Here is a 57,671-nt window from a genome sequence, read left to right on the forward strand (position 1 = left end):
AAAATACAAAACCTTTTCGTGAGCTTGGAGCTCAGGAAGCACTCTCTGTAGAGTTGACTGAAAAGTCAAATGGCGCAGTTCAACTAGCAGTCTTCTTCAGGGTATGTAATTCTCTCGGTATCGAAGAATTACTAAAGGGAATGGAATACCTCCATAACCTGCACCCAATGCTCCGCTCTCGTATAGAAAAAAATGTTCATGCCTATTGGTTCTGTGATGTGGGGTTTGAAACTATTCCTTTTGAAATAAAGCATGATGCAATGCCTTTAAATTATCAGGAAGAGTTCAGGCGCTTAGGAAGTAAAGTTCTTGAGCTGGATAAATATGTGTATCGTTTCACGGTTTATATGAATGAGCAGGAAGAAGTAAAGTGGATTGCTTTTATGGTAAGCCATGCTGCCATGGATGGACGCTCCTTATTAATCTTGGTTAGAGATTTGGATCGGTTCTTGAGAGGGGGTTCAGGAAGTAAACCCTCTGCTTCGATCATGCAAAAATCGGTGGTGGAGTATGTTAGTTCCATAAAACACCTTAAAAAAAGACAATCGGCAGTTGGTGGCGGAAATGACGTTTCTCCAAAGTGGCCAGTAGAGCAGGCAGCAAACGCCTCCCTTAGAATGGGATGTTCTATGTACCGTGTCCTCCCTAAAAAATTATGTTCCTATTTACATTTAATTTCAAAGCGTGAGAATGTTCAGGTTACCTCTATTTATAATGCCATTGCTGTTATTGCTGCCCAGTCATTACCAAGTTTTCGCTCAACAACAGAGTTAACGTTACCTATAAATGCACAATATTTGTGTAAACGCCAGATAGATCGAGATGTTATAGGGGAATGTACAGCTGTATTAACCATATCCTTATCATCAGATGAAAATAGTCTCGACTTATTAAACCTCGCACGTTTAATTCAAAGAAAAGTTTATTTGCAATTGCGAAATGGGCATTTTTTTAAACCTCCACTTGTGCCTGATTACAGCCTTGATGAGATCAAACATTTGGCTAAAAATTCTAGTGCTGAGAAAGACTATTTCCCCTCTGGGATTTGTGTATCCAATGTAGGGGATATCAGTGAGTATACAGGCTCCTTAATGTTCTTTGACTTTGGTGTGGCTATGACTGTTCAAACACATGGAGAACACCCAATAATGCTAGTGACTTGTACAATAGATGGAGAAGGGGTGTTTGTTTTCGGGCATTGTGAACCGCTAGTTAGCAAAGAAAGTGCTTTAAAGTATGTAGAAAAATATATGAAGACACTAAGAGAGTTTTCCGAGAGCAGTGATCTTTATGCAAGTTAGCGATCGTAGGGCATAACTCGATTTTAGTAAACAGGGTGTGGGTACAATCGTCATATTCAAGCGAGCGCCTATAGATTCTTACGCTCCACCACCAATTTGAAGTAATTTAGGGCTGCCAACTACCCTTGTGCGATGACGCCCAAAGGGTTTGATATAAACCGCAAGGAGAAGTAACTAGATATTATGTGGGGTTACGTCTGGCAGAAAGGTAGTGCCGACAATCGCTTATGCTGTATATCTGTTGAGGCAGAACTGGGGACAGGATTAATACTCTTGATCTTAAAGTGGTCAAAGCTCAGATTTCATATTATGAAGTTCATATTTTTTGTTACAGGGAAACTGACGCCGGCAGGCAAGTAATTACTGCGCCAAACTCTTTGGCTTGCCCAATAGGAAATGAATCAATCGGGGGGCTAATGTTACATAGAGTCCTGCTCTGTAATGACCCGCCCGATACATAAATGAAGGCATCATTATTACCTCTCAGGCAGGTTTGACCTCTAATTGCCAAAGGTAGTGACAGTTTGCCATCTACTTATCAAAATCATTCCCTGGGTGTTGGGTTAGCTCTTCTCGGCGGAGTGCTGATGGGGTGTCTTGGTATTGCCGGAAAGCTGGGTTCTGGTGCAGGCCTTAGCCCATTTCTGCTATTGGCTGCACAGGTCATATTACTTGCTCCATTGTCGGGTATGTTTCTTCTGATGCGACAAGGGGTGGCGGGGATAAGGCCGGTGAATCCTCAGATCCTTGTCCTTCGCTCCATATCAGGTTTTGTCTATTTTGCTGCCTTTTACTGGGCGGTCAAGGGAATACCCATCGCAGATGCGCTGGTGCTGGAAAGCACGAATCCATTCTTTGCCATGTTGATGGCCCGAGTATTCCTCGGTCACCGGGTTAGTATCGCCACTATCTTTCTTGCGATACTGGCATTCTTGGGAGTATGCCTCATTTTGATCCAGCACAGTGTTCAGGGCATTTTCAATCCCTATTCACTCCTTGCGTTGCTGGCGGGAGTAGCGCGTGCAGCGGGTAGTATCACAACCGGTGTCGCAGGCCGGACGGAACCACCTGAGCGCATCATGTTCTATTTCGCTGTTGGGATGTTGGTCTTTAGCTTATCTATTGTATTCTGGGAGGGGGCGAAGGTAGAGACATCGTCGCTATGGATTCTCGCGATTCCAGCGCTGCTGTTTGTTCCACAGAATCTTGCTTACACGATCGCTAATCGTGTTGCACCTGCTTACCTCGTTGGGGCACTGTTTTACAGTGCGATCCTCGTCGGTGTGTTAGCTGATCGTTTTATGTTTGACACAGAATTCGGTATCCGTGGTGTGATAGGCATGGGTATTACGGTTGCCGCTGGTCTTGGGTTGGCTTGGTTGCGGGCGAAAGAGCTCAAAGAGTAACTTGGTGCTCAATACTCCAGCGTCAATCAAGTGCCTAAATACTCAAAAATCTATGGAAAAATTTGGTGGGTTAGGGAGCGGTTGTTTACTGGGCCACTTTTCTCAATGACAGAGGCCTCTCCAGAGCTTCAATTTGTTACCTTTTTTGCCTGGTAAATCGCTAAGTCAGCTATTAGACGATAGGAGTTTTCGGAGTAGCCGCCACTGGTTACGGTGACCATAGGCACATCCAGCGATTGAATCTGGTCAACCAGCCATTGGTCCCTTTTTCTGGCCCCATCGATACTGACCTGGAGCCCCCCCAGCTTGTCCTGGGCAATAATATCTGTGCCTGCATTGTAGATAACCAATTTAGGCAGCGGACTCTGCTTAATGAAGTCCGAAAATTCCGACTCCAACCGACTGAGGTAACCTTCAGTATCTGTTCCTTGCTTTAGGGGGACTAAAAATGGCCAGCGAGATTCCTGCTCATCGGGGTGCAAGCCGGGGTAGGCTTGCATATTGTACATATCAAAGATATGTATATTGGGGTCCTCCATGGCCCAGTCAGCAAACCCATTCCCTCTATGGGCATCAAGGTCAATTACCCAGATATTGTCATCTGGTGAGAGCAGGTGCTGTTTGCGGGCACGATTAATAGCAATGGCTACATCGGCGAAAGCACAGAACCCCTCACCGTGACCAGCAAATGCGTGGTGATAGCCTCCACCGAGATTTAAGGTAGAGGCTTTCTTACTCAAGGCTTCCTGTACCGCCAAGCAAGTGCCTTCAGCTGCAAAGCGCATTGGTTTCATGAAATATTTATTTAATACGCCTGCGGGCAGCAAGCGCAGTAGCGGCATCTCTATAACGCGAGCCAGTGTTTTCGATTGATGCAAGCTATCTAAATAGGGCTGCGTATGTACAGATAATAGCCAGTCTTGACTAAGAGGCTCTGAAACAACTTTTAACTCAATTTTCGCTTCTGACTCGGCATTAATCAGTGCCAATGCTTTCTCATATTTACAGCCATCAAAAGGGTGCAAGCTGGAAAGCAGCGGCAAGCTGATGTTGTAATTTGGCGAGTAGAATAGCGGTAGGCTCATGAGGTTATTTGGCTTCGAATTTGTAGCGCATAAGCTAACCCATCATTGGGCGTCCACATATCAATATGATTACCAAAAAAGCGTAACTGGAAGAGAATACGGTAAATAGGGCTCGCTGCCCAGTCACTGATCTTGATTCCACCTTTTCAGGGTGATGTGAATCCTGAGCCAGTCTCAAGTAGCCAGGCAACGACCGTCGAGCAATTCTGATCCTTCATATTGTAATGCTTCTGCTCGACCTTGAAGTTTTCCCAGGCTTCAATCATTTTTGTTTCATTCAGCTCATCGATAAGAATATTCTGATCCGCATCACCGCCCTCGAGGCGTCTATCAACTCGATAACCACTTGGAAAGGAGGGCTGTGCGATCGCGCGATTTTAAAGTCCTTTTTCCTTGATACTGAAGAGGGCCAGTAGCTGATATAGGTGTTATCAATAGTGATGGAAGCATGTCCGACATCCCCGGTCTTTTGCTTCCAGACATGAACAGTAATAGCCATTTCCTTATTGCTTAGCGACTTCTAAATTCAATACTCAATGAAGAAAGAGCGGTTCAGTTTTTGTAGTTCAGTGACTTATTTTATTTAGGTGGGAGGTTAGCATACTTGCATCTGGGTACGTAGTTTCAGGCAATTACACTGATCTGGTGCCGTATTATTCTGCCGATCCAGTAGTCATTGTGTGAAGGAACAATAGTTTTGAGTTTATATTCGACAAGGATTTGCCATCGATCGATAAATGGATGAATAGCACTTCTTTATCTTTGTAGCTTCTGGAGGTCTAACAGTTGTGTGATAAAAATAGAAAGCAAAAGCCTCTATTTTTATCACAGCTAGTTTTACTTTTTATGAATGAATCAATTGGCGCTATTTGAGTGGTAAATCATCGCTTGCCAAACGTTCTGCTTGCCGCCGCCGTAACTATCAATTGTAGGGTTCTTGATATATGACCAAGCGACTTTACCGTTGCCCATGAAGACAGGTTCGTCAAGTCCGCCCCAACCAAAATTCGTCAGCTTTACAGGGCCTTCCAATACATTTAGGTCTGCATCAATTTCCATAACATAGTAGGCTTTCGGAACAAGCATCCGCATTGCCCCATTTTTAGCGGAACTCCGGTTATAAGAAAGGTTGTCGGAAATACACTGAAATTGCGCATAGCCAAACAGGTAACGCCCATTTTTCAAGTCGATAAGTTGTGGATCACTGATTTGACAGTCGGGCTCTTCTACAAGCCATTTAAAGCCTTCCCCCTCGATACTTCCTTCACCATCCACTTTAGCAATACCAATGCGAGTCAGGGATGAGGATTCCAGAGCATCCCCACTGCGTAGCCCCTGTCTTGAAATGGTTGGATTATCGCTGTTTGACATGTAGGAAAAGAAGCAGTTCGTATCATCGGATGAGCATTGCTGGTCAAAAGGCCCTTCAGTGCTGGTATCAATGCCGTATTCGCTTTGCAGGAAGCGATTCATTTCCTCATCATCAATGTACTTGGGGGAGACGATGAGAGATAAGTTAGTATCTTCATCCACAGGGACTACAGTATGTCCACCTCCGTTAGAGAAAAATGCATTGTCGGAGGGGATCAGGTAATTGTAGTAACCTTCAAATCTACTGGTAGAAGAAATATCCTCCATTTTGATGGCAATAGTATTTAATCCGCGCGATTGATTATATTGACCACCATCGCTAGTGCAAATCGCTCCATATTTTTCGGTACCAGGATTATAAAATGCCCGGATATTCAAGACATGACCGTAGCCGCAAAGCCAATACCAGCCTCTGTTATTACTGCCACTCATATTTAAGGACCAGTTATCGCGATCAATAACAGTCATTCCAGCAGAATAGTGGGAGCCACCATAGCTGCTATCAAAAACCCGAGCAGTTACTGAGAAGGCGTAGCTGGTGCGGCCTTGGCTATCATTCTCGACATAGATAAGCTCTTGGGCTCCGGCGTGGCCACCACCGTGCATCTTGTTTACAACGTAGGCCGCAGGCTTCTCGCTAAGCGCTAAGTTATCCCACTCCATTAGCCAGATCTGATCATTATATTTATAGCCATTCTCGCGAATATACTCGACCATAGCGTTATAGTCGGCATCAGAGAGTTGATCGACAATGTAAGCCATCTCCTCTTGCATTTCGTTACCTTTAATTGTCTTAAAGGTTGGGGAATCGCCAAAATCGGTCTCGGGGAAATTTTCTTTTAGTCCAGGTAGGAAGTCCTCGAACTTCAGTGTGGGGTGGTCCGTAAAATAGCCAATGTATTGACTGTGATTGGTAGATATCATCAGGCCGATATCCCTTTCAATACGTCCGTCAATAGCACTGATATTATTTTCCATCTTCATCCAGTCGCTACCGTATTGCTCAACCAGATCTCCTTGTACGTCATAGCGCTCGTTTGCCTGGTATTCGGTGTTGCACAAGACGGCAACCCGTGAGCAATCAGCGCTAGCTGCGATACCATGGGCTTCGTAGCATTGTTTTAGAATTGTGGTATTGCCGGTTTGGTCGAAGCTTAGAGTTTCAGGATTATATTGCAGCTCATAAACAGTGCCATAAGTGGTTTCATCTTCTCCACTACCTTCGCTAAGGGTTTTGGAAACAAACATCCTGGGTCTATCAGTGTCGGTTGCGCAAGCTGTGGTGTAACTTCGCATGGGCACGGACTGTAGATTGTCATCCTGATTACTATCTGTTCTAGCTATATAGTGTGGGAGTCCATGGACTTCTTCGGCATTGGTTTGGCCATTCGGCAATGTGATATCCCGGGAAGTAATCTGGGCAAACCCCAGATCTGCTGTTTCTATATCGCCAACAGTCACGGTCCCAGGTTCGTTGTCTGGAAGGGTCCCCGATCCGCTATCCCCAGAGCCGCTACCACTACCTGAACCGCCACCATCTCCAGAGCCTTGGCCCCCGCCATTGTCGCCAGATGATTGGGCTGGGTCCGAATCTGAAGAAGAGCCTCCACCTCCTCCACATGAAGCCAGTATGACTGTAAATGCCAGTGCCAAAGTTTTCTTGCTGAATAGCTTGCTCATAAGTTTGCCCGTAAATGTGCGATTGGAATCGATTGTTATCTGTGAAATTGTCGACAAAATCTCATTTTTGAGTTATTAGAATTGGGAGCGCCATTCTAGTTCTCTGGATCTACCTTTCTGTGGATCACTTAATAATTTCTCTAAAGGGGCATTATTTTGATAGGAAATCTGGTGAAGCCTCTCTGTTTGAGTATTTGAAGAAGCTTTACATGGGATCACTAGAATTTTTGTCGAAGGCCAAGTGGGCCGTCCGCTATCTTAATTGGTATTGTTGATCCTATAGTTTTTACCAATGATTCTGGCTAGCGCTTTGATAAGGGTTTCAAGAGTGAAAGGGTAGGGGGTTAATCTATTATCGGAATAAATTCCATTAAAGCTAATGCGGCTGGAGGTAAATGTATTAAACGGTTTGAACTAAGTTACAGCGTGCGCAGGGGAGGAAGCATCGGCAATAGCCCGCGCTAAGATATCAGTATTTATTGAGGCAAATATAAGTTTTCTGTACTGCTCCCACTATCTCACAAAGTCTGCGCAAACCCTCAAAAAATTCCGGTTCAGAAATGGTTGGTGCCTGGTTGATATAGTGGGCTGTGCCGAGATAGGCGCTGTGCTCTCGGCAACACGGTATTCTTGTCTGAGGCCTACATGCCCTCTACCTTGAGTGTAAAATTCAATATGACTTTTTCGTGCCTATATTTTAATGGAGTTCCATCTTTAAAATTTCAATTACCTGCTGGCAAGTTTAACGCGGAACGAAGCCTTTCCTAATTTGAAGGTAGAGATTGTCAATGGCTAAAAATAATCTTTGCTACTTTGAGTACATAATGTTTGGTAGGCATGCATTAGGAGTAAATATCAATCATTGTGTTACTAATTCCCTATAAGTATGGTTCAGTCGCGTAATCCGAAGGGCTGGCAAGAGTAATTCGACCGGGAGTTTTTAAGACCACGATGGCTATTGCGAGCATCTGAAAATAGATGTTTGGAGGGGATAGACTATTTACTTCCGATCCGTTAAAAGCAACCCAGAGAGTAGGTCTAGCCTAGCCGAGATAGTAGATTGAAGTTTTGCCAGATAAAGCGAACCCCGATAATACAAAGCAATAAGGCAAAACACAGCTTTAAGCGCTTAGCAGATATCCTGTGAGCAACACTGGCACCAAGCCTGGCAAAGAGCACGCTGGTAAGTACAATTCCCAGAAAAGCCGGCCAGTAAATATAACCACTGCTCCACTTCGGTAGTAACTGATTGTCCCACCCTTGCACGGCAAAGCTGACTGAACCAGAAATCGCGATTGGCAGACCAAAGGCAGCAGAGGTTCCGACAGCGCGCTGCATTTTTGTACCGAAGTGCGATAAGTAGGGTACCACCAAGGCCCCTCCACCAATACCAAAGATCGCTGCGAGCCAGCCGATTACTCCTCCGGAACATATCAAAGGTGCTGCCCCGGGTAAGTGATCGCCATTTTCTTGTGAGGTTGCTGAGGCCAACCCACCTAAGCCCATACGCACAGACATAAATATGGCAAACACGCCAATCAATAGCTGCAACCAAGCACCAGGTAACAAGTCTGCTGTCACGCCGCCCAGCCAAGACCCCACAAGTATCCCTGGAGTCATAATCCAAAATAGGTGCCAGTCAACGGCACCTTTTGCGTTATGTGCCCAGACCGAACTGATTGAAGTCACGATAATGGTTGCCAACGAAGTCCCCACCGCCATATGGGTCAGCACCTGGGGGGAGATGCCCGTGGCAGAAAAAATCAACACCAAAGCAGGCACGATGATCAAGCCTCCACCAATCCCCAAGAGGCCTGCCGCTGTACCCGCGATGGCGCCGAGTAACAAGTAAACAAATAGCATTTCCATAGTCTAATAGTTTAGTCACTCTTAAAGGCAACCAAATACACTGAGTCGCGCTGTTTGATACATTAAATTGCTTCATAGGCTTTTTGCGTCCCAGCTAATTGACTTTTAAAAAATCTATTCGATCCCCCATTTAAAAATAGATGAGGGTGCCTCTGTAGGATTTGTACCTTTCAAGTTTGAGCTCTAGACGGGGTTTATATTGGACTGTAAAGGTGTGGTGTTTGGTTGGCACTTGAACTAGATCAGAAAGCTATTTACTCATTTCCTGGCTCCTAACTACTAACCCGGTGTGTTAGCCTCTATAAGTATTGAAACTATTGGCTATTTTTTGCATTTAATGAAGTTTGCTTTGATTATGTCTTTGTGTGGTTAGGTCTGAGCAAGGATGGGAATCATAGGCATAAGTATTTTGCCAGGATCAAAAAATATACTTACCTTTCCAGGCTTAAAGAAATTTGAAGCTTCCCTATCTGTATAATTCAAGATGCATTTCAGGTTAGAGTGAAGGTGATTTATTGAGTTTAATAAAGGTTGCTTTGAGTATTGAAATATTTACTTCTCATATAAAAGAACAATTTTCCATTGTGTTTAACGGTATTGGAACAGGGCAATGCTTTACTCAACAGGCTCAAACGATTTATAGCATGTTAAGGTTCTATGGGGCTACGTGGGCACATGCAACAGTATTCAGGATTGATCCAGGTGCAGTTGTTGAGTCACTTTAGAAGCTTGGTCTGCCAATTATTTAGATGGTGAAGCTTATCATCAGATAAGGCTTCGTTAGCTTTAAATTTAAGAAAATAATTTGATTAAACATGCGTCTTGCGACAACCCTGTCAGGTATCTATGGGCGTGTAGTTTTTCTTTAGTTATTATTTAGATATGGACCCCGGCGCATACATAGTTGTGTTAATGGTTGTTAGCTGATAATAACTACTTGTCTTATTTTATTCTACGTCCTCTTTATGCTAAGTTGCTCAAAGGAAAACCTTGAAGTAATTGTGGCCATAAGGGTAGTTGACTAAATTTAGATGGTATGTGATCGACTGAAGTGACAATCCCTTCCTTGTAAGGTGGTATCGTGGCCGATAAATCCAACTTTCTGTCCAGACTATTCACGCCGATAGAAGCGCCAGAGAGCTTTGTCCAGCAGCACTTAAAAGGTTATGGCAGTGTATCTACTCTGCTTATAAATGTTGTCACTAGAAGTGACCAGCGCGAAATTACTGATTGTCTAGACAAACTCTATGACTTAGTTGCATTGACTACCGCGCCTCACCCGAAACGCTTTTACTTAGAAAAGATAGAGGCGCTGAAGGAAGAGCTGACAGGTGTCGTTGGAAGGAAGGCCCTGTATAAGAGGTTGGAGGTTGAAAAGATCCCCTTCTACATACACTTTGATAGCACATCTGTATGCTTTATAGCAAATCATGACTTTTTTTCCGGTTACACTGGCCTGCTCTTTTCTAAATATGCCAATTGCTTGTTGAAGAAAGATCAGGAAAGGTCAGATGCATATTGCTCTTCAATAGTGCATATATATAAGGGTAATGGGCAATACTCAAATTTTCACCGAGTTATAGGGCTGGCTCAAGCTATATTTATAGGTTTAAGTCTGAGAATGTTTAATAGGAAGGAGAGCAAGCCAAATCCATTTCTCTTGGAGGAAAAGGGTTGTATAAAAGGAGATCTCGATGACATCGTATTGGTGTCAGCTAAAGTTGAATCTAGCGAGATATCTTTCGAAAATGTTTTGAAATCTTTTATAGATAATTTTGTCAGTACTTTCGAAAGACAGCGAGCAAATATATTGATTACCCAAGAGTTCATTCACAATATTCCGGATCAGGGTGAAAGACTGGCTGGGGTAGGAAATACGGCGTCTGGTTTCTATTTTTCTCTAAATAAACTCTCTAGGTATCAAATATACCTATTAAAAAGGTACCATATTGCATATTATGCAATGGTGCTCCTCAACCTGTTAAAAGTTGAGAAGCAAGTTACATCAAGTATTAACGAAGACTTTACATTTAGTTATTTGCCTGCTCGAGAGGTCGACTGTATTGCGACCTATTCAATCACAAGAGATGCACTGGTTTTTGTTATTAGTAAAGCTTCTGATGGTTATCATATTGAGGTTGCTGTTAATGAGGCTATTTTCTCTCTTGATAAGGTTGTTCTGTTTCTGAAATCTTTCTCTAGTGAGATTGAACTATCAGATATCTGATAGACGCTTGAAAAATGTATACTAATATTTAGGTGCGTTTAAGTTGGTCACTCATGTCAATTGCTAGCTTGCAGTAGTTGTTAGCCCAAATCGTTTGAATTCGCGATTACTAAACTCATAATAACCGGAAATCCTCTTGCAGATATATTGATAGTTTGGGTTGCTCAAATCTTTAATTTTGTTCTTCTTGCCATTGATTGTCTCTGTTAACTTTATGTTGTCCTGGTGGTAGACAATGGCTTCTTCCATAAAAATTGGCTGTACTTTGAGCTCATTGATAACTCGATAAGCCAGGTCTATGTCATCGTAACCCCAGGTTCCATCGTATTTTTCATCGAAAAAACCAACCTTGATGACATCCTGCCTTTTAAACACCATATTACAGCCATAAAAGTGCCCCCAGGGGTGTTCTGTATTGGGTAATTGCTCTATTTTCCCTAGGCGCCTATCTTTACTGAGTCCATAATTTGATGGGCTATTAAATCTAGGGCATGCGTCAAGGTACTTGCCGTCGCCGTCCATTTCTGCTGGGACAATATCTTTAGAGTGAATAAACTCCCTTATCCCGGTCATGCAGATACTAGGCCCATAATCATTGATTATTTTTTGAATCTCTGCCAGATAGTTCGGGGCGGGGATACAGTCACTATCTGTAAATATACACCACCCGTGTCTAGCAATTTTTACACCTAAGTTTCGCGCCGAGTTTAGTGCGAATGGGTCTGGTAATTGAGGTCTGAATAGTAAAGTTAAAGTAAGGTGGTTCTTAAACTGGTTGTAACATGACAGGATGTTGGGATCTTTTGAGTTGTTATCGACAATAATGATTTCAAAATTTTCCTTTGGATAGGTTTGTAAAGTGTAGCCTTGTAATAGGTTATACAGAAGGTCAGAATCATTGTAGCATGGCATAATAATACTGAATCGATCGGACATGCACCTAAACTTCCTGTTGTCTATAGCTCAAAATCATTTTAAGTGAATCAGGTGGAATATAAGGTAAGCGATAAATCGAATCCCCTTAACTTGGCGACTGGATTGATCGGCTATCAAACCTGATCCTTGCATTTTAGAGTACTTAGAGGTTTTAGCACTTTTGATAGTGAATATGAGGGTTATTGGCAGGATATATCTTTGTGCAGCTCACTTGGACATTTGCAGGTGAGGTAGTGGAAAGCTAGAGAAATAGTCTGCCATGTTATTTGACTTCTTGGTAAAGCTACCTCCTTTCAATTCATAAACTGGAACATCGAATCTCATTATATAGGGCGATATAATTAAGGCTTTTAACTTGCTCTAGTCTTTAGGGGGTGGTAAATGTCGAGAAGTGAATATTCAGGTCAATTTATTGCTCTTGGAAGGAGGAAATACCTGTTAGGGATCAGCTTGTTAATTACATCTCATGCGATAGACCGGAAGTATTGGGTGGAATTTTAACTTACCCAATAGTTTGTGTTGAATTACACGGGGGAACCTTTGAGTAAATGATTGAGGCTCAGCAAATCCCCACTAACGATGGGATAGTGCTTGGTGGAAGGCTATTCTCGCCGAGTGAGGTGCCCAAAGCCGGCATCATTATTAATTCTGCTATGGCGGTTAAGCAGAGCTACTATCGGGATTTTGCTTGTTTCTTAGCCCGGAATGGCTATTTGGTTCTTACTTATGATTACCGAGGTATCGGAAAGTCCGCTATCGAGAGTCAAAGGGACAAACGGCTGACCTTAAGAGCCTGGGGGGAGAGAGATTTGGCGGCAGTGATTGACTGGTGTAGCAAACGAGCTAAAAGCTTGGAGTGGCACTGCATTTGCCATAGTGTCGGTGGTCAAATTGTAGGTCTTGCATCAAATAACACCCGATTTGCGAGTGTGTATTGTGTTTCTTCTCAGAGCGGTTATTGGGGGCACTGGGATGCAAGGTATCAGCCAAAGCTGTTGTTTGGATGGTACTGCGCATTTCCTTTGCTATCGAATGTTTTGGGGTGGGTGCCTGGAGTACTTTGGGGGGGAGAGAACCTACCTGCAGGAATAGCTCGTGAATGGGCTTACTGGGCTCGACATAAGGATTACGTTGTCGATCAGCATGGTCGGCCGATTCGTGAGGGATTCGAGCGCTTGCAGTGTGATATGAAGTTCCTGCTAATAGATGACGATAAGGACTTTGCACCAGAGAAGGCTGTCTACGCATTGCGAGATTTTTACTGTAATGCGAATACAGATATTGAGGTGATTCAAACCAGCTCTATTGGAAATACATCAATAGGCCACTTTGGGTTTTTCCGAAAGGAGTTCAAGGAGAGTCTTTGGCGGAACGTATTAGGTTGGCTGGACTAGTCCCTCCTGGCGTTGATACGCCCTCGTATCAGAAATGATGCCTTTTTAAGCAACTCGAGTCTGTGGTCGTTAGCATGGAAAGACAAGTACTGTGTAGAGGCTTACAAGAACCAGAAGGGCCCATCTGTCTGCCTGATGGCCGCATTTATGTCACTGAAATGGCATCTGGACGGCACTGTATAAGCCGTATTGACTTGCAGGGTCAATATCAACAAATAGGCTATCCTGCTCGGCGACCTAATGGCATGGCAATCGATGGGTATGACAATTTATGGATTGCAGATGGAGGGGGTAAGCAGCTTGTTCGCATGGGGCTAAATGGGGATCTTATTGAATCTTATGACGGACCAGAAGATCAGCCCTACTTATGGCCCAATGATCTGGTTTTTGGTGAAAATGGCTTACTTTACATAACCGACTCCGGGATTGACCCGGATATTTTTGTTCAGGGGCAGGTGATTCGAGCTGATTGCCGATCTTGTCGCTACGATGGACAGGTATTAGAGATAGATCCTCGCAATGGAGATGTGTTGCGACAGCTTGATTCCGGATTACGTTTTCCCAACGGTATTGCCATTGATGATCGGGGCCAGCTGTATGTAGGGGAGACTATTAGCGGCAATATCTACCGCTACGATCTCGCTTCGTTAACGCACCCCAAGCGGGAGCTTTTCGGCAATGTGGTTGTTGGGGCGCCAGAGGGATTTGTAGGGCCAGATGGGATGGCTTTCGGTAGTGACGGGCGATTGTATTGTGCAGTGTTTGGTCAAGGTGACGTGACCGTTCTTGATGGTGAGGGAAGTGTGGCCGAACGTATATCCACCTGTGGTAAGCGTCCCACGAATATAGCCTTTTGCGAAGACTCGAGAGGTGGGGCGGTAGTAACGATTCTGGATGCAGGGTGCTTAGAGTGGGTAGGAATACCGTGCCGTGGTAGGCAGCTATATCGCCCAAAGATATAGACTGAGTGGATTGTCTACCTAATGATATTGTTTAGGGCCAAATAAAAGCAGCTTCAACGTCAGTTTTTAGATTTCTGTTGTATATAGTTGCGCCATCCATGAAATTGGGAAATGTCTTCTTGTTGCTGAGTCAAATAGTTTTCTCCTAATATCCCTAAAACTTGCCCGCCATTTTCTAAGACTACTTTACCCAAAGTTAGTCCCGTTGCCTCTAAATTAAGCACTTCAATTAAACTAGCCTTGGGTAAGGACCAAATTTCAATGTTGAACCATGTTCCACCAGTACGCACTCTCTGCATCGAAGGATATTCGCCTTTGATTGCCCACATCCGGTAAATGGCTTCTGTTTTAGCCTCCCTGACAAATGTTGCATTGTTTTGTATTAAGTTTTTATCTAACGCCAGGCCACGCATCAATGGTCCATTTACTGCGACTTCTGTATGTGTACTCATTTCGATTGTCTAAATCAAATATTTGATATTAGTGCTACTGACCGGTTTTATTACTACTCATACTCTCCGCATAAGCTCGCCAGCCATGCCACTTGGATATATCTTTCTGGTTTTGGACAATATAGTTTTCACCCAGTATGCCTAATACTTGTGTTCCATCCGCTAAAGCAACTTTACCTAAAACTAACCCTTTGGCCTCCTCCTCTAATAGATTGACCAAGTTGGCTTGCGGAATCGACCAGATCTCCAGTGTAATCCATGTGCCGCCGTTGAGAACTCTTTCCATTGCGGGGTATTTGTCTCCAATTGACCACATGCGATAGATCGACGCCGTTTTAGCCTCTCGTACAAAAGTGGCATGGTTTTTAAGCATATGTTTTTCGAGGGCGAATCCACGCATTAGCGTGCCATTAACTGCGACGTCAATAGATTCAGCATTCGCTAGTGACACCAATACCATTAAACTAGCAGCAATATATCTGAGTATCCTGAGCATTTATTTATCTCGAGTTGGCGCCTTATGAATTTAGCTTAGATATGGAGGCAAGAAGACACTAAATTATGCTTGTGCCTCCCTTATTATTTTAGAATGCTACCAGAGATATATTTTGTCGTTTATCAATAAAAACCAGTGGAAACACATTATGAACCTGACAGATTTGTTGTTACCTACGTATATACAACTATTGGAAGCACTTTCTAGTTGGTTGGATAAGGCAAAAAAAGAATTTCCAGAAGATGAGTCTGAAGCCCTCCTTAAAGCGAGGCTTGCCCCAGATATGTTTCCCTTATCATCCCAAATTCGGTTTAGTTGCTTTCAGGCGCAAGAGGCAATATTTCGATTGGGGCGGCGTGCGCTTCCAGATTTTCTGGAGCAGTTGGCACGTGAAGGGCAGGGAGCTGGTGAAAACCCCGGATCTATTTCCGAAGCTCAAGAGCGAATTCGAGAGGCACTGGTATTTTTAAGAAGCGTTACGCCAGAGACAGTGATGGTAGCAGTGGATGAGCCTGTGACGATTAAGCTCCCGAATGAGATGACTTTCGATATGACTAATGAGCAATATGCCAGGGACTGGGCGCTACCTCAATTTTATTTCCATATCAACACGGCCTATGCAATCTTGAGAGCCCAAGATGTTTCCTTAGGAAAAGCCGACTATGTACAGCACGCTTTTGCTTATCTCAGACCGGAGATGATTTCAGATTGCTAATGGTTAACAAGACTAAGTTTTTCAAGTTTATAGCTGATGGAGAGGGGGACTTTGCTTTTCTCCATCTGACTTTTGTGTATTAACTCCATAAGTGTTAATTTCGAGAGAAAAAGAGATTACTAGATAAAAAGTCAAACTTCTTTGTTGGTACGTTCTTCTATAGAATCCGCTCCCTTTCCGATTCTTCATGCGTACGATAACAGGAAGTTTATATATGACCATCTCCCGCCGAACCTTTGTCCAGGCTATGGGTGTTGCACTTTTGACCCCCTTTACGGTCCGTTCTCTCGCGGACACTGATAGTGAAACCTATGCACGTTTTGTACTGGGCGGCACCACATTTGCTGATCAAATTGACAACGACGGAATTGTTTTTGATTTATCAGTAGCCTCGGGAGATCCCAGTCAAACTGGAGTGGTCCTTTGGACGCACATTAACCCTGACTCCTATATCGCGGGTCAGTCTCTGTATGTAGATGTCGCGCTGGATGAGGAGTTTACCCAGCCAATTCTAAGTGCTGAGATTAATGCTAGCGATATCACGGCAGACCGTGATTACACCGTTAACATTGACCTGGAAGGCTACTTATCTTCTGACCAACGTTACTATTATCGCTTCAAATACGGGACTATCAGTAGCCGTGTTGGGCGTTGTCACACACTGCCTACCGGTAGCCTAGAGAATCTAAAGATGGCTGTGGTTACCTGTCAGGATTACACCACCGGTTATTACAACGCCTACAACCATATCGCGGACGAAGATGTACATTGCGTACTGCATTTGGGTGACTTTATCTATGAATATGCCCAATACGAAGGCTTTGAAAGCTCGATAGTGAATTCACTCTCCCTGCCTTCTGGCGGCTCTGTTGCGATGGATCTTGAGGACTATCGTCATATTTACAGAGAGTATCGCAAGGACAAGAACCTGCAGCGAGCGATGGAAATGCACTCATTTATCATCACCTGGGATGATCATGAAACTGCAGACAATGCTTACTGGGATTACGAGCGGGATACTCTGGGTGTGCCATCTCATCCCTACCAGACCGGCGATAATAACCCTGACCAGCTGCGCCAGTTGCGTCGCGATGCTCAGCAGGCCTGGATCGAATATGTCCCTGCACGGGTAAAAGTCGATGAATCCGCAAGCCACGCTTTTGACTACTTACAGATTTATCGTTCTTTCCAGTTCGGTGACTTGGTTGAGCTGTATATGACAGATAGCCGCACCTATAGAACCAAGGAGCCGTGCAAGGATGGTACAGCTTGGGAAAACTACTGGTGCACAGATTATGAAGAAGATACCCAAACCATGCTGGGTAAGACTCAGCGGGATTGGCTGATTGATGGAGTTGTTAACTCCAATGCCCGCTGGAAAGTGTGGGGCAACCAGACTTTGCTGGCACAATTGGCTGGTACTATTTTGGGGCGCTCGCTGGTGTACGCCAATTATGATGCCTGGGATGGTTACCAGTGGGAGCGGGAAAAGATCCTGTCATCTGTTAAGGACAGCAATGTCGATAACTTTGTAGTGCTGACAGGGGATCTCCACTCCAGTATCGCTTCATACCTGAAAGTTGATTTCAGCAAAATTAGCAACTGGGACTACGACAACCTGGTTGGCGTTGAGCTGATGACCCCTTCCATATCTTCTCCCAATATGAACGATACGATTGAGAAAGGTATTGATGTTGGCAGTGTGTTTACATCATTGCTAAATGGCGGGGTTCAGGTCAATAACCCACATATCAAAGATTTTGTTAGTAATATCTATGGATATGCAGTGATCGAATTCAATGTCAACGAATTAAACTGGACCGTATACAACATCGATAAGAAGAGTGATAACCCGGATACCGAAAAGGCGGTATATAAGAAGTTTAATTATGAGCCTGTTGGCATGTGGTTAACCGAAAAGTAGCTGGTTCCCAGTCAATATGAAGTTGTGGGGCGCTTGCCCCCAACTTCACAAGATTCCACTGTTTCGATTCCTTCTTCATCATATCTAGCTTGTACGAGTAAGAAAGCCCTTCCCCGATAACAAAACTAATAAGCCAATGAACACGCATTTGATATATACCTGCGGGTCATCTATACCCGACGATGGGCACAATGCTGTATCTGGCGTTGGGGCACTCTAGATAGATCAGACATCAAGTAAAAGGATATTACTTTGCTGCAAGAATCTTACCCTTACTACCTGGCCAATGAAGCAGTGCATGCCAACACCGATCTGGAAGTTACTGACAAGTATTCAGGGAGAGTAGCTACCCGGGTTGCAATGGCTGATGCCAAGGTTATTGACAGTGCCATCGACTGGGCGCTTTTGGCAGAAAAACCGATGGCTAATTTGCCGTCTTACACCCGCCAGGAAGTTTTACAGCATTGTGTTGTACGTTTTCGTGAAAGGTTTGAAGAGCTGGCCGAAGCGCTGTGTATTGAAGCTGGTAAGCCAATTCATGATTCGCGGGGCGAGGTGCTGCGTTTAATCGATACATTTCATGTGGCCGCTGAAGAGGCAGTGCGTATCAATGGTGAGATTATCAATCTTGAGATATCCAAACGCTCACGGGGCTATCGCGGATATATCAGGCGAGTACCGGTAGGCGCATGTTCATTTATATCGCCGTTCAATTTCCCTTTGAATCTTGCTGCTCATAAGGTGGCACCTGCCATCGCTGCTGGATGCCCCTTTGTACTAAAACCCGCTAGCCGCACGCCCATAGGGGCATTGATCATCGCTGAAGTTCTGGCCGAAACACAGCTGCCGAAAGGTGCTTTTTCTGTATTACCCTGCCATAGAGAGGGAGCAGAGCTGTTTACAGTGGATGATCGATTTAAGCTGCTGAGCTTTACCGGCTCACCGGCGGTCGGCTGGGACCTAAAGGCCAGGGCGGGACGAAAGAAAGTGGTTTTGGAGTTGGGGGGTAATGCAGCCTGCGTTATCGATCGGGATACAGATCTTGATGATGCTGTAGAGAGGCTGATTTTCGGTGCTTTCTATCAGTCGGGTCAAAGCTGTATCGGCGTCCAGAGGATCTATGGACATTGCAGTCTATATGAAGACCTGAAGCGACGTCTGGTTGAGCGTACCAAAAAGCTTAAGAAAGGCGATCCTCGATCAGAAGATACATTTATTGGCCCAATGATTTCTGAGGGAGAGGCTACCCGCTTGCATACCTGGGTGGAAGAGGGGGTTCAAGCCGGGGGAACCCTGCTTTGTGGAGGTACACGAGATGGCGCCATGCTTGATCCAACGCTATTGGAAAACGTGCCCCATGACTGCTCCATTGTGCAGCAGGAGGCATTTGGTCCAGTTGCAATTCTGGAGCCTTTCGATAGCTTTGATGATGTTTTAGACAAGGTGAATGACAGTGCCTTTGGTCTGCAGGCTGGCATATTCACTCGTGACCTTTACAAATCCCAGCAAGCCTGGGATACCTTGGAGGTGGGTGGTGTGGTTATTGGTGATGTACCCAGCTGGCGGGTAGATAATATGCCCTATGGTGGTGTTAAGGATTCGGGTCTTGGTCGGGAGGGGGTACGTTGGGCTATTGCGGATATGACCGAGGAGAGGCTGATGGTGGTGCGAACTCCAGGGTAGGGATTTAGAGCTTTCCTTTTTAATCGAGTCATTTAATTGCAGAGTGGAATGAAAAACTAAATCTTATTTCTGGTATATACCGATTGTGATATTGTAGATCTATCAATTTAATTTAACGCAGTAATTGGTACGCTATATATGTTTTCTCTCCTCTTTTGCCCCCCTGTTTATTATTTCTCAATTTGCTAAGTTTCTTAGAAGTCTTCATGGTGATGGAGTCTACTGGTTCTGATAATAATTAAAGTTGTACAAGGTTTTTATTCATGGAAGATCAGCTTAAGAAGAAAGCTAAGATAACACCAAGATCCCTACTGTTTTTCACTTTTTATCAAGTTATATTTATCAGTTTTCTATATCCTTGGGTGCTTTCGCCAATATTTGATAATGTCAGAATGTTAAATTGGTATCCAATGGATGCTCAACTGCTTGACGTTGGTATGGAAATTTACGAGAGTGAAGATGGTACACAAAAACAGGTTGTAGCTAGCTATGAGTACTCTATAAATGGAAAGACCTATTGGAATAATCGGGTCGATATACACTCAAAGCCAAACGATACCGAGCTTGCTAGCTATCATAATACTATGTATAGATTGCTCCAGAAACATATAAAGCAGGGGAGCATATTTAGCGGCTGGTATAACCCAAGAGATCCATATGATTCAGTGCTAGACAAAAACATACGGTGGTCGGAGATAATTATTCCTGGATTGGTATGTTTTGTGTTTATTTTTATAGGGTTTGTCGTTTATCTGGCCTATATTTTTCGAGAGCAGGAAAAGAGCCCCGATGTGGTCAGAAGAACACCATGGTTAGCAAAAAGTAAGTGGAAACCTGAAGGGATACAGTCAGAAACCAAAAAAGATATAAGAGGGCAGCTTTTGGGAGGCACGCTAGCAGCTTTATTGGGTGTGATTTTTGGCTATGTGGGGATGATGCTTATACTAAATAGAGCTTATAGTGGCCTGTTCTTTACAGTAATTGGAATGATTGGTTTCTTTGTGATGTTCAAGTCAGTTAGTAGTTGGCTTAGATTCAAGTCGATTGGAGATGTCTTCGTTACTATTACACCTTTCCCTGGTCAGATAGGTGGAAAAGTATCTGGATATATTCAATTTCCTCCACTGCTAGCAATAAGAGATAAATCTATACGTATATTGCTAAAGCAATCCAGAATTGTTACAAAGCGTACGGCTAATAGCAATAATAAAAGGGAGTTTGTAAACTGGGAAGCAGTTACTTTCGGCAAGCTGAAGGTTACTAAATTAGGAGCTCGCATATATTTTAGTTTCAATGCTCCTGATGACTTGCCTGAATCCAATACAGATGTCTACTGTGGAGATGGGGAATATTGGTTCTTAAATGTTAGTGGAGAGATACCTGGGGATCACTTTGAAAGACGGTATGAGCTCCCAGTGTTTAAAGGAAGCCTTTCAAAGAAAGCTAAAACTACCGAAAAAGAGAAAGACAGAAATTTCGGAAGTGATAGAGTTAATCGCCTGCTAAGTCCGCCTCCTAAGAAAGGTTATGCAAGTAATGCTGGCAAAACGCTAATTACCGTGCCTGTGGGTGAGCCAGTTAAGGATTTTTCTGGAGAACTGTCAAGGAGAGTTGAAATGGAAATGTGTGGAGCTACAACAATAATAAGGCAAAGGCCAGTTCTTTATGATTTTTGTTTATGGATGATGGGGGCGTCTCTCCTTGTTGTCTTCATTGCCAGTGTGATTTCCATTATAAAAGCTGAGTTTTATCTTTTTGCATTTGGGGTTGCATTCTTGATCTTTGCTTTGGCGATTCCGACAATATTTTCGATGAGGGAGGTACACATCACGCGAGACTATTTGATTCGAAAAAATATTCGCTTTGGCATTCTCCGAGATGTTGAGCAGGTACGGCGTGACTCAGTTAATGAGTTAGTGACTAAAAGTACTGGATACACAATTTATGTAGGAGGTCAGGCTCGAAAATACTACAACCTATTTGCCAGCAGTGAATATGGACGGGATATTTTGATCGCAGATTTTATTCCTGGTTTTGGAGTAGTTGAACAATTACGAAAAAGAGTGAGCCTAATAATTGGGCGGCGAGTACGCCAAGCAAAAAAGAGCCCTAGTAGCCTAGATTCGGTAGAGAAAGGTTAGCAGGCGGTAGTATGAGTAAGTTTAATAGGTTCTATTTTTCTTTCAATCCTTACTTATTTAGCATTGCAGGGATATTTTTTAGCTTTGCTTTTGCGGCATTTCTCTATGAAGTTGTTGGTCCTGTCCGAGATTTTCTAAAGATACATAGTTGGAAGACAATGTCAGCAGAGATACTCGAAGTTGAATTGGCAGAGAGTTGGGGAGATGGAGGTTCAGTAAGTTATCGAACTTTCTCAGCATATGAATTTATAGTAGATGATAAGGCTTACTGGAACAATCGAGTGGGTATCAATGATCGTTTTGAGAGCCTTGGGCAATACCAGATACATATTTACCATAGATTGAACAATGCCAAAGAGAGAGGTCTTCTAGTTGAGGGGTGGTATAACCCCAAAAATCCATCTGAGGCCGTGATTGATCGAAACTTGAGATGGATGCAAGTACTACCCTTGATCTTCTTTTGCTTGCCCGTAATGATTTTCGCACTCAAGGTTATGGTTGCTTCAGTAACGCGAAAAAGAGATGCCGATATCGACCTGGAATCAAGTGATTTCCTGTTTAAAGAAGAATGGAGGAAGAGCGGGATCTTATCGATAGAGCATAGAAGTCAATGGTTTATGTGGCTATTGATCATGCTCCTGAGCGCTCCGGTTATTACTTGCATATATGTTGCCATTGATAAGCTAACTAGAGGGGTATACGATCTTGAAATAATAATGGCGTTGTTTTTTTCAATATCTCTATTGATTGCGCTTTATCGCCCTCTTAAGGGTAATATACAGCAACTTCGATATGGGAGAGTGCCTTTGGTGCTAGTTCCATTTCCCGGTATCCTGGGACGTACTCTTTCTGGATACTTGCAGTTTCCGAGCGAAATTGATGCTAACAAACACAACTTTCAGTTTTCACTTCAACAGGTAAACACATATGAGAGTGGTTTGGGTGAAAACACTAATCTTCAGAATTCTGTCAACTGGGAAGCTGGGGGGATAGGTCATCTAGAGTTGGTCGATAATTGTTCAAGAGTCTATTTTGCAATTCAAGTCGCAGGTGATTTACCCCAGTCAATAATTGAGGGGTATATTGGAGATTGGTGGCGGCTTAAGGTCAAGGGCGGCATGTCAGGAGCTTGGTTTAATCGAACCTACGAAGTTCCAATTTTCAGTGAGGGCTATGAAGTTCAAGAGGCTGATGTGTTTAGTTCTGAGGTGTTGGTTAAAGTCCCACTTGGGCGAGAGAAGTTGGACTACTCTGAAGATCTGAAAAAACTTGTATCGATCGAAAGGTTAGATACCGGTTACCAGATCCGGCAGAAAATTCTCACCACGGTACCCACCGTAATTCAGTTCGTTGGCGGGCTGATCGTGTCTGCTGTTGGATTGGTATTAGTATTTACCCACGTACCATTTATTTTCGCTGCTATCTTTGCGATAGCTGGGTTACTTCCTATTAATTCTGCATTAAAAAGGACGGTCAGATTCTATCAAACATATATAGGAGAAAGTAAGATTACTTGCCTTTTTTCCTGGATGTGGGCGAAGCATGAACAAAAGGTATTCGAGAAGTCAAAGATAGTTGGCGTCTACATGAAAAAATATACCGGTTATGAAGGTAGGGACGACAGGAAAAAGGAGTACTTTGATTTTTACCTTGTTGTTGATAACGGGAATAAAGTGAAAATAATATCAGACTTGCTGGGAGAGCAGGTGGCTAATCTGCTGCTTAAACGAATTGAAGATTTAACTAATCTAAAGTCAATCAGTGAACTTGAGCTCCTCTCTCTTGAGCATAAAAGAAAACTTGAGGCCTGAACTTATCTCTCTGCGGGTATCCCGCTTGCTATATGCCTCTCCATGCAATTTGGAGAGGCAGTATTTTGAATGCCGATCTTACAAATGTAATTAAGAAGGTTTAATTTAGGTATTTGCCATGAAACCGAAGATGTTCCTCAATAAAGCTGGTGATAAAGTAATAGCTGTGGTCATAACCGGAATGGCGGCGAAGTTGGAGCGGGTAGTTGCTTGCTTTGGCAGCTTCTTCGAGCGTCTCGGGTTTCAGCTGTTCAACAAGAAAGCTATCGGCTTCCCCTTGATCCACCAACATCGGCACAGGCTTGTCGGCATTTTTGAGCAGTTCGCTGCTATCGTAGTCTCGCCAACTATCCCGATCTTTGCCCAAATAGGTTTCAAAGGCTTTTTGTCCCCACGGACACTGAGAAGGATTGCTGATGGGGCTGAAGGCTGATGCGGAAACATAACTTGCCGGATTGCGTAGGGCGATCATCAGTGCACCATGGCCGCCCATTGAATGTCCTGCAATAGCGCGCTGTGTTGTCACAGGGAAGGTGGTCTCGATAAGTGTCGGCAGTTCTTCCACTATATAATCATACATGTGGTAGTGGCGACTCCAGGGCGCTTGGGTGGCGTTGATATAAAATCCAGCACCTTGCCCCAGATCATAGGCTTCATCATCGGCAACAGATTCTCCACGGGGACTGGTGTCGGGAGCAACGATGGCTATCCCTAGTTCGGAGGCAATCCGCTGGGCTCCTGCCTTTTGCATAAAATTCTCATCGGTACAGGTCAGACCTGACAGCCAGTAGAGCACCGGAACCTTGTGCATTTGTGAAGCTTGCGGTGGCAAATAAATGGCAAAACGCATTTTGCAGTTAAGTGACTGTGAGTCGTGAAGGTATTGCTTGTGCCAGCCGCCAAAACTCCGGTTGGCACTGATATTTTCAATAGACATGATGGATAGCCCTAATTGGACCACCTCCAAGAGATGGCCCAATTGATTATTGCTGGTTATTGATCGAAGTGAATGACGGTGCGGATACTTTCGCCTTTATGTAACAGATCGAAAGATTTATTGATGTCATCCAGGCTCATGGTGTGGGTGATAAAGTCGTTGAGCTGGAATTCGCCATTCAGGTAGCGCTCTACGTAGTCTGGTAATTCGGAGCGTCCTTTAACGCCGCCGAATGCGGACCCGCGCCAGACTCGGCCTGTTACCAGCTGGAACGGACGGGTGGAGATCTCCTGGCCGGCACCAGCTACACCGATAATGACCGATTCACCCCAGCCCTTGTGGCAGCACTCCAGAGCGGAGCGCATCACATTGACGTTGCCAATGCATTCAAAGGAATAATCAACACCGCCCTCGGTGAGTTCGACAATGACTTCTTGAATTGGCTTATCGTAGTTGTTGGGGTTGATGCAGTCCGTCGCCCCCAGTTTGCGGGCTAATTCAAACTTGCTTTCATTGATATCGATGGCAATGATTCGTGAAGCTTTTGCCATAGTAGCGCCGATAATCGCCGAAAGGCCGATACCCCCAAGGCCAAAGATCGCAACGGTATCGCCTTCTTGAACCTTGGCGGTGTTCATCACAGCGCCCATACCAGTAGTGACACCACAACCCAGCAGGCAGACTTCCTCTAACGGAGCAGCCGGATTTACTTTTGCCAGCGAAATCTCTGGCAATACGGTGTACTCCGAAAATGTCGAGCAGCCCATATAGTGATAGATGGGCTTGCCATCTTTATAGAAGCGTGTGGTGCCGTCGGGCATCAGGCCTTGGCCCTGAGTTTCACGGATCTTTTGGCAGAGGTTCGTTTTGCCGGATTTGCAAAATTTACACTCACCACATTCTGGTGTGTACAGGGGGATAACATGATCACCCTCTTTGACACTGGTAACCCCTTCACCGACCTGCACGACAATACCGCCACCTTCATGGCCCAAAATACAGGGGAATTTGCCTTCCGGGTCGTCGCCAGACAAGGTGAAAGCGTCGGTGTGACACACTCCCGATGCAATGACCTTGATCAATACTTCACCAGCCTTTGGCAGCATGACATCCACTTCTTCGACCGATAACGGTTGGCCAGGCCCCCAAGCGATGGCGGCCTTCGACTTGATAAATTGTTCAGACATAAGATTACTCGCTGTTAAACCATGTCATTCAGGGCCTGGAGTTGGTTGGCCCCGCTGTGACGACTGGGGAGCCATTATATTGATTGCAGAATTGATTATAATTGGGTGTTTTTGAAACTTACTTTTACATATTTGCAATAATGAAAGACTGGGAAGGCATCACGGAGTTCGTTTATGTTGCTGAAAGCGAGAGCTTTACCCTCGCAGCGCAGCGGCTGGCTATTTCCACCGCTAAAGTCAGCCGCCAGGTCAGTGCTTTGGAAGGCCGTTTGAATGTCAAACTGCTATATCGAACCACGCGCAAGGTGTCACTGACACAAGAAGGTACGCTTTTTTACCAGCATTGCCGGGGAGTGCTCGATGGGCTGGAGGCGGCGGAACGAGCAGTAGCTCAATTACAGAGCCACCCACAGGGCAAGATCAAACTGACGGCACCGGTCACTTATGCTGAAAAGAAGGTTGCACCACTGATCAATAATTTTGTGATTCAAAACCCCAAGATTGAGGTCAATGCCTATTTCACCAATCGTCAGGTTGACCTCATAGATGAGGGTTACGATATCGCCATACGCCTGGGTAAGTTGCAGTACTCAACTTTGATGGCAAGAAAGTTGGCGGACCGGCGAATTCATCTGTGCGCCTCACCGGATTATCTTGAAGAGCACGGGACCCCACACTCGTTGTCTGAATTGAACAGGCACAACTGCCTGCTGGGCACACTGGATTACTGGCGATTCAATACCAGGGAAGGAGAAAAAAACCTTAGGGTCAAAGGTAGCCTTCGTTACAATAACGGCGGGGCGCTTTTAGATGCTGCGCTTAAAGGCCTGGGGGTTGTGCAGTTGCCCGATTACTACGTCGAGCAATATATCGCTGAAGGAAAATTAATCACCCTCTTAAGTGATCTCGAAGATAGGGATGAAGGGGTATACGCAGTTTACCCCGGCAATCGATATATCGCGCCGAAAGTCAGGCTGCTGATTGATTATCTAGCCGAGTATCTCACTTGAGAAAAGGGAGGAGGCAGATTAAGGGTTTAGTGTAGCAAAGGTTTCACAGTAGTTTATTGCTAACAGAGGTAGTTTTTTCAAGCTGTTGGCTTATCCACTTACTGCAGAATTCCGCAACCCGCTTCCATTTTGGCTCCAGCATTAAATAGTGGCCATAACCTTCCGCCCGGTAGAAGGTGGTATTTTTACCTTGCCGCTCCGCAATTAACTGTGATGTGGAAGGTGGAATTGCTAGGTCATCGGTTCCCGAAACCATTAAAGTGGGGGAATTGATTTTTTGATAGTCAATTCTGGTTGTTTTATTGCTGTCAAAAATCCAGAAGAACAATTCAAATAGGACTTGCCCAGATTCAGGACCTAATCGATGGAAGACCTTGTGCTGGTCGTCTGGATTAAGTTTATTCAACCCGAATTTCGCCATTGTCGCGAAATCCGGTAACAGGACATCATTCCAAAATTCACCCGCAGCCATAAACAACTTGCCCAGCGCACGCTCTTCTTCTGTGGTGGGCAGTATTCCCCAGTTTACGCTTCCGTTAAGCAGCACGACTGCCCTTGCCAAATCCATAGTTGCCAATTTTTGTGCAATAACACCGCCCAGGGAGTGGCCGACTAGAACAGGCTTTTCATCTAAAGATTGTACAAATGCCCTGATGTCATCAACGTAGTCGGCAATACTCAGTCCTTTAAGGTGTTGCTGATTTTGTTCTGACTTTAGATCTTCATGGTAGCGGTAGCTTGGGCTGTGACAATAGAATCCTTCCTCTTCAAAATGCTGGTGGAAGTTCTCCATTGTCCAGGGGCCGGCATTGGTTCCGTGGATAAAAACGATAGGGGTATCCAAAGCCAGCTCCCGGTTTTTCAAGGCTTCCTTAGACTTTAGATGCGAGGATATCCGCAGTCATAATTTGTGGTTCTGATGCGAGCAGTTCATCCGCTTTGCCAAGCAATGCTGCAGCGATCTTGCCGTTAAGATGTGCAGTTAAGCCGTCTTCATCGCTAAACGTGTCGAAAATAGCAAATCGCGTAGCGTTGATTTGTACGGCATACCAGCTCAGGGTTCCTTTCTCTTCCACAGCGAGTGGTTGGGCTGAGGTGAGCAGCGCCTTTACCTCATCAGCCTTATCCGCTTTGGCGTCGATCAGTGCTACGATGGCCAGTTTAGCTTCAGTCATTGTTTTCTCTCACGTTGTTTGGTGATGAGTATCTTAGGAGAAGCTTAGACTTGACTATCAGTGTCCAAAAAGACAATGATCAGACAAAATTCGCCACTTTGAGGATTTATGGCCCAGATAGTCATTTTGTCTATGCCTGGAGTTTTGCCGTCGGCCTTGGCTGGCGTTCAGGATATGTTTGCCCTGGGCGGCCTCCGCTTATCTGAAAGCCAGCACTCCCTGGAACCTGCTTATCAACAATCCTGGTCCCCCGATATCATAGTCGCCAGTGCTGATGGCGCCGACATTTTAGACGGGCAGGGCAGGTACTTTGCTGTAAGTCATGGGGTATCACAAATATCCAGTTGCGAAGCCGTGATAGTCCCCGGATTTATGCCCAACCAGTTTGGTGTGCCTCCTGAAAAGTTACTGGACCAGCCGACTTGCGAATGGTTGCGAACCCAATATAGGCGCGGGGCAATTATCGCTGGTTCTTGTAGTGGCGTTTTGGCGCTGGGTGAAGCGGGTTTGCTAAATGGACGACAATGCACAACCACCTGGTGGTTACACAATGAGTTGAAATCCCGCTTTAGCAATGCCTGCCCTCTATGGGCCAGTGGACTATTAGTAGATGAAAATATAGTGACAGCGGGTGGTCCTTTATCTTGGGTAGATGTGACTCTACAAGTGATCAAGATGCTAGCTGGCGATGAAGTCGCTACCAAAGTTGCTGATCTCGCCGTTGTGGACTCCCACCCGCGTTCGCAAACTTTGCATGTACCAAAAGGCTACCAGGTATCAAAAGAGCAGTTTCTGGTGGATGCTGAAAATGTGGTTCGTCAATATTTTGGTCAACAGTTAGGCAGTCATTTGCTGGCAAAAGAACTGTCGATATCCGAGCGAACATTACACCGGCGGCTAAAACAGTTAACAGCGCAAGCACCTAAACAATTTATCGATAGCGTCCGTATGGAGTACGCTCGCAGCCTTTTACTAAACCCAGCCAATAAAGTTGCCAGTGTTGCGCAGGAATTAGGCTATTCCGATGATGCAGTATTCCGACGTGTATTTAAGTCGCATGTGGGTATGAGTCCCAGTCAATTTAGGCAGAAATACCAGAAAAGCTGATTTTCTTGGTGATAGGAGTCAGCGCCCCAGGTTCCTGGAAAAAGCTAAGCTAATTTGGCGGTAGATAGACATTCACCGTCTGTGCAATCTCCTGCGATAGTTCTTTCCCAAATAAGCAGGTGACGAGTTCAAAAGCGAACTCGATAGCGGTCCCGGGTGATTGGCTGGTCACCAAATTCCGGTCGACAACCACTCTCTGATCACTGGTTTTCTTTACATATTGACTAAGTTCACCGCGAAAAGTCTTGTAGCAAGTGGCCTTGAAATTGGTAATTAACCCTTGCCGACCAAGAACGATTACCGGAGCAGTGCAAATTGCCCCTAGCCAGCGGCCCGACTGAAGTTGCTCTCGGATGAGCTTTATTAGGCGGGGCGAGTTATGCATTTGCTCAGCACCTTCCTTGCCACCTGGCAGAGCTATTAGATCCCACGTAGAGTCTAAACAATTCTCTATGGAGCAGGGGGCTTCAATAACAAGGTTACGCAGGGTAGTTATACGCCTACTTGGCATAATCGATGCCAAGGCCAGCTCTGCATTCGTTCGGCTCAAAATATCGTAGATGGCAATGGTTTCGATATCCTCATTACCATCGGCGACGGGAATCAATATGTTGGGCATTGATATAACTCCAAATTATTTAGATTATCTATACGCTTTTAAAACTAAAAATATACCTTTGTATCTTTCGTCTTTAATAATTTATAGCTAATGTGCATTGCGAAAATGTTTGCGCCAATTTGAATGCTATTTGAGTTGGATAAGGATTGCTGGTGTAAGTCAAACTAAATTGTAGTTGAGCAGCTGTATTTAGCTGATTTTTTGTACCATTTATATGGCTGACTATCATTTAAAGGCAGAACTAAAGGTAATTTTTAATTGTTTCATCATTAATGACATGAGTGGACTTATTCTTAAGGGGGGGGTTAAATGCAAGAATAGAATGCAAACCACTCATATTAGGAGTATGCAATATACTAACCATAACTGCCAAAATGTTCGAAGTGCCAAAATTTTTGGTACGGTTAATACAATTTGATACTTGAGGCCCTTTAAGAAATATAAGCTTTTATCTGATAGTATTAGACATTTAAAGTCAAAGTGATTTTGTTTCGTGGAACTAGGCAATTAAACCTTTGGGTCGACCATGCCGGCAGTTCTGTTATTCCTTTATATCTAATAAGTTGGGGCAGTTATGAATTGCATCTACAAGCAAGTACTTGTGATTTTAGCCGTTTTTCTTGTATCTGCATGCGGCGGCAGTGGCGGCGGAGATGGTGACGGTAATACGGGTGGTGGATCCAGTTTTCGAATCACAGAGGAGAATGCCAATGTGGTTGCTTCACAAGCCATGGACTCAACTGCCACTATATTAAAGCTTGGAATACAGCTACAAGAAGCTCTTGATGCCACAATTCTATCAGGAGAGGAAAGTCATGAGTTTTACTGTGACGGTTCTGGAAGTATCTCCATTGATGTGGTGAGCGAAGCAGAGGTGCTTGTAAAATTTAACAGTTGCGAGAACTCGCAGCTAGAGATTGGATTTAGTGGGCAGGCTGAGTTAATCCCCGAATCTGTATATTCTAATTCTGCTCAAGAAGTTTTCTTTCAAGGACGGGTCAATATTGATGAGGATTTAAGTTTACATGATAACACCTACGTATCTGTACTAGGTAGCTTCACCCTCGGTTTACAGGCAACCTGGTACGGTGATGTTATTGATGTGAAACATATTTCTGAGAACCCACTCAAACTAAGAGATGAGTCAAACAGTATTACTTTTTCCAAGATAGAGGCAAATATTGAATATGACCTAGATCAAGGTTTAAACATGTGGCCTAGGTCAAACTTCTTTGGCGAATATTCTGTGAAGTTAAATAGTAGTTTACTAGGAGGCGAGATCAGTTGTGATACCAAAGAGCCATATGGTATGGGAGCGTGGAATCCGAAAGATTTTGAAATTTATTGTTCTGACAGTAACCCTGATGTTTTGCTTCTTAGTGAGGGGTATGCTGGAGGGACTATGGATGTATCAATTCTTGACGCAGACAGCCAGGAGTATCGCCCAGTTTTAGGCATGTACTGGAATGAGTTTGAATCAGTTTATGAGTATCAACCTGGATTCCCTCAACCAACCTTTGAAGTTCCTGGACTCCCATCTATTGAATTCAGTATGGATATCAATGATGCGGTTTACGCCTCGAGTTCGGGCTATTTTTATATAGCCATACCTGACAATGGGTCAGAGTATGCCAATCACTTGATAGAGTATGAGCTATCGTCAATGAGTATCACCCGTAGTCTTGCACTAAAGGGGGAGGCTGGTCCGCTGGCAATATCTGGTGATGGAGCAATTTTGTATCTGGGTTATATTAATTTTCCTGAAGTGCAGCGTGTAGATCTTTCTGATTTTACCCTATCAACTTTACTTGATTTGGGAGAAGAGGATGGGAGACTGCATTACCCACGCAATATAACAGTATCTCCATCTGCTAACGATACGGTTGCTGTTACGACTTACCAACTAGAATTTGACTCGGATAGTAAATATTCGGCAAAAATAAAATTTTTCCGAGATGGGGTTGAGCAATCGGTTGTGGGAGACTGGTTTTCTAGTCCAACACGAATCACTTTTGATGAGGATGGAAGCAGATTAATTGCATACACAGATGATTCAACCGCCTATGATATTGACGTTTTTTCGGTCGGTATAAATGGGTTGGATCATGTATTGAACTTAAAAGATTATGCAAGTGGACCTTCCGACATTCTTATGTATGGCGGGGCTCTTTACAATGGAATTGGAACTGTAGTTAATCCAGACTCCGGGGAATTGTATGGTAGAAATTCAGTTGTTAACGGATATGACAATGAGGAATATCGAAAGCTTGCGCCTTTGATTACACCGGGTGGTGAATATACCTATATATTTGCTAAATATCTTGAGATATATGACCGGGATCGATATACCTACTTGGGAGTATTCGATCCAGGTGTAGAAGGTAAATTTCTACGTTTAATTAACATTAATGATAACAAATTTGCTTTCGTAACTGATGCTGGAGTTAAGATATTTAGTCATGAGGATGTTCCAGTTGATCGAGATGCGAATTGTGGGCAATATTTTATTCCCGATATGAGAGTTGATCTCGATATTAGCTTTTCCGGTTGTTTGTTCGGTGATGCAGCCTACAGTGCAGAGTATGATAAAATTTATGCATCAATTCCGGGAGTTGCAGGTGTCAATGGTAATTCTATAGCTGTTATAAATAGAGAAACACTGAATTTTGAAAAATATATACCTGTTGGTTCTGAACCCTACGAACTTGAAATAAGTAAGAATGACAAATTCCTTTACATTTCTTATCTGGGTACGAATAAATACTCTGTACTTAATTTAAACGATTTATCCCTCGAAATGAATGTAGACCTGGGAACAAGGGGTAACTATTCTGGACCAATTTTTGCTGGTGATCTAGAACCTTTCCCTACAGATGAAGGCAGTGTGCTTGTTTCTACAGCCAGGCAAGGGTATACCACAGACTTTGAAGGAATGGAGGTATATGTGGATGGCATTAAACTATCGACAGGATCAAGTGACATTCCTGCTGGAATCCGTGCAAATCGAATCCGTTTTGCAAGTGATAATTTAGTATTTGGTTATAATACTGATAGTACCGGTTTTGAAGTGAGCGAATTCAAGGTTGATTCTAGTGGAGTCACCTTCGTCAATGAGTATGATGATCTAATTTGGGGATTTCCAAATGAAATCGCTTATTCTTCCGAGAGACTATATAGCTCTCTTGGATATGTGATTAATACTGATTCCATGGAGCTAGTTGGACAGATGGAAGGCTTGTCGACAGATAATTGGACACGCCATCATTTTGTAATTGATGAAAACCGGGGAGTGATGTATTTGTATGCATCAATGTTGACATCTGCCAATGATCCAGCACTCAAGGTGTTTAGTCTGGATACATTTGAAGAGTTAGCTTCAGTAAAAATGCCAACATTTGCGATTCTTCTGGGGGAAGGCAGGGCGCTCATTGATCTTAATGAAGATGAATTACTTGTCGTGCTTGGGGGTGTTATGTACAAAATTAATAAGGATGATATTTTACATTAAACAAGAAAATGGGCCCGGCAGGGCCCATTTTAGTTACACTGAATAAAAATTAAGTACCTTATACTAGAGTACGCTGCATCCGATATCTTCAATCTTCCATTTTTTAGTGACTGTGCTGCCACATTGCGCTTAATGACACTGCCGGCTCAGTTGGTATGTACTTCCGGACCTTTGGCGATATCCAGACCGCGAACTGTCACCTCGGTGGCCAGCAGAATTGAGGCGCTCAGGCAATTGCGAGTCTCAGTGTTGCTCCCTTTCCCCTATTCATAATTCAGCAGTCCAGCTAATGCCCTTTGTAATAATAGCCAATCCAAGAGAGTGGCTGCCGAGGGTAGTCGTAAGCGGAAAGAAGCGGGCTAAATTTGTTAGTTGTGATTATTTATGATGTATTCCAGGTGCCTTGTATCAGTGCCGCAGCAGCCGCCCAATATATTGAACCCGTTATTCTGATTTAAGCGAAGCATAAGATTACCCCATTCTGATATGCTGTCGGAGTGCGTTGTTTTGCTGTTTTCTAGTTCATTGTGCGTTAGTGATGAAGCATTGGCTTGTATGCCGATTAGTCTGTCAGGTAATTGACTTGAAGCGTTTAGAAAAGAAGGATGAGAACAATTAATAAAGTACCCAGAAGGTTTAGGCGAAACCTGGTGATCAATATGTGAAATTGCTTCTTGAATGGTATGGCCATCTAAAAGGCGGCCATCTGAGCCAATGACAAAGCTAATAAAATATGGTTTAGAGTACTTTGACATTAGAGATGCAATGCCAAGTGCCTCTGGTATAGCTGGTAGGGTTACTCCCATGAGGTAGTCAGCATTAGAGGCTCCGAGCTTATCAATTTGCCAACGATGATAAGAAAGAGATTCTTTGTAAGTTAGGCCTTGTTCTGGTTTGTAGCAGTCATTTTTACAGCCGACTAGGCCTCCTACATATACATTTCCTTCTTTTGGCAAGATATTCGAAAGAAAATTAACAGCGTCTTCATTGATAGACGTAGGTGCCTTGGCTAGAGAAACTCTCTCTGAGCTAGCCCTCCATGTGGGAGTTGCAAGCAAAAGAGGGAGTTTTGCATTAATTGCAAGGTTTATGTATTCACTGTAGATTCGTTTAAGGCTTTCAGCACCAGCTTTGCTATAGATTAATTTAGCATGGTCGACATGGCTGCAAAGGCTTATATCTTTGTTACGCCTGACTCTTTCGAGTATGGCCGCTTCAGTAAGAATCAACTTTTCTGAAAGAATTCCTTGCATGATGCTCTCCGGTGTAAGCTGTCGGGCGCTGAAGTTGAACACCCAGTTATATTTAAACTTTATACTGCCGCCATTAAAATTGCCATGCAAGAAAGACTAGGATTAAAACCCAGCTACTGACAAAGTAAACTCCAACGAGTCATAAAGTGTACTTGGTACTTTTGGAGCGAATGAGCTGCACAACCAATTCCCACTAGCAAAACTAGCGAGTGTAAGGGCAGGAAATATGATTAGCTGGATGTCGTTAGTGGTTAAGAACTCAGCCCTAGATTTGAAAGCTCTGAAATTCGATATTATGGGCCTCTATCTCCTGACGTTCTTTAGCTAATCCAAGCTCATATTCTTCGCTATTTTCTAACAAGGATACAACTTTAGAAATTCCTATCTTAGAAAAATATTTGGCGTCTTCAGTCAACAATTTTGAAGAGGTTTTAGGCATTGCATGAAGCGTACCGTTACCAATCTTTGTCACTTCAAAAACTGAAGGGATCATAAAAATCCTTCTCACATAATACTTATGGATGCTCCAAGGGCTGGAGTATCCTGTCTGCGATTGTTATTGTTTATGGAATCCTGGGCACATTTCACGAAGTTGACTGCTTGCCAATTGCACCATACTCTTGTTGAAATTTTGAGCAAAGCTTCTGGCCTGCGCTATAAGATCTTCATGGTTAACACAATACTGAGAATCAGCTCCAACCCAAAGTATCTCCCATTTAGTATTTTTAAAAACACATGAAGTAAATGGAATATCGAAGCCTGGGCGAGAAGGGCCAATTCCATCTGCTACTACGATGAAGTAAACATTATCCTCTTTAAACGCCTTCTCTGCTAAGATCGCTGCAGTTTCAGGTTTGTAACTATCCTTTTTCGATTCAAAAGAGCAATCAGAAAGTGCCTTGCCAGAAGCCAACCATAGTAGAGCTAAAGTCAGTATTTTTTTCATGTCTGTACCAACGTCGCGAGTAAGAGCAGCCGAAGTAGAGTATAAGCAGCCCAACCATCGAGTGGGTGATCTTGCAGGGCTTGTTGAGTTAAAACGAAGCTATAGTGCCAGATTGTAAGAAAACTCTCAGGAATCGTGTGCTCAGGTAGAGGTTAATTCTTGCAGAAAATACAAGCCACCTAAAAATTGACTGCCAGAATAACGCTTAACCGGTTGAAACGGAGTTGTTTTTTCACGCTAGCGTAGTATTACGGAGTGAACGAATCCACACAGTGGAAGTCGGGTTAACTATTTTTTTAGCTGCGTATCCTGCCCGATAGCACAGCCTTGACAAATGGCCATTTGTTTTCAGTGTAGGCTTCACGGTCTTGAGGGTTATCTTGGGCAAGCTTTTGTTTTAATACTGCGTATTTCTGAGCGATGGTACGGTTATTACGCAATATATCGCGAAATTTAAGGCGCTCTTGCCAAAGATTACTTTTGAATGGGATAAGGTGAAGATGATGCGTGCGGTATTCAGGTTTAGGTTTACAAAACCAATGCATAACATCATCTTTGTATGGGTAATAGCAATAATTAATCACCGATAGGGCTTCAATAGCAGGTTTGGAACTGGGTAAGTCTTTTACCCCAAACATTATGTCGATGATGGGTTTTGCAGATAGACCCGGAACTGAAGTGCTACCAACGTGCTCGACAGCTCCGCACAGCCATTCGCCTGCTACATTTAGAAGGATTCCTTTCTCCTTCTCAAATGCATCAGGCCAAGCACTATTGTAGTTTTCTAATTCAATTTTCATTTCAAAGAAGAAGGGCTGTTGACGCCCGATTAATTGGTAGGCCGATATTGCCCCAAACTGATACGTAGCGAAAACTTCATAATATTGGCTTATCCATCTGAGTTGTTTGCTAGCAGTAAACTAAACCCTTACATCATTTTCTGCCGTTAACCTGCTTTCAGTACCGCCAGTGTTAACAACACCTTTAGGCTCAACAATCATGATTTGGCATTCATCTGTTGCAGATGGTTTATGTTGAACACCCTTTGGGATAACAAACATTTCCCCTGAGTTAATTTCAACCTTGCCATCACGGAGTTCAATAAGTAGTGACCCTTCAATTACAATAAACACTTCATCTGTTTCAGGGTGATTATGCCATACAAAGTCACCTTCAACTTTAACCAGTTTAAATTGATAATCATTCATCTCTGCGATAACACGCGGAGACCAATGTTCGGTAAATTTTGCGTATTTCTCTTTGAGATTTATTGCATTGAACTCCATTCAGAATCCTTTCTGCTAAGTGCCGCTAACGAGTGTGTAGAAAAACTCACCCCTCACTTTATATTGTACTTTTACGTGAAAAATAGCCTACTGACCAGTGAAAACTCAGCCAGAATTTTCGTAGAATCGCCACTTGAGGTTAATATTTGATCACACCTAAGGGAGCAAAAACACACATTAGTTTTCTACAGCCTGAACCACTGGATAAGGCACGCCGTACTAACGCACTAGTTTTATGTTAACTTGCGAAGCCGGTGAGCAACCCAAAAGCGAAGTAGAAATGTAGGCGTTGCCCCTCATTCATTATGTTTTTCAGCGCATTTCTAGATATGCAATCGACGTCGGAACCCTCTTGGGTTCAACGTGTGTAGAATGCATCTGCTGTAGAACCCATTTACTATCTTCCTTGACCACCACAACACTTTCCAGCCATACAACCTCCCGCGTACCCTCTTTAGAGGAAAACACAGCTTTATTCCAGTAATTTATAAGGGCAATATCTTCTCTCACATCAGTAGAGATAAGGCTGTAGTAGTTCTCCCTCTTGTATTCAGCAGGTGGAACAGCGGCGATAAGTTCATCAATACCCCAAACTTCTCCATTCTCAAGAAGCTCAAATTTGTCTGTTACGGACCTCTTCATAGCAGAATGATCAAACTTAGAAATAGCTGAAAAGAGTGCAACAACCGGTTCAAATACTGGATCTGATTCTGCTACAGCAGGTCCAGAGAACAGTGACAAAACCAATACAATTTTTCTTAGTGTTTTCATGGTTCCCTCTTAAAAAATAACGTTGCTAGCAAGAGCAGCCGAAGTGGCGCGTAGCTTTTCAAGCCCTGCCACCGCCCGCTAAATTCACAGGGAAAAATATCATACTTTTCCCACTAAATAACTATCTGATTGGATCTCCACAATGTGGAGCTGGCTTACTTGGTTTGTTAGTTTAAAACGAGGGTACTCAAACAAAACCATGATACCAGTTTCAGGAGGGATCATTGGGTAGTTGCGCTCAGGTATAGTATGGTGCTTGCTGAAACTAAAGAGTTTTCATTTTTTGGGGCAAAGCTTGCCTGGCATGATAAGTCTCTGCTCCAACTAAAATACCATTTTTGTCAGCTTGCTAGTCGATCCCGCGGTATTTTGATTGGCAAGACTCTGAAAGAGCTTACCGTGTTTCTCCGTGATTGGATCAATTGTTTTGGTATAGTCCAAGGCTATAAAAATGTATTGATTTGGACTATTGGATACGGCAGAGATTAAGAATGATTTATTGGAAGAATTGGCGCAGGGAGAGCGAAAGTCCGAAACTTATTGCGCATAGGTGTAAGTGAATCGCTGGCAGTTTATCAGCAATTGTTAGCCACTTTTTCGTAGTTGCTCACTATATATTTCCTGTATCACAGCATGGCCAACTACCTTTGAACCCTCTCGAACCTCTAGATTGGCACCTACCTCGAAGCATTTTAGATATGCCTCTGGTGTGGTGAATTTATCAAGCACCTGGGTGCGGCAACTCCTGTATCAATTAACCAATGAATTGTAGTTATGAGGTAGTCAGCTTTAACCTTATTATGAGGTCAGTATCCATTCTTTACGGAGAATTTTTTCCAGAAAAATAAATCTGTACATAAGTGCCAGGTTTCCAGTCCGGGTTTTCATTTCTATTGAAGTTATCATAAATCTCATTTAAGAGTTGAGTACATGAATTTCACTTGAACAATCTGTGAACGGTGCGACTTATCCACCCCTGATGTTTAGTCATTTCTTTCCTCACATAGGGAGAATAATCTTTGTCGTCGTTCTTAATGTGATTTGTCAACCAGATTTTTAAATCACTCATAAGTCTACGAGTTATATCCTTTCCGTTTTCGTGTTGCTCAACATATGAGTCTATCTGCGCAACAAAGGATCTGTGGACTTTCTTGTGAGTGTCCGACAGAGGATAACCTGATCTTTCCATCAAGTCTTCTTCAAAATCGAAGTGGGTGGACGTGTAATCGGCAAGGCCTATAAGTACTTTTGATATTCTTTCTTTATCATTTTCAATATGTGCCAAATCAAGCTCGTTTATATAATCTACGATTCTCCTATGCTGCTCATCAATGACGTTTATACCCACTGACAACGACGCATCCCAGGACCAATAGCTCATTTTTCTTCACCAAGTTTTTATGTAACACTCGACTTTGTAGCAGGCGCGGAGCCGCAAAACGGCGGAATAAGCATCCCAAAGCCGAAAACGCGACAACAGCTGCTTGTGAGTTCTTTTTTTGTAATTTTTCACTGTTTCTCAAAATTCTGATTTTCGTGCAGTGGGACAATCTACTTATTCGGCCAACTGACCTTCATCTAGTAATCTGAATTTTGACTCCCTGTTAATACTTGAAACTTATGAGGCCTTAAAAGCCAAGCCAGTTTCATACATTGGCGTGAAGCAATGCGGGTATACCAATTCGTATTCTGTAAGACCTTAGTTACCACGTTTATCTGGGGCGTACTTATGCGTCTTGAAGGCCTTTTTTACTTCACGATGCGAAGCCAGTCGGGATGCCTTTCTCGTACATACCTAGCCTGATTATGGCTGGCGTGTTTCAGGCAGACGACTAGCACTGTACTAGCCAACAGCTTGGCTGGCCACTGCCCAATATTTACGAGCAAAAAAATACCAAACTATCCCCGCCCAATTTCTTTCTTACTGGCACCCCGTGAAATTTCAGCGAATTGCCCCTATCTACCACGCCCGAGCGAACACTCTAGGAACGAAACCGCTTGACTTTCAAGCTGGCAATTAGCAAAAAGCTGAATGTCAAATTAGTACTTAATTTTCTATGTTGGCATAATCGACCATTTATATGGTCTGCTACCATAACGCCTCCACTAAGTTTTATACACAGACGTTTTGCGCTTTCTTGATGTAAATCAATAATTTGCAGTTTTATTTCAATTTAACTGTGTCTTATATGGAGTTGTTATGCAAGATTGGGGAACTGGTGGATTTAAAAATCAAGCCGTGGGGGATACTCGATTGGGCTCTTTATGGATTCCAGGGAGTTGGAGTTTTGAGATCCTATCAATAAAATTAGCTATTAACGGATGCCGGAGCAACTCATAGGCAGTCTGGTGGAGGCTATTTTTTGGTCAGAACGTACTTAATGACTTTGTTAAATGTTTTCGGTTGAAATTTTCTACTCTTCAAGACAGTCATTGATATATTCTTCAATGTTTGAAGCTAGCTTCATATTTGAAATGTCTTTGTGGTTAAAATCTTCTTCATGGTCTGCTATATATAGAGGTATCTTGTTGGCTTAAATTGATAAAATAATAATTTCCGAAGCCATCGAAGCCTATCGCAAAAAAATGATTTGGCCAATGATCTTGATAACAGAAATCATCTTCACGAAGCTTCCGATTAGTTTTTATAAGCCAGTCTAAGTCTTTTACAAGTTCTCCCTCAATCCGGTCTGGATCATCAGATTGTGGGAATGGATAATTTATAAGAGTATCGATATAGAAAGATGGTAACTCAATATCAAAGGCATCATTAATTGTATTTTTCATGTATTTGTGTATTGCTCACGTATAACATTTATATAGTAATCATACGGGTCACTATTATCCTGATTACAATTTCAGAATCAATTTCTTCGCTAAAACGAAAATATTGTTATAAGGTCATTGGGTTAAATTTAGTTGTCACGGCCGTGCAAACTGAAAAAAGGATCACTTTGACTATTATCCTATTTCTTATATCACCCTGTAACTCTTTGATTCATAGTTGATTATTATATTTTTCGTCAGTTCTCGAAATAACAATCAGGATAACCATGAACCCGAAGCGAGCGCAAAAGGGCAATCCCCCGGCGTCGCCAGGGGATATTCACTCGACTTAGCCTCGAATACGCCGCACCCGAAACTTACGTCCTTTCAACTTGCCGTTTTCTATTTTCTTCAGTGCTTGTGAAGCCACATTGCGTTTAATCGCAACATAGGCGGTCATGTCCAGTACGTTGATCTTGCCAACATCTTTACCGTTAATCGGGCGATCGCCGCCGGTTAGGGCACCGAGGATATCGCCGGGGCGGACCTTTTGCTTCTTGCCGCCATCGATTTGAAGAGTGGCCATCGGTGCCTGGAAAGGGGGTTCACTTAATATGCTGGCGGGTGGCGGTGTATCTGGATCGGATAGTGGGTCCTGGGTTAGGTCCATACGAACCAGTTTGTGGCCCTCTTTTTCAGCAAAAAAGGAGTAAGCGCAACCGCGCTCACCGGCGCGGCCTGTCCGCCCTATGCGATGGGTATGAACTTCCGGATCTTTGGCGATATGAAAGTTGATAACCGCATCCAGCTTGTCGATATCAAGGCCGCGTGCCGCTACATCGGTGGCCACCAGAATTGAAGCGCTGCCATTGGCAAATCGAATCAGGGTTTCGTTGCGCTGGCGCTGCTCCATATCGCCATGCAGGGCGAGGACATTGAAGCCAGCCTGTTTCAGATCATTGGCTACTTCATCGGTTTCGCGTTTGGTGTTGCAGAAAACCAGGGTATTGACTGGTTTATCATTGAGCAGAACACGCCGAGTCATCTCCAGGCGATCCTCGAAACTCTCAGTTCTGTAAAAGCGTTGTTCGATCACCTCGTCACTATGGGCAGAGTCAATTTTAACCATCACTGGTTTTTGCATCACTCGGGCGCTGAGCTTTTCAATTTCATCGGGGTAGGTAGCGCTGAATAGTAACGACTGTCGCCCAGTTGGCACCTGCGCCAGAATGGTATCGATAACGTCCTGGAATCCCATATCGAGCATTCGGTCGGCTTCGTCAAAGACCAGCGTATCGACATGCTCTAAGGAGAGTGTTCCTTTGCGCAGGTGTTCTTCGATGCGTCCTGGAGTACCAACGATGATATGGGCACGATGGGCCAGGGAGCCGATCTGCGGGCCAAAAGGCATGCCGCCGCAGAGAGTCAGAATCTTTATGTTGTGAATTGCCCGGGCCAGTCGGCGCAGTTCCTGCGCAACCTGGTCTGCCAATTCCCGTGTTGGGCACAGAATCAGCGATTGAATCCTAAAGCGGCTGACATTGAGCTGATGCAGCACCCCCAAACCGAAGGCGGCCGTTTTGCCGGAACCGGTTTTTGCCTGGGCGATTACGTCCTTGCCGTCAAGAATGATCGGAAGCGTTTTGGCCTGAACCTCGGTCATGGACTTGTAGTTGAGTGACGCCAGGTTTTTCAGCAGGGCGGGGTTTAGGGGAAGATCGGAAAAAGGTGCAGTCAAGGTGAATCCTGGAGTCGTTAAATGTCAAATACGCGTATTACACAAGCAGTAGGGAAAGTGATCGTCACCTACTTAGCCTTTGTGATCGCTGCAATTTTGCAGTTTGTGCGATACAAAATCTGTATGGAATTTTAACAGTTAACCCTGAAGAAACCTATGAATCACCTTGTTCCCGTCAAAGTCTCTTTTATCCAGATTATCTTCTTGTGAAATGAGAACTGAGGCACTGGGTAGCATAAACCCGGTGCCCCAATTTATTAAAGTCAGCTTTGCTTACCTTTGCGGGATTTCCATTGATAGAAAACCCCGGGCATCACTAACAACACAAACAGCAGTGTGGTTATGGTGCCGCCCACCATTGGTGCTGCGATCCGTTTCATAACATCTGCGCCGGTGCCATCGGAAACCATGACTGGTATCAATGAAATTAACAGTGTCAGGCTGGTCATTAGCATCGGGCGAATACGGCCAGCTGCCGCTTGGGCAACAGTCGCGGTATTGCCGCGCTCCGAGTTATTCCCAGCGGCAGATAAGTAGTGCAGCATTAATAACCCCATCTCAGCGGCGAGACCAGCCATAGCAATCATGCCGACCCATACAGCAACGCTCAGTTTGTAGTCGAGCAGGTATAACAGCCAGAAGGCGCCGATCAATGCCATAGGCATGGCGGTGAGTACAAACAGGGTGTCGGATAGCCTGCCTCGATGCAGATACAGGAGGAAGCACACAGCCAACAAGGTCAGGGGCACTAACCATTGCAGGCGGGACTTAGCGCGCTCCAGGTACTGGTATTGGCCGGCCCAGGCGATGCGTTGCCCGGGAATCAGATTAACCTGATCGGCAACAACCTGCTTTGCGCGATTAACATAATCTGCAACGCCGATATCGCCCTTCAAGTCGACAAATACCAAGCCCACCAATTGGCCATCCTCATTGCGGATCATGGGCGGGCCGGTGCGGAAGTCCAGATCAGCCAGCTGGTTCAGGGGCACTTGGGAACCATCAGAGGCGGGGACCAGGATTTGTTCCAGCTGTTCAGGAGTATCCCGGTAGTCGCGGGCATAGCGCACTAACACATCGTAACGCTCGCGGCCTTCGATAGTCTGGGTTGCGGCCAGGCCACCAGCCGCTGCGGCGATCACATCTTCGATATCCTGTACATTCAAGCCGTGGCGGGAAGCCCGTGCGCGATCGATATCAAAGTCCAGGAAGTAACCGCCGGTTAGACGCTCGGCGAAGACGCTTCGGGTTTGCTCCGAAGTGCGTTGGTCACTGCGCAGTGCTTCTTCGATGGCCAAAGCAGTCTGTTCGATTTCCTCCAGGTTATCCCCAAACACTTTGATGCCGAGCTGGCTGCGAATACCGGTGGCGAGCATCTCAGTGCGGGTTTGGATGGGCATCCACCAGATATTAGGCATGCCCGGATAGCGCAGCTTTTCATCCATTTCCGCCAGCAGGTCGTCCCAAGTCATGCCGGGACGCCACTCACTTTTAGGTTTCAGAGTGATAACGGTTTCTACCATTGAGAGCGGTGCAGGATCGGTGGCGCTGTTGGAGCGGCCAATCTTGCCAAAGACATGCTCAACTTCTGGGAAGGCTTTCAGTTCCTCGTCCATTTGTTGCAGCACCTTGCCCGCTTCGGTAACCGACATACCGGGTAGGGCGGTGGGCATATACAGGATGCTGCCTTCATTGAGCGGCGGCATAAATTCACCACCTAGCTTGCTAATGGGATAGGCCACGGAAACCAGAGCTAGCACTGCGAGAGTGGCTACAATTTTGCGTTGCCGCACACAGAAGTGAATCACTGGCTGTAGTGTATGGACTAAAACGCGGGAAATCGGGTTTTCCCTGGTGCGAATTTTACCGCGCATTAGCAGTACAGCGAGTGCTGGAATCAAGGTGATTGCCAATAGGGCGGCGAAAGCCATGCTGTAGGTTTTGGTGTAGGCGAGGGGTTTGAATAGGCGGCCCTCGGTAGCTTCCAGCGCGAATACCGGTAGGAATGAAACCGTGATAATAATCAGGGAGAAGAAAATACTCGGTCCGACTTCCTGCATTGCCCGAACGATTAGCGTTCTTTTCTCGCCTGGAGACAACTCCTTATCCCCATCGGCTGCCAGCTTTTTGTGGATGTTATCCACCATTACCACTGCCGCATCCACCATGGCACCGATGGCTACGGCAATACCTCCCAGTGACATAATGTTGGCGGTAAGCCCTTGTAGGGACAGAGGAATAAAGGCCAGTAAAACTGCAATCGGTAGAGTGATTACAGCTACCAATGCGGAGCGGGCGTGGAGTAGGAAAATAGCGATCACAGCGGCGACCACTAGCATCTCTTCAATCAGAGTATTTTTGAGATTGTCGATCGCGCTATTAATTAATTGTGAGCGATCATAAGTTACTACCAGCTCAACGCCTTCCGGTAAGCCCGCACGGATTTGCTCGATACGCTCTTTAACTCTCTCAATAACCTTGAGGGCATTTTCACCGTAGCGCATCACCACGATGCCACCTACGGTCTGGCCCTCGCCGTCCAGCTCGGCAATACCGCGCTGCATCGCAGGCCCCAGGGTAATATCCGCTACCTGATCCAAAGTCACCGGAATCTTTGCCGCATTGACCCCGATCACCACCTCTTCGAGATCGTCAACACTGCGGATATAGCCACGGCCACGCACCATATGTTCGTGGCCGGCGATCTCCAGTACTCTTCCTCCGGTGTCGTTGTTACTGCGGCGAATGGCCTCGACCACTTTACCGAGCGGAACCTTAAACATCTGCAAGCGATGGGGGTCGATTTGGACCTGGTACTCCTTTTCGTAGCCTCCAATGGAGGCAACTTCGGCCACGCCTTCAACAGAAGTGAGCCAATAGCGCAACTTGAAATCCTGTAGCGCACGCAGTTCTTGCAGGTCGTTGTTACCGCTTCGATCAACCAGCGCGTACTGGAACACCCAGCCCACTCCAGTGGCATCCGGGCCAAGCTTTGGCTGAACACCTTCTGGGAGCTGGTCGGCAACCTGGTTTAGGTACTCCAGAACCCGTGAGCGGGCCCAGTAAATATCGGTGCCGTCTTCAAAGATGGCGTAGACAAAGCTGAGACCAAAAAAGCTCTGGCCCCGCACATATTTGACTTTGGGCAGCCCTAGCATTGCGGTGGAAAGCGGGTAGGTGATTTGATCTTCGACCAGGTCAGGGCTGCGCCCCGGCCAGTCTGTCATCACAATCACCTGGGCGTCGGACAGATCCGGAATAGCATCCAGGGGGACACTGGTTAGCGCCCGGTATCCCGCCAGGGCTGCGATCGCTACAAGAATCAAAGTGATCCCCGGCTTACCGGCACAGGCCCCAATAATTCGGGCAATTAGCCCTTTGGGTTCAGAATTTACCACTGCTGTACCCCCGACTTCAGGCGGCTTTCCGCCGCGATCAAGAATACACCCGAGGTGACAATTTTATCTCCTGCCTGGAGGCCAGAACGGATAACAATCCTGTCGCTGTCGCCATAACCGGTGCGTACCTGCACCGGCTCCAGACGACCCTGGCCCAGGTCGCGGAAAACAATGCGTTTCTTGCCGGAGATCAATACTGAATCCCTGGGTACCACCAGGAGATTTCCCAGTTCGGCGGTTAACATGATGTCCGCAAACAGTCCCGGGCGCAGTTCACCATCGGTATTGGGCAGGGTCACACGCAGCCGTGCACTGCGGTTATTGTGATTAAGGAAGGGATCAATCTGGGTGAGGGTGGCTGGGATTTCCTCGTGGTAGACGTTGGTTAAACGCACTTTGGCCGGCATACCTTTTTCTATCAACGGCAGCTGATCTTCGTAGGCGTGGGCTTCAATCCAAACCTGGCTGAGATCGGCTATGCGCAGCAGGTTGTCGCCCTTTTCAAACGCAGAGCCCGCGACAATATTCTTCTCAATTATCACACCACTGGCGGGTGCAAAAATCGGGATATAGTCCTGCGCTTTTTGCTGTTCAACCAGCCAGTCGACTTGCTCTTCAGATAGGCCCCACAACAGTAGACGCCTTCGTGCTGCTTTCTCCAGGGCGTCGCCACGTCGGCGGGCCTTTAGATACTCGTCTTGGACTGCGAGCAACTCCGGGCTGTAAACAGAAAACAGTACTTCGCCGCGTTTAACCTGCTTTCCTTCAAAATCTGCATCTAACTCACCAATCCAGCCGTCGAAGCGTAGGCTGATATCGCGCAAGCGGGTTTCGTCATAGGTAACCTGGCCGTGTAGGTGAATGGGCAAAGCGAATGGCTGTCGCTCGACGATACCGGTTTTGATACCAATGGCCTGGCGCCGGCCGCTATCCACCACAATGCTGCCACTTTGCAGTTCATCGTGGCTCACAGGTTGCAGGTTCATACCGCAAATAGGGCAAGTACCGGCTTCGGCAGCTCTTACCGATGGGTGCATTGAGCAGGTGTAATAGGCAGTATCTGAAGCCTCAGGCGCAGATTTCAGGCGCAGGCCTTTGCGATTGGTGCTCATATCAAAGGCCAAATCGACATGCTTATCGTGGCCTGTCGCTACATCTACCACCATGGGCCAGGAGCCCACCATGGCCAGCTCAATTTCACCGGTGAAGATACCGGGGCTGGATTCACTGATATCTGCCACGGCACGCATAGCTGGCATGGCGCCCATGGCGGGCATCTCGGCTACCGCGCGAACTTCAGCTCCAGATATCGGCTCATTGTCAGCATTACGAACTTCAATTCGAATTTGGTTTTTACCCGCTTGGGGTTGCAACGGGTCGACAGACACGGCGATCTGGAAGGGGCCAGCTTGCACAAAATCGGCATTTGGAGCTTCGGCTTGTGCAGAAATTTTCTTCCAATAAAAGGCCGCGCCGGTAGCCGCTAACATCAGGGTAAGGGCGATTAAGCTCAATGTTTTTTGCTGGCTCATAGGGCACCCTCCTGAGTGAAGGAAAGGGGCATCTGCGCGCAAAGCACATTATCAATAAACGGGTCAACGAGCAGGCCACCAATGGCCGCTATAGCTTGTTGGGAAATCAAAAGGTTCACTCCTAGAACAATCTTTCTGAAGCCGCCAGCATGGGCTGGGGGCATATTTCGCTAGTCAGAGAGAAAGGGAGTGATCAAATACGCAGGCGCAAAGTGGCAAGCCAGGTTCGGTTGCCGGGGTGGGATTCTGTCGCAGTAGGAGATAATTCAGGCGTACCGAATGGCGGAGCCAGAATTTGGGGCCACTGGTAAGTTGGCGGTGGCGCCAACTGGGGAAGTTCCAGATTCAAGTATGCGGCGGTGACGGCAACTTGGTGGTCGTCCAGCGAAGTCTTCAGGGAGACTTGGGCGTCATAGCCACAACAGTCATCACCTGAGTCTGACCCCTTGGCCATATCATCGCAGCAACATTCCGCTGATGGCTTGGGGTCCTCCATCATTTCGCAGGCGAGCACGGTCTGTACCTGCAACATCAGCAGGAGCAGGGCCGCCATGGCTATCAGCTTGGCGCGAAATGTGGACGAATAGTTCTTCATTACTGATAAATCATACACCAGAGGCCGGTTGCTCGACAAAGGTTGCTTTCGCTATGTGACCAAGAGGTATTTCCAAGTTTTTCTTTCTTCTACTAGGGGTAATTACGGCACAGGTTAACCCTTCGGCAGAGATTTCTTGACGATAGTTAGTAGATTCCCTTCGATAAATGCGACTACAACAGCACCACAAGGTGTCTCTATGAAATTAACTCCCCCGGTTTGCCTCCTTCTGATCTTCTTATTGGCGGCACCTTCTTTTGCAGATTCTAAACGCACATCTCTCGAGGAGTTATTTGCGACTACCTATAAACATAATGAAGAGATTAACAGTGAATGGGTGCTGAGTAGGGAGCGGAACTGGGCTGCCTGGCAAAGAATGAGGGCTGTTAGGGAAGCTGCTAATAGAGGGGAGGACTTGTCATACCTCAGTAAGTATGGGCTTGAGAGAAAGTCCGCGTGGTACGAGATTGATTTAGGAAAGCAACGAGCGTGGCTGACGTCATTTAGACTGCTAGGGGTACTCTCTTCTTGGTATATGTTAAAGACGAATCAGGAGGAGCTTTATGAGCTTGGTATGACTGTGGCTGAAGTGGAAAAGTTGGGTCGCTATGTTATCGCCAATGACATCAAAGAAATAAACATCCAGGCAAGATTAGATTATTTCCACAAAGAGGAAGCTGGTTACATAGGCCGGATCCTTCAAGGAGGTGAGGACTTTGCCGCTATCTATTTAGAGCTTCAAGGTAATCTTGAAGCTCTTGAACACCTCTTGGAAACTAATTGGATCATAGATCTATTCAGTAAGTTTGATAGTGAAGCTCAAGAGATATTACTGACCTATAGCTTATCGAAATATAACTCACGAGAGGGAATGGGACGTAGTAGTTACAGTCTGGATCAAGAAGCCGAAATGTTTGTTGATAAATTTCTTTCTGGGGAGATAAACGCAATGACGAAGGAGGCTTTGGAAAGGCTTCAAGAGAAAAGGCTGGCTAAAAAAGCTAAGATCAATGTGGAATTTAAGCCCCCGGTTGATTCGCCCGTAAATGAGTGCAAGTGTCCTCCCGATCAATGTTCCTACAATAATTCTTGATTATACTTAATTTAATAGATTTCCCGTCATAATCGACCGCGTGGCATGGTCTTCACTTCGAGTGGTAGTTGTAATGACTGTAACAAGGATCTGTTTTTGGCTTGTCGCGCTTTTCTATTCCTTATCCCCCTTTGCAGATGAGTACATAGTCCAGAGCGAGGACTACGACCCGTTTACCCAGATGACAGAACTCTGGCTAAAGGGTGAAATTTCAAATCGTCAGATAAGGGACTTGGCACTTAGAGGGCGCTATCAAAACAGCTCTGCCGCTAATAGTGCTCATGTCTCCTTCTTTCTTGATGAAATGCAGGTGATTGCGCGGGGGAACTCTGTATCGGGTCGTTCGGCCCAGATATCCGTCCAGGTTGATGAGTCAATTTTTGACTTGGATTATGACCTTGTTTCTATGCATATGATGATCAATGGTCATGGAAATGGGTTATCAAGCAAGCAGAAATTCCTTTTGGTTACTTTTATGTACCGGTTAGCAGCAGAAGGCTGGAGCAAGTCTTCTGGAGTCGATGAAATGGAGAAACATCTTATTTATCGAACTCTCGATTACTTATCTGAAATGCCTGCAGATTATAAAATGTGGGTGATTGCCAAAGAAATACAATACCCGGTTCATTAGGTTGTTAATCTATAGCTTCATTAAAGTTTAAGTGGCTTAAATGGCCACAACAGACTTTAACTGAAGGGCTAAAGGATAAGATTCCTGGCAGTTATTCAGACTATTGGTAGAGGTTCAATTTATTCAGTTTTTATTGCTGTGAATAGCTATATATCAACTATTTAAGGATTTGTTTAATCTAAAGTTCCTAGTCACGTTGAATACATTGTAAAAAGGAAAGTTATGGATTTGTCTGATAAAGTTGCTGTTGTTATAGGAGCGGGAAGTGGACTAGGGCGGGCTTTAGCAATACGTTTGGCCGAAAAAGGAATGAAGTTGGTATTAGCCGGATATACCCTAAGTAATCTCGAAGCAACAGCCAAATTGATAGCACGAGAAGGTGCTGAGTATATTTGCGTACAAGCAGATGTATCTAAACTTGGGGATATGCAAAACATCGCCGATAGAACTTTAAATCACTTTGATAAGGTACACTTGCTCTGTAATGTGGCCGGTATAGGTCCTTTGGGGGCTATAGCAGAAACCTCTATCGATGAGTGGGAGTGGATTTTATCGGTGAATTTGTGGGGGCCTATTAACGGTATTCATGTATTTCTCCCTCATATCGAACAGAATGACGAGGGCCACATATTGTCTGTAGCATCGGAATCTGGCCTATATGGTATAGGGTGCTTTGGGGCCTACAATGTTTCAAAATTCGGTGTAGTAGGTTTAATGCAAAGTCTAGAGCGGGATCTTCGTTTGGCTAACTCGCCGATAAAAACTTCTGTATTTTGTCCTGGTGCTATGAAAACTAATATTCTCGACTCTTCACGTAATAGACCCGCAAGTGTAGCAGTAATTCACCCTGAGTCTGAAGTCGAGAAAAAAGTTAAAGCCAAAGTTGTCAAAGTGATTTCTGAAGGTATGAAGCCAGAAAATGCTGCTGATATAATTACTAGTGGTATAGAGAGTGGGCAGTTTTGGATTTTCTCCCATCCTTATGTACCCGAAACTGCATTTCAGCAGGCAAAGGCGATGTTGGATAGTAATACGTTAATTGATATTTAGCTGTATTAGTTCAGACCAAATCTGACACATCCTCTTGAAAAAGAGGGGTTTACCGGTTTTGATGAAGGTGCCTAAACCTAAAAGCAAAACCAAGGATAAATCCCATGATCCATACTAATGATCGCATCATCAAACACAAGACCGGATTGCTAAATCTGGCAGAAGAACTCGGAAATATCTCCAAAGCATGTAAGATGCTGGGTGTATCGAGAGACACTTTCTATCGGTACAAGGAAGCCGTTTCAAGTGGTGGCGTGGACGCCCTTCTTGAGAAGAACCGGCGTGTACCCAACCACAAGAACCGTGTTGACACAGTCATTGAAGAGGCAGTGTTAACTTATGCCCTCCAAGAGCCTGCCCATGGGCAGGTTCGAGTTTCCAATGAACTGCGTAAACGCGGTGTATTTGTGTCCCCTAGTGGCGTTCGGAGTATCTGGTTACGGCATGACCTAGCTAACTTCAAATTGCGATTAAAGGCACTTGAGGCCAAGGTCGCTGAGGAGGGACTGATCCTCACGGAGTCACAGGTTCAGGCTTTGGAGAGAAAACGGCATGATGATGAAGCCTGTGGTGAAATTGATACTCAACACCCAGGTTATCTGGGCTCGCAGGATACCTTCTATGTAGGAACCTTTAAGGGCGTCGGACGTGTCTACCAACAAACCTATATCGATACCTATGCGAAGGTGGCTCATTGCAAGCTGTACACCACCAAAACGCCAATCACTGCGGCAGACCTCCTGAATGACCGTGTACTACCGTTTTATGCCTTACATGATCTACCGGTGCTGCGTATCCTAACTGATCGCGGTACAGAGTATTGTGGCAAATTGGAACAGCACGACTACCAGTTATATCTAAGTGTGAACGAAATAGAACACACCAAGACAAAAGCCAGACACCCACAAACTAACGGGATCTGTGAGCGCTTCCATAAAACTATTCTACAAGAGTTCTACCAACCTTCATTACGCCGCAAGATCTATGGATCAATAGAAGAGTTACAAAAGGATCTGGACGAGTGGCTCACATATTACAATAATGAGAGAACCCATCAGGGTAAGAAGTGTTGCGGTCGAACACCGTTAGCCACTCTTGAAGATGGAAAAAGCATCTGGAAGGAAAAGCTCGTAAACTGAATTTGACCTGACAGAGCACCTCCTGAAAAACCGGTAACTGTCAGATCAAGTCTGAACTACTACAATTTAGCTTAATTAGGAAGCCTCTGATTAGTTTCGAGCCAACTTGGTAGTATTCCGCTATCCGTCAAGATCTTGCCCCTAGCTACCTTTGCCGAAGCCGCATATAATCTGAAGCGTCATGGAACTCCCCGCGAGAAGTTTCTTTCTCAGATGCATCCTCTCATCCCATGGGGGTGGCTAGAAGTCCATTTATCAAAGCTTCCTTAGAAAGGTCCTAGTTGGTACCTGCGATCAGAAAAAATATAGCGATTTCCTCCTCTTTTCCTGTAATCTCCACCTCTTTACATCTGTAACGTATTTTAGTTTTAAAAGGACTTATATGCAGGATCGAATATCACAGTTGGATTTGTTAAGGGGAGTCGCATTGTTGGGGCTTCCTTTAATGAATATGATAAATTTCTCTATGCCTATGGCGGCTTATTTGAATCCAAAGGCCTATTTGCCAAATGGCCCTTTGAATGATTTTCTCTTTAGCTTTTTCCATTTGTTTGCTGATCAAAAATTCATGGGGCTTTTTGCCATGCTTTTTGGCGCAGGCATCATACTTTTAGCTGAGAAACGTGAGCAGCAGAATAAGTCTGCTGCAAAAATTCACTACAGTCGAAATTTCTGGCTACTGTTGATTGGCCTTTGTCATGGCATCTTCATTTGGGAAGGCGACATCCTGATGATCTATGCCTTTATAGCCATGTTTGTGTATTTGTTACGCAAGTTACGCGGAAGCTGGCTGATTGCATTGGGGGTGATTACGCTTGCCTTATCAGCATATAGCTCATATCTGATAGGAGTTTTTATAGAACCCCTAACAGGAGAAGCTCGATATGCAACGGCAGCCATTTTTGCCCCTGATACAGCGCAGATCCAGCAAGATATAGAAATATATCGAGGAGGGTTCTGGGATCTGGTCGGGAGTCGATTAGTTGCTGGTAATTTAGCTTCTAGTCCGGAATCAGCAATCGTTATTTCCTACTTTAGCCTCTCCATTATTTTAAAAGCTGCCGCTATGATGTTGCTGGGAATGGGCCTGTTTAAGTTGGATATCCTACGTGGCCAAGCCAGTTCGTCTGCCTACAAAAAACTAGCTATTACTGGGTTGGCTATTGGGGTGACATTTACCGGTATAGGGCTTATCTGGAACTATAGTCATGACTGGAGTATGGATGATTACTTCACCTATGGTGCCATTTTTAATTTGGTAGGGTCCACATTTACCAGTATCGGTTATATCGGCTTGATCTGCCTTTGGTTCAAATTAGGTAAACACCTATGGATCAAAGGCAAGATCCAAAGCGTTGGGCGGATGGCATTTACCAATTACTTGGCTCAATCATTTATTTGCATTTATATTTTTTATGGCTTTGGATTGGGTTTGTATGGTGAGCTGACACGTATAGAAGTACTTGGGGTCTGTGTGCTGCTGGGCCTGTTTCAGCTGGCATATTCGGATCTTTGGCTTAAGGCATTTCGTATGGGGCCGCTAGAGTGGTTTTGGCGAACTTTAACATATTTCAGGTTTGCACCGCTGATAAAGGAAAGGGGCGTACCGGCGACCGAACAGCGCTTATAGAGTTCATAGCTAAAATTTGGCGGGCTGCTGTTAATCTTGAGAATAGGAGTCATCGGTAGCTCGTTACCTGTACCACAGATTGTTTATTACGAGGTCTTTTAAATATTTTTATAGGATGATGGGCCGTAAAGATAAGATGTTTTCACATTAAAAATAGGCATGATTGAACTTGATCTGACAGGGCTTCTTCTAAGAAGCGGGTAACTGTCAGATCAAGTTGAAAGTTAGTAGATCTCTAATTACCTAAAGCCAAAGAACCCTACAATATCTTTTTAGTAATCTACAGTTGTTATTATAAAGTCACCTTCAATTGTACCTTCACTATCCTGGTCAGTATAAGCAATCCAGGCTGCTGTCTCACTGGCAGCTGCCAGCTTACTTTTCAATGCGAGCGCTTCCATCATATTGCGAGGCACATCGAAGTGCCATTGAGTACCCAGTGCCTGACATTCACTTTCTCCATTCGACCAGGTAGACTTACTCGTAGTCAGTGACCACATAACAGGGTAATTGATAGCGCCATCATCTTTTAAGTCGTTTACATGCAGTTCGCCATTTAACCGTCTCTTACAAGCAAATGAATAGGAACGATCACATTGGCGGTCATTAAAGCGCCCGTCGCTTCTGATAACAGCGCAGTCCTCTCCGTTACCATGATCATTGGGTTCTCCCTCTCCCCAAGACCATAGTCCTTTATTTTGAAATCTGCTGTCTGTAGCACTGACATCATAGTGTTCTACGGTGTTGATGCCGTCATCCCAGTTATCCAGGGAATCGTCATCGCCACTCTTCCAGTGTCTGTCCAGTCCACCCCATCCATCGAATATTACATCGAATGACTCATTATCATCCCTAATATTGCTGTCATTTTTTGTCCAGAAAAATACGAATCTCTTTTTTCCATTTACACCATCATGTTTACGGACTGTCTCCCGTGATAACTCTTGAGAGGGGAGTGAGGTTCGTTTATAGCTCGTGACTTCAATCCCATTGGGAAAGTCCTCTCTATAGTCTTGGGGTGTGTAAATGTATTCCAGGCCTATCTGATCTATAAGATGATTTTTAAAAGTTACCTGGGCACCGGACGATACCGCATTTTCGATATGTACGATTACTGTACGGTTAGTGCCATATTGATCCTGCTTGTAAGCCCAATCCCTCAAATCTCCCAATACAGTAGAGATAGGAACGCGTTGAGGATCAAGCCAGAAATTACAATAGAATGAGCCATGACAAAAATATTGTTCACCACTGAACTGATGCAGGTCCAGCTCAATAATTTCAGCACCAATATCAATTTGGTCTTTAACCCTGGCAGATTGTTCAGAGCCTACCCAGATAGCACCATAGGCATCAGAGTTATAACTGTTGTGTGTTGCAAGGACTTGTGTATAGCGAATTGGTGTTGAGTAAGTCAGGCGCCGTTGTAGCTCGAGTGCATATTTTGCGTGGTCATTGGTACCTTGTTCTGTCTCGTAATCGTAATAGAGGTTGAATTGAACCAACATTGAATAGGGATCGGTCTTTGCAAATAGAGGTGTACTCATCAACGTTATATAACTAAATAGAGCGATACAAATCTTCTTTAGCCCTTTCGAGAGTGGCCATGAATAGTTTTTTTTCATTATTATTCCTACTGTTCGCCTGAGTTTGTTATTTTTTAAACAGATTTATTTGCGCTCTCTATTACGACTGCCGAGATAAAAGTAATCGCATGCAGCAATACTTGCGTCTCTAAACGTATGAAGTTTATTTCTACCCATCTCCCTTGTGAGGTCGGATATCAGGAACTTCAATAATCTTCAAATGTTTTAAGTATAAACCCCTGAAGGGCAATAGAGTGCAAAAGCAATGATATCGAAAAGATATAACCTGTTAGCCACTTTAAATGTATTAACGAGAAGCACCTCACAAAGTTATAGTTTTATAATGCTTAAATCAAAAACTATTTACTATTATTTAAAGGTTAAACACTTTCTAGCTAATACCCTAATAGTCAATCGGTGACGAAATGGTAATCAAAAAGCGAACTGCTCGTGGAAGTAGCGATAGATAGCATATAAGTAAAATAGGGTAATAAGGGTAGGGCTAGGGTTTTCTGGCCGATAATACCGAGAAATAGCCGAGTGCCTGGTATGATTGAGGATTTACAAATCCTGCTGTCTCAAGCATCCGATAAAGCGCTTTGGCTGAGTATAGTTGGGAGCCGTGGTTCATAAACAAATGAAAGCAGAACAAGCTTGGCGTTAAACGAGTATCATCGAAGAGCATATCGTGAATAAATACCTGCCCACCTTTTGGTAAAAGTGCGAAGGCTCTGTCGATCAAGATTTGGCATGTAGCATACTGCCAATCGTGCAACACATTGCTAAAGCAAATGCCATCGAACCCCTCAGGCCATGGGTCTCTAAAGAAATCCCCTTTAACTATCTGGATTTGCTGGTCTTTCTTGAACTTACTTATATACAATGCTGCTATATCGCAAACCGGCGGCAGGTCGAAGAGCAGCGCATTGCGCTCAGGATAGGTATCGCAGAAGGCGAGAGCAATGGTTCCAGAGCCTCCACCGGCATCGAGTAGGGTTTGAGCGTTTTCAAAAATACCGCAGGAAGCAGCCTCAACTGCGGAGGCAAACCCCTGCGAATGCATCAGATGAGTAAAAGCTGCTGCTGAGTCATCGTCCATGTCATTTTTTTGCCACATGTCGGTTACAGAGCGACCTTTACATTCCAGCTCATATTCTCTTTGTAAGCTGGTGAGTATCTTTTTATCCAGGTGATTGATGTCATAGATTTGAAAAGGATCGAGTAAGACTTCCCCCCAATAGTAGTGACTATTTTTGGAGAGGTAGCATTTCCCCAGCTCTGTATTTTTCACTTGTTGTTTGTCGAAGCAGATATACCCCAAATGACTCAGAATCAACAGAAAGAAGCCCATTCCTTTATTGCTGAGCTGCAATTCCTTACTGAGTGCTTCGCAGGAATCGTAACCGCGTTCAATTAGCCCGGTGATATCCAACCTTGCAGAAACCATCAGGCAGGCAAAATTATAGTTTCCCATAAGACGGTCCCACATAGGGCCGTCGGATGCACTAGGGGGAGTTATGATTTGAGTTCTACCGCTATTTCCCATCGCTCATTCTCCAAATTACCCGGGGAACTTTGTTGGTGCGTTCGATACGCTTAAGTCGATCGGCTTTTTGTACTGTGAAGGACTGAGGGTACTGTCTGACAACAGAGGCGAGGTTGTGAATGTTGTTCAAAATATGCTCACAGATGCTGTTGGCACTTGCCGTGCCTGTGAACTGAACGACTATTGAATCGGCAGACTTTTTTGTTTGGGGGTCGCCGCTGAGAAGTAGTTGAACTTCTTCGACGCCTTCACATTCATAGGTGAGCTCTATGATCTTATTGAGGTCCAGAAGGGCGCTGCATAAATCGACATTGTCATCTGCTCTCCCTTGAATAGATAGGCCATTAGGACGACCACAGGGACAAGTTGCTTTTTGGATTAGGTCACCTAACCGGTAACGCACTATCGGTACCGTCCACCCTGTACCTACACGGGTAAGCAGGGCGCCTTGATCGTCAGTTTCGATCAATTGGTCCGCTAAAAGGTGATATATGTTCAAATCACACCCAGGGGAATTGACAGCAATGCTATTGGTTTCTACCGATCCATAGTCGCACCACAGCCCAGCATCAGGGAAAGCCTTACGTATGACCTTCAACTTTGCTTTGGTCCAAGGTTCCCCCATCCAGATAATTGTCTTTATTGGGAGTTGGCTGCCTGAATCTAGTATACCTTCGGCAAAATCTGCCAGTCCTGTGGGTGCGCCAGCAAGTGAGTCCACATCGATGTTATGTAGAAGTTCCAGCCAATTCTCCACCTCACCAGATATAAAGGGGCCTGTAGGTGCAATGGTGCATTTGGAAGCCTCTGCCAGTGTTTGAATAAAGTAGTGTGCACCCCATAGCCGCCCAGGATTAAAGAGATTAAGAAGAACACTTTGAGAGCTGAGCGGGCGCCATTCCTTGAGCAATCTTTGAATTGCCTGGTGATAAGGTGTATAGGCCAGCTTCGGCTTTCCAGTTGTGCCGCCGCTAGACATGATAATGGCTCCGTGTTCCTGCGCGGCATTTTGGCTGATATGTTTCAGTTCAACGGGGCCACAAACGGGAATGTCATCGAGACAGACGGCAGAAACAGGTATATCTGGTCCACCGTAGAGTGAAAGACTGCGGGCGTGGGCGAGAATGGCATTCCAATCCAGGTGGCCGATGTTCATAGCGTTAAGGTAGCTCCCGTTCAATCCCGTCTTCCTGGGGTGGTGAGGTATCGGGTGGAACTGAGGAAATTGTAGTAACAGGGCGCCTAGGTAGAGGGTGGTCTGGCCAATTGGGAGTTATCCTCATCAGTACCGATGCATTTCAGCAGCAATAGATCACGCCAGCTTTTGCCAGGGACTCCACTTCATCTTGTGGGATACCCAAGTCACCAAGGATCTCTCGAGTGTTCTCTCCGTAAAGTGGTGCTTGCTGGAAAGGCACTGGAGGAGTGTCGGGAATAGAGAAGGGGGCGTTTATAAATTGTATTGAGTCACGGCTTGTACTGCGTGTATAAGGAATTGATACAGTCTTGTCGTTATCTTGGACATAGGGGTTGTTAAGCGCCTCGGCGATATCATAGACCGGGGCACAGGGGATTTTACCCTCCATTTGAGCGCACCATTCTTTTGTTGTTCTCTTCTGGAAGTGCTGGTCTAGAGCTTCTGTCAGCAGCTCTCTGTTTTGCATCCTGCTTTCATTGGTCAAAAAGCGGGCATTAGTTTGTAATAAATCGGAGCC

Annotated in this window: 47 protein-coding genes (2 of these 47 only partly in view); 20 read left to right on the forward strand and 27 right to left on the reverse strand. The window is 44.8% G+C overall.

From position 1 onward, the window contains the following. Positions 1-1,301: the 3' portion of a condensation domain-containing protein gene (locus tag ACJJI5_RS11910; RefSeq protein ID WP_445354111.1), read on the forward strand. The gene continues 4 nt to the left of window position 1, outside the view; 1,301 of the gene's 1,305 nt are visible here — the last part of the coding sequence; its start codon lies off the left edge, out of view; its stop codon occupies positions 1,299-1,301. Between the two features lie 524 nt (positions 1,302-1,825). Then, positions 1,826-2,707, forward strand: a complete 882-nt coding sequence (locus tag ACJJI5_RS11915; RefSeq protein WP_444927953.1) for a DMT family transporter — start codon at positions 1,826-1,828, stop codon at positions 2,705-2,707. A 128-nt stretch (positions 2,708-2,835) separates the two neighbouring features. Here the strand turns inward: ACJJI5_RS11915 and ACJJI5_RS11920 are convergent, their stop codons facing one another. The 3 genes from ACJJI5_RS11920 to ACJJI5_RS11930 all read right to left on the reverse strand — a co-directional run bounded on the left by ACJJI5_RS11920 (position 2,836) and on the right by ACJJI5_RS11930 (position 8,706). Beyond that, the gene (locus ACJJI5_RS11920) at positions 2,836-3,792 is read right to left on the reverse strand and encodes a histone deacetylase family protein (protein WP_445354112.1); all 957 of its coding nucleotides are present in this window, start codon (positions 3,790-3,792) and stop codon (positions 2,836-2,838) included. 855 nt (positions 3,793-4,647) lie between these two features. Beyond that, entirely contained in the window at positions 4,648-6,843 is a 2,196-nt protein-coding gene (locus ACJJI5_RS11925) for a hypothetical protein (RefSeq protein ID WP_445354113.1), read from the reverse strand. A 1,038-nt stretch (positions 6,844-7,881) separates the two neighbouring features. Further along, complete coding sequence (locus ACJJI5_RS11930) at positions 7,882-8,706, reverse strand: sulfite exporter TauE/SafE family protein (RefSeq protein ID WP_444908182.1); 825 nt, start codon at positions 8,704-8,706, stop codon at positions 7,882-7,884. A gap of 521 nt (positions 8,707-9,227) precedes the next feature. On the opposite strand from ACJJI5_RS11930, the gene ACJJI5_RS11935 reads away from it, so the two are divergent. Both ACJJI5_RS11935 and ACJJI5_RS11940 read left to right on the forward strand, forming a co-directional pair. Next, positions 9,228-9,437, forward strand: a complete 210-nt coding sequence (locus ACJJI5_RS11935) for a hypothetical protein (protein WP_445354114.1) — start codon at positions 9,228-9,230, stop codon at positions 9,435-9,437. A gap of 356 nt (positions 9,438-9,793) precedes the next feature. Then, positions 9,794-10,939 (forward strand): hypothetical protein, encoded by a 1,146-nt coding sequence (locus ACJJI5_RS11940; protein ID WP_445354115.1) that lies wholly within the window; start codon positions 9,794-9,796, stop codon positions 10,937-10,939. 63 nt (positions 10,940-11,002) lie between these two features. Here the strand turns inward: ACJJI5_RS11940 and ACJJI5_RS11945 are convergent, their stop codons facing one another. Continuing rightward, positions 11,003-11,875: a glycosyltransferase family 2 protein gene (locus ACJJI5_RS11945; RefSeq protein WP_444897445.1), complete on the reverse strand. Its 873-nt coding sequence runs from the start codon at positions 11,873-11,875 to the stop codon at positions 11,003-11,005. A 548-nt stretch (positions 11,876-12,423) separates the two neighbouring features. Between ACJJI5_RS11945 and ACJJI5_RS11950 the strand changes: the two genes are divergently transcribed. Together ACJJI5_RS11950 and ACJJI5_RS11955 are read left to right on the forward strand one after the other, a co-directional pair. Then, on the forward strand, positions 12,424-13,269 hold the full coding sequence (locus ACJJI5_RS11950; RefSeq protein WP_445354116.1) for an alpha/beta hydrolase family protein: 846 nt from the start codon (positions 12,424-12,426) through the stop codon (positions 13,267-13,269). 74 nt (positions 13,270-13,343) lie between these two features. Further along, entirely contained in the window at positions 13,344-14,231 is an 888-nt protein-coding gene (locus tag ACJJI5_RS11955; RefSeq protein WP_445354117.1) for an SMP-30/gluconolactonase/LRE family protein, read from the forward strand. Positions 14,232-14,290: 59 nt separating this feature from the next. Here the strand turns inward: ACJJI5_RS11955 and ACJJI5_RS11960 are convergent, their stop codons facing one another. After that, the gene (locus ACJJI5_RS11960) at positions 14,291-14,683 is read right to left on the reverse strand and encodes an allophanate hydrolase-related protein (RefSeq protein WP_445354118.1); all 393 of its coding nucleotides are present in this window, start codon (positions 14,681-14,683) and stop codon (positions 14,291-14,293) included. Positions 14,684-14,717: 34 nt separating this feature from the next. Next, positions 14,718-15,179: an allophanate hydrolase-related protein gene (locus ACJJI5_RS11965; RefSeq protein ID WP_444908188.1), complete on the reverse strand. Its 462-nt coding sequence runs from the start codon at positions 15,177-15,179 to the stop codon at positions 14,718-14,720. Between the two features lie 148 nt (positions 15,180-15,327). Here ACJJI5_RS11965 and ACJJI5_RS11970 point away from each other — a divergent pair, with 148 nt between their 5' ends. From ACJJI5_RS11970 to ACJJI5_RS11990, 5 genes are all read left to right on the forward strand, one after another. Then, positions 15,328-15,894: a DUF1993 domain-containing protein gene (locus ACJJI5_RS11970; RefSeq protein WP_445354119.1), complete on the forward strand. Its 567-nt coding sequence runs from the start codon at positions 15,328-15,330 to the stop codon at positions 15,892-15,894. Positions 15,895-16,108: 214 nt separating this feature from the next. After that, positions 16,109-17,818 (forward strand): alkaline phosphatase D family protein, encoded by a 1,710-nt coding sequence (locus ACJJI5_RS11975; RefSeq protein WP_445354120.1) that lies wholly within the window; start codon positions 16,109-16,111, stop codon positions 17,816-17,818. A gap of 252 nt (positions 17,819-18,070) precedes the next feature. Then, complete coding sequence (locus ACJJI5_RS11980) at positions 18,071-19,501, forward strand: aldehyde dehydrogenase family protein (RefSeq protein ID WP_445354121.1); 1,431 nt, start codon at positions 18,071-18,073, stop codon at positions 19,499-19,501. Between the two features lie 263 nt (positions 19,502-19,764). Continuing rightward, the gene (locus tag ACJJI5_RS11985) at positions 19,765-21,642 is read left to right on the forward strand and encodes a DUF3592 domain-containing protein (RefSeq protein ID WP_445354122.1); all 1,878 of its coding nucleotides are present in this window, start codon (positions 19,765-19,767) and stop codon (positions 21,640-21,642) included. 11 nt (positions 21,643-21,653) lie between these two features. Next, positions 21,654-23,453, forward strand: a complete 1,800-nt coding sequence (locus ACJJI5_RS11990; protein WP_445354123.1) for a DUF3592 domain-containing protein — start codon at positions 21,654-21,656, stop codon at positions 23,451-23,453. A gap of 100 nt (positions 23,454-23,553) precedes the next feature. Here ACJJI5_RS11990 and fghA read toward each other — a convergent pair whose 3' ends face one another. Then, positions 23,554-24,390 (reverse strand): S-formylglutathione hydrolase, encoded by an 837-nt coding sequence (fghA, locus tag ACJJI5_RS11995; protein WP_445354124.1) that lies wholly within the window; start codon positions 24,388-24,390, stop codon positions 23,554-23,556. A gap of 56 nt (positions 24,391-24,446) precedes the next feature. After that, on the reverse strand, positions 24,447-25,577 hold the full coding sequence (locus ACJJI5_RS12000; protein WP_282932909.1) for an S-(hydroxymethyl)glutathione dehydrogenase/class III alcohol dehydrogenase: 1,131 nt from the start codon (positions 25,575-25,577) through the stop codon (positions 24,447-24,449). 140 nt (positions 25,578-25,717) lie between these two features. Here ACJJI5_RS12000 and ACJJI5_RS12005 point away from each other — a divergent pair, with 140 nt between their 5' ends. Then, complete coding sequence (locus ACJJI5_RS12005) at positions 25,718-26,587, forward strand: LysR substrate-binding domain-containing protein (protein ID WP_445354125.1); 870 nt, start codon at positions 25,718-25,720, stop codon at positions 26,585-26,587. A 43-nt stretch (positions 26,588-26,630) separates the two neighbouring features. Here ACJJI5_RS12005 and ACJJI5_RS12010 read toward each other — a convergent pair whose 3' ends face one another. Together ACJJI5_RS12010 and ACJJI5_RS12015 are read right to left on the reverse strand one after the other, a co-directional pair. Next, a complete protein-coding gene (locus ACJJI5_RS12010; RefSeq protein WP_445354126.1) occupies positions 26,631-27,431 on the reverse strand; it encodes an alpha/beta hydrolase in 801 nt (266 codons plus the stop codon). A 28-nt stretch (positions 27,432-27,459) separates the two neighbouring features. After that, on the reverse strand, positions 27,460-27,762 hold the full coding sequence (locus ACJJI5_RS12015; RefSeq protein WP_445354127.1) for a putative quinol monooxygenase: 303 nt from the start codon (positions 27,760-27,762) through the stop codon (positions 27,460-27,462). Between the two features lie 108 nt (positions 27,763-27,870). On the opposite strand from ACJJI5_RS12015, the gene ACJJI5_RS12020 reads away from it, so the two are divergent. Further along, positions 27,871-28,869, forward strand: a complete 999-nt coding sequence (locus ACJJI5_RS12020) for a GlxA family transcriptional regulator (protein WP_445354128.1) — start codon at positions 27,871-27,873, stop codon at positions 28,867-28,869. Between the two features lie 49 nt (positions 28,870-28,918). On the opposite strand, the gene ACJJI5_RS12025 is transcribed toward ACJJI5_RS12020, so the two are convergent. Beyond that, complete coding sequence (locus ACJJI5_RS12025) at positions 28,919-29,488, reverse strand: DJ-1 family glyoxalase III (protein WP_445354129.1); 570 nt, start codon at positions 29,486-29,488, stop codon at positions 28,919-28,921. 574 nt (positions 29,489-30,062) lie between these two features. Between ACJJI5_RS12025 and ACJJI5_RS12030 the strand changes: the two genes are divergently transcribed. Further along, positions 30,063-32,996, forward strand: coding sequence for a YncE family protein (locus tag ACJJI5_RS12030; RefSeq protein WP_445354130.1), 2,934 nt, complete (start codon positions 30,063-30,065; stop codon positions 32,994-32,996). Between the two features lie 368 nt (positions 32,997-33,364). Here ACJJI5_RS12030 and ACJJI5_RS12035 read toward each other — a convergent pair whose 3' ends face one another. The 6 genes from ACJJI5_RS12035 to ACJJI5_RS12060 form a co-directional block, all read right to left on the reverse strand. After that, positions 33,365-34,249: a homocysteine S-methyltransferase family protein gene (locus ACJJI5_RS12035; RefSeq protein WP_445354131.1), complete on the reverse strand. Its 885-nt coding sequence runs from the start codon at positions 34,247-34,249 to the stop codon at positions 33,365-33,367. Between the two features lie 265 nt (positions 34,250-34,514). Continuing rightward, positions 34,515-34,742 carry a hypothetical protein gene (locus ACJJI5_RS12040; protein ID WP_444917236.1) on the reverse strand — a complete coding sequence of 76 codons (228 nt, stop codon included), beginning with the start codon at positions 34,740-34,742 and terminating at the stop codon, positions 34,515-34,517. Between the two features lie 63 nt (positions 34,743-34,805). Further along, a complete protein-coding gene (locus ACJJI5_RS12045; RefSeq protein ID WP_444917235.1) occupies positions 34,806-35,195 on the reverse strand; it encodes a hypothetical protein in 390 nt (129 codons plus the stop codon). A 296-nt stretch (positions 35,196-35,491) separates the two neighbouring features. Further along, positions 35,492-35,995 carry a GrpB family protein gene (locus ACJJI5_RS12050; RefSeq protein WP_444917234.1) on the reverse strand — a complete coding sequence of 168 codons (504 nt, stop codon included), beginning with the start codon at positions 35,993-35,995 and terminating at the stop codon, positions 35,492-35,494. A 120-nt stretch (positions 35,996-36,115) separates the two neighbouring features. Then, positions 36,116-36,481 (reverse strand): cupin domain-containing protein, encoded by a 366-nt coding sequence (locus ACJJI5_RS12055; RefSeq protein ID WP_445354132.1) that lies wholly within the window; start codon positions 36,479-36,481, stop codon positions 36,116-36,118. 312 nt (positions 36,482-36,793) lie between these two features. Further along, positions 36,794-37,252: a nuclear transport factor 2 family protein gene (locus ACJJI5_RS12060; protein ID WP_445354133.1), complete on the reverse strand. Its 459-nt coding sequence runs from the start codon at positions 37,250-37,252 to the stop codon at positions 36,794-36,796. Positions 37,253-37,501: 249 nt separating this feature from the next. On the opposite strand from ACJJI5_RS12060, the gene ACJJI5_RS12065 reads away from it, so the two are divergent. After that, on the forward strand, positions 37,502-37,741 hold the full coding sequence (locus tag ACJJI5_RS12065) for a hypothetical protein (RefSeq protein ID WP_445354134.1): 240 nt from the start codon (positions 37,502-37,504) through the stop codon (positions 37,739-37,741). 448 nt (positions 37,742-38,189) lie between these two features. On the opposite strand, the gene ACJJI5_RS12070 is transcribed toward ACJJI5_RS12065, so the two are convergent. From ACJJI5_RS12070 to ACJJI5_RS12095, 6 genes are all read right to left on the reverse strand, one after another. Continuing rightward, positions 38,190-38,633 carry a bacteriohemerythrin gene (locus ACJJI5_RS12070; protein ID WP_444927923.1) on the reverse strand — a complete coding sequence of 148 codons (444 nt, stop codon included), beginning with the start codon at positions 38,631-38,633 and terminating at the stop codon, positions 38,190-38,192. A gap of 1,118 nt (positions 38,634-39,751) precedes the next feature. Next, the gene (locus tag ACJJI5_RS12075) at positions 39,752-40,039 is read right to left on the reverse strand and encodes an SMI1/KNR4 family protein (RefSeq protein ID WP_445354135.1); all 288 of its coding nucleotides are present in this window, start codon (positions 40,037-40,039) and stop codon (positions 39,752-39,754) included. Positions 40,040-40,367: 328 nt separating this feature from the next. Next, the gene (dbpA, locus tag ACJJI5_RS12080) at positions 40,368-41,756 is read right to left on the reverse strand and encodes an ATP-dependent RNA helicase DbpA (protein WP_445354136.1); all 1,389 of its coding nucleotides are present in this window, start codon (positions 41,754-41,756) and stop codon (positions 40,368-40,370) included. Positions 41,757-42,019: 263 nt separating this feature from the next. Next, a complete protein-coding gene (locus tag ACJJI5_RS12085; protein ID WP_445354137.1) occupies positions 42,020-45,154 on the reverse strand; it encodes an efflux RND transporter permease subunit in 3,135 nt (1,044 codons plus the stop codon). After that, the gene (locus ACJJI5_RS12090) at positions 45,148-46,686 is read right to left on the reverse strand and encodes an efflux RND transporter periplasmic adaptor subunit (protein ID WP_445354138.1); all 1,539 of its coding nucleotides are present in this window, start codon (positions 46,684-46,686) and stop codon (positions 45,148-45,150) included. Before ACJJI5_RS12090 ends, ACJJI5_RS12085 begins: the two co-directional genes overlap by 7 nt. 193 nt (positions 46,687-46,879) lie before the next feature. Next, on the reverse strand, positions 46,880-47,281 hold the full coding sequence (locus ACJJI5_RS12095; protein ID WP_444908216.1) for a hypothetical protein: 402 nt from the start codon (positions 47,279-47,281) through the stop codon (positions 46,880-46,882). 199 nt (positions 47,282-47,480) lie between these two features. Here ACJJI5_RS12095 and ACJJI5_RS12100 point away from each other — a divergent pair, with 199 nt between their 5' ends. The 5 genes from ACJJI5_RS12100 (at position 47,481) to ACJJI5_RS12120 (ending at position 52,824) form a co-directional block, all read left to right on the forward strand. Further along, positions 47,481-48,374 carry a hypothetical protein gene (locus ACJJI5_RS12100; RefSeq protein ID WP_444908217.1) on the forward strand — a complete coding sequence of 298 codons (894 nt, stop codon included), beginning with the start codon at positions 47,481-47,483 and terminating at the stop codon, positions 48,372-48,374. A gap of 73 nt (positions 48,375-48,447) precedes the next feature. Continuing rightward, complete coding sequence (locus ACJJI5_RS12105) at positions 48,448-49,005, forward strand: hypothetical protein (protein ID WP_282932883.1); 558 nt, start codon at positions 48,448-48,450, stop codon at positions 49,003-49,005. Between the two features lie 222 nt (positions 49,006-49,227). Beyond that, complete coding sequence (locus tag ACJJI5_RS12110; RefSeq protein WP_445354139.1) at positions 49,228-50,055, forward strand: SDR family NAD(P)-dependent oxidoreductase; 828 nt, start codon at positions 49,228-49,230, stop codon at positions 50,053-50,055. Positions 50,056-50,159: 104 nt separating this feature from the next. Beyond that, positions 50,160-51,194: an IS481 family transposase gene (locus ACJJI5_RS12115; protein WP_444932638.1), complete on the forward strand. Its 1,035-nt coding sequence runs from the start codon at positions 50,160-50,162 to the stop codon at positions 51,192-51,194. A gap of 382 nt (positions 51,195-51,576) precedes the next feature. After that, positions 51,577-52,824, forward strand: coding sequence for a DUF418 domain-containing protein (locus ACJJI5_RS12120; RefSeq protein WP_445354140.1), 1,248 nt, complete (start codon positions 51,577-51,579; stop codon positions 52,822-52,824). A 272-nt stretch (positions 52,825-53,096) separates the two neighbouring features. Here ACJJI5_RS12120 and ACJJI5_RS12125 read toward each other — a convergent pair whose 3' ends face one another. From ACJJI5_RS12125 to ACJJI5_RS12140, 4 genes are all read right to left on the reverse strand, one after another. Beyond that, the gene (locus tag ACJJI5_RS12125) at positions 53,097-54,449 is read right to left on the reverse strand and encodes a lectin-like protein (RefSeq protein WP_444933299.1); all 1,353 of its coding nucleotides are present in this window, start codon (positions 54,447-54,449) and stop codon (positions 53,097-53,099) included. Between the two features lie 463 nt (positions 54,450-54,912). After that, the gene (locus ACJJI5_RS12130) at positions 54,913-55,884 is read right to left on the reverse strand and encodes a methyltransferase (RefSeq protein WP_444933298.1); all 972 of its coding nucleotides are present in this window, start codon (positions 55,882-55,884) and stop codon (positions 54,913-54,915) included. Positions 55,885-55,945: 61 nt separating this feature from the next. Next, entirely contained in the window at positions 55,946-57,136 is a 1,191-nt protein-coding gene (locus ACJJI5_RS12135; RefSeq protein WP_445354141.1) for an AMP-binding protein, read from the reverse strand. Positions 57,137-57,254: 118 nt separating this feature from the next. Then, positions 57,255-57,671, reverse strand: partial view of a CaiB/BaiF CoA transferase family protein gene (locus ACJJI5_RS12140; RefSeq protein ID WP_445354142.1) — the final stretch only. The gene runs 801 nt beyond the window's last position; the window shows 417 of its 1,218 coding nt (coding positions 802-1,218); its start codon lies beyond the right edge, outside the window; the stop codon is at positions 57,255-57,257.

The organism is Microbulbifer maximicatervae (SeqCode) (assembly GCF_052467955.1).

What these genes read in the sequence shown, in the direction of transcription:
- ACJJI5_RS11920 (WP_445354112.1), bottom strand. Translation starts at nt 3,792, where the DNA reads ATGAGCCTACCGCTATTCTACTCGCCAAATTACAACATCAGCTTGCCG.
- ACJJI5_RS11925 (WP_445354113.1), bottom strand. Translation starts at nt 6,843, where the DNA reads ATGAGCAAGCTATTCAGCAAGAAAACTTTGGCACTGGCATTTACAGTC.
- ACJJI5_RS11930 (WP_444908182.1), bottom strand. Translation starts at nt 8,706, where the DNA reads ATGCTATTTGTTTACTTGTTACTCGGCGCCATCGCGGGTACAGCGGCA.
- ACJJI5_RS11945 (WP_444897445.1), bottom strand. Translation starts at nt 11,875, where the DNA reads ATGTCCGATCGATTCAGTATTATTATGCCATGCTACAATGATTCTGAC.
- ACJJI5_RS11950 (WP_445354116.1), top strand. Translation starts at nt 12,424, where the DNA reads ATGATTGAGGCTCAGCAAATCCCCACTAACGATGGGATAGTGCTTGGT.
- ACJJI5_RS11955 (WP_445354117.1), top strand. Translation starts at nt 13,344, where the DNA reads ATGGAAAGACAAGTACTGTGTAGAGGCTTACAAGAACCAGAAGGGCCC.
- ACJJI5_RS11960 (WP_445354118.1), bottom strand. Translation starts at nt 14,683, where the DNA reads ATGAGTACACATACAGAAGTCGCAGTAAATGGACCATTGATGCGTGGC.
- ACJJI5_RS11965 (WP_444908188.1), bottom strand. Translation starts at nt 15,179, where the DNA reads ATGCTCAGGATACTCAGATATATTGCTGCTAGTTTAATGGTATTGGTG.
- ACJJI5_RS11970 (WP_445354119.1), top strand. Translation starts at nt 15,328, where the DNA reads ATGAACCTGACAGATTTGTTGTTACCTACGTATATACAACTATTGGAA.
- ACJJI5_RS11975 (WP_445354120.1), top strand. Translation starts at nt 16,109, where the DNA reads ATGACCATCTCCCGCCGAACCTTTGTCCAGGCTATGGGTGTTGCACTT.
- ACJJI5_RS11985 (WP_445354122.1), top strand. Translation starts at nt 19,765, where the DNA reads ATGGAAGATCAGCTTAAGAAGAAAGCTAAGATAACACCAAGATCCCTA.
- ACJJI5_RS11990 (WP_445354123.1), top strand. Translation starts at nt 21,654, where the DNA reads ATGAGTAAGTTTAATAGGTTCTATTTTTCTTTCAATCCTTACTTATTT.
- fghA (WP_445354124.1), bottom strand. Translation starts at nt 24,390, where the DNA reads ATGTCTATTGAAAATATCAGTGCCAACCGGAGTTTTGGCGGCTGGCAC.
- ACJJI5_RS12000 (WP_282932909.1), bottom strand. Translation starts at nt 25,577, where the DNA reads ATGTCTGAACAATTTATCAAGTCGAAGGCCGCCATCGCTTGGGGGCCT.
- ACJJI5_RS12005 (WP_445354125.1), top strand. Translation starts at nt 25,718, where the DNA reads ATGAAAGACTGGGAAGGCATCACGGAGTTCGTTTATGTTGCTGAAAGC.
- ACJJI5_RS12015 (WP_445354127.1), bottom strand. Translation starts at nt 27,762, where the DNA reads ATGACTGAAGCTAAACTGGCCATCGTAGCACTGATCGACGCCAAAGCG.
- ACJJI5_RS12020 (WP_445354128.1), top strand. Translation starts at nt 27,871, where the DNA reads ATGGCCCAGATAGTCATTTTGTCTATGCCTGGAGTTTTGCCGTCGGCC.
- ACJJI5_RS12025 (WP_445354129.1), bottom strand. Translation starts at nt 29,488, where the DNA reads ATGCCCAACATATTGATTCCCGTCGCCGATGGTAATGAGGATATCGAA.
- ACJJI5_RS12030 (WP_445354130.1), top strand. Translation starts at nt 30,063, where the DNA reads ATGAATTGCATCTACAAGCAAGTACTTGTGATTTTAGCCGTTTTTCTT.
- ACJJI5_RS12035 (WP_445354131.1), bottom strand. Translation starts at nt 34,249, where the DNA reads ATGCAAGGAATTCTTTCAGAAAAGTTGATTCTTACTGAAGCGGCCATA.
- ACJJI5_RS12040 (WP_444917236.1), bottom strand. Translation starts at nt 34,742, where the DNA reads ATGATCCCTTCAGTTTTTGAAGTGACAAAGATTGGTAACGGTACGCTT.
- ACJJI5_RS12045 (WP_444917235.1), bottom strand. Translation starts at nt 35,195, where the DNA reads ATGAAAAAAATACTGACTTTAGCTCTACTATGGTTGGCTTCTGGCAAG.
- ACJJI5_RS12050 (WP_444917234.1), bottom strand. Translation starts at nt 35,995, where the DNA reads ATGAAAATTGAATTAGAAAACTACAATAGTGCTTGGCCTGATGCATTT.
- ACJJI5_RS12055 (WP_445354132.1), bottom strand. Translation starts at nt 36,481, where the DNA reads ATGGAGTTCAATGCAATAAATCTCAAAGAGAAATACGCAAAATTTACC.
- ACJJI5_RS12060 (WP_445354133.1), bottom strand. Translation starts at nt 37,252, where the DNA reads ATGAAAACACTAAGAAAAATTGTATTGGTTTTGTCACTGTTCTCTGGA.
- ACJJI5_RS12065 (WP_445354134.1), top strand. Translation starts at nt 37,502, where the DNA reads ATGGTGCTTGCTGAAACTAAAGAGTTTTCATTTTTTGGGGCAAAGCTT.
- ACJJI5_RS12070 (WP_444927923.1), bottom strand. Translation starts at nt 38,633, where the DNA reads ATGAGCTATTGGTCCTGGGATGCGTCGTTGTCAGTGGGTATAAACGTC.
- ACJJI5_RS12075 (WP_445354135.1), bottom strand. Translation starts at nt 40,039, where the DNA reads ATGAAAAATACAATTAATGATGCCTTTGATATTGAGTTACCATCTTTC.
- ACJJI5_RS12090 (WP_445354138.1), bottom strand. Translation starts at nt 46,686, where the DNA reads ATGAGCCAGCAAAAAACATTGAGCTTAATCGCCCTTACCCTGATGTTA.
- ACJJI5_RS12095 (WP_444908216.1), bottom strand. Translation starts at nt 47,281, where the DNA reads ATGAAGAACTATTCGTCCACATTTCGCGCCAAGCTGATAGCCATGGCG.
- ACJJI5_RS12100 (WP_444908217.1), top strand. Translation starts at nt 47,481, where the DNA reads ATGAAATTAACTCCCCCGGTTTGCCTCCTTCTGATCTTCTTATTGGCG.
- ACJJI5_RS12105 (WP_282932883.1), top strand. Translation starts at nt 48,448, where the DNA reads ATGACTGTAACAAGGATCTGTTTTTGGCTTGTCGCGCTTTTCTATTCC.
- ACJJI5_RS12110 (WP_445354139.1), top strand. Translation starts at nt 49,228, where the DNA reads ATGGATTTGTCTGATAAAGTTGCTGTTGTTATAGGAGCGGGAAGTGGA.
- ACJJI5_RS12115 (WP_444932638.1), top strand. Translation starts at nt 50,160, where the DNA reads ATGATCCATACTAATGATCGCATCATCAAACACAAGACCGGATTGCTA.
- ACJJI5_RS12120 (WP_445354140.1), top strand. Translation starts at nt 51,577, where the DNA reads ATGCAGGATCGAATATCACAGTTGGATTTGTTAAGGGGAGTCGCATTG.
- ACJJI5_RS12125 (WP_444933299.1), bottom strand. Translation starts at nt 54,449, where the DNA reads ATGAAAAAAAACTATTCATGGCCACTCTCGAAAGGGCTAAAGAAGATT.
- ACJJI5_RS12130 (WP_444933298.1), bottom strand. Translation starts at nt 55,884, where the DNA reads ATGGGAAACTATAATTTTGCCTGCCTGATGGTTTCTGCAAGGTTGGAT.